At 72.5% G+C, this 57,442-nt stretch carries 53 protein-coding genes and 1 pseudogene (1 of these 54 cut by a window edge); 12 read left to right on the top strand and 42 right to left on the bottom strand.

Annotation, left to right across the window (positions count from 1 at the left end):
- A protein-coding gene (locus tag VGI02_RS18345; protein WP_331629451.1) for a glycosyltransferase family 4 protein crosses the window boundary here: on the top strand, positions 1–490 show its end. 587 nt of this gene lie to the left of the window's left edge; the window shows 490 of its 1,077 coding nt (coding positions 588–1,077); its start codon lies off the left edge, out of view; its stop codon occupies positions 488–490.
- 3 nt (positions 491–493) lie between these two features.
- Here the strand turns inward: VGI02_RS18345 and VGI02_RS18340 are convergent, their stop codons facing one another.
- Positions 494–1,063: a TIGR03086 family metal-binding protein gene (locus VGI02_RS18340; protein WP_331629449.1), complete on the bottom strand. Its 570-nt coding sequence runs from the start codon at positions 1,061–1,063 to the stop codon at positions 494–496.
- A gap of 203 nt (positions 1,064–1,266) precedes the next feature.
- Here VGI02_RS18340 and VGI02_RS18335 point away from each other — a divergent pair, with 203 nt between their 5' ends.
- The gene (locus VGI02_RS18335; protein WP_331629447.1) at positions 1,267–2,643 is read left to right on the top strand and encodes a dipeptidase; all 1,377 of its coding nucleotides are present in this window, start codon (positions 1,267–1,269) and stop codon (positions 2,641–2,643) included.
- 39 nt (positions 2,644–2,682) lie between these two features.
- On the opposite strand, the gene VGI02_RS18330 is transcribed toward VGI02_RS18335, so the two are convergent.
- From VGI02_RS18330 to VGI02_RS18315, 4 genes are all read right to left on the bottom strand, one after another.
- Positions 2,683–3,546 (bottom strand): type IV toxin-antitoxin system AbiEi family antitoxin, encoded by an 864-nt coding sequence (locus VGI02_RS18330; protein ID WP_331629445.1) that lies wholly within the window; start codon positions 3,544–3,546, stop codon positions 2,683–2,685.
- A gap of 205 nt (positions 3,547–3,751) precedes the next feature.
- Positions 3,752–3,922, bottom strand: a complete 171-nt coding sequence (locus tag VGI02_RS18325; protein WP_331629443.1) for an Lsr2 family DNA-binding protein — start codon at positions 3,920–3,922, stop codon at positions 3,752–3,754.
- Positions 3,923–3,980: 58 nt separating this feature from the next.
- The gene (locus VGI02_RS18320; protein WP_331629441.1) at positions 3,981–5,264 is read right to left on the bottom strand and encodes a glycoside hydrolase family 183 protein; all 1,284 of its coding nucleotides are present in this window, start codon (positions 5,262–5,264) and stop codon (positions 3,981–3,983) included.
- A 393-nt stretch (positions 5,265–5,657) separates the two neighbouring features.
- Positions 5,658–6,314 (bottom strand): HEAT repeat domain-containing protein, encoded by a 657-nt coding sequence (locus VGI02_RS18315; RefSeq protein ID WP_331629439.1) that lies wholly within the window; start codon positions 6,312–6,314, stop codon positions 5,658–5,660.
- 411 nt (positions 6,315–6,725) lie between these two features.
- On the opposite strand from VGI02_RS18315, the pseudogene mscL reads away from it, so the two are divergent.
- Both mscL and VGI02_RS18305 read left to right on the top strand, forming a co-directional pair.
- Positions 6,726–7,115: pseudogene (gene mscL, locus VGI02_RS18310) on the top strand (large conductance mechanosensitive channel protein MscL); the annotation flags it as partial.
- A gap of 357 nt (positions 7,116–7,472) precedes the next feature.
- Positions 7,473–8,363, top strand: a complete 891-nt coding sequence (locus VGI02_RS18305; RefSeq protein ID WP_331629437.1) for a DMT family transporter — start codon at positions 7,473–7,475, stop codon at positions 8,361–8,363.
- A gap of 52 nt (positions 8,364–8,415) precedes the next feature.
- On the opposite strand, the gene VGI02_RS18300 is transcribed toward VGI02_RS18305, so the two are convergent.
- The 4 genes from VGI02_RS18300 to VGI02_RS18285 form a co-directional block, all read right to left on the bottom strand.
- Positions 8,416–9,066: a class I SAM-dependent methyltransferase gene (locus VGI02_RS18300; protein ID WP_331629435.1), complete on the bottom strand. Its 651-nt coding sequence runs from the start codon at positions 9,064–9,066 to the stop codon at positions 8,416–8,418.
- A gap of 87 nt (positions 9,067–9,153) precedes the next feature.
- Positions 9,154–9,951: a methyltransferase domain-containing protein gene (locus VGI02_RS18295; protein WP_331629433.1), complete on the bottom strand. Its 798-nt coding sequence runs from the start codon at positions 9,949–9,951 to the stop codon at positions 9,154–9,156.
- 109 nt (positions 9,952–10,060) lie between these two features.
- The gene (locus VGI02_RS18290) at positions 10,061–11,068 is read right to left on the bottom strand and encodes an endonuclease/exonuclease/phosphatase family protein (protein WP_331629431.1); all 1,008 of its coding nucleotides are present in this window, start codon (positions 11,066–11,068) and stop codon (positions 10,061–10,063) included.
- 53 nt (positions 11,069–11,121) lie between these two features.
- A complete protein-coding gene (locus VGI02_RS18285) occupies positions 11,122–11,808 on the bottom strand; it encodes a GNAT family N-acetyltransferase (RefSeq protein ID WP_331629429.1) in 687 nt (228 codons plus the stop codon).
- 364 nt (positions 11,809–12,172) lie between these two features.
- Between VGI02_RS18285 and VGI02_RS18280 the strand changes: the two genes are divergently transcribed.
- Entirely contained in the window at positions 12,173–13,252 is a 1,080-nt protein-coding gene (locus tag VGI02_RS18280; protein ID WP_331629427.1) for a GNAT family N-acetyltransferase, read from the top strand.
- A gap of 49 nt (positions 13,253–13,301) precedes the next feature.
- Here the strand turns inward: VGI02_RS18280 and VGI02_RS18275 are convergent, their stop codons facing one another.
- From VGI02_RS18275 to VGI02_RS18180, 20 genes are all read right to left on the bottom strand, one after another.
- Positions 13,302–14,600: a lipopolysaccharide biosynthesis protein gene (locus VGI02_RS18275; RefSeq protein WP_331629425.1), complete on the bottom strand. Its 1,299-nt coding sequence runs from the start codon at positions 14,598–14,600 to the stop codon at positions 13,302–13,304.
- Between the two features lie 43 nt (positions 14,601–14,643).
- Positions 14,644–15,837, bottom strand: a complete 1,194-nt coding sequence (locus VGI02_RS18270) for a hypothetical protein (protein WP_331629423.1) — start codon at positions 15,835–15,837, stop codon at positions 14,644–14,646.
- Positions 15,838–15,868: 31 nt separating this feature from the next.
- Positions 15,869–16,672, bottom strand: a complete 804-nt coding sequence (locus VGI02_RS18265) for a LicD family protein (protein WP_331629421.1) — start codon at positions 16,670–16,672, stop codon at positions 15,869–15,871.
- Positions 16,669–18,543: an aminotransferase class I/II-fold pyridoxal phosphate-dependent enzyme gene (locus VGI02_RS18260; protein WP_331629419.1), complete on the bottom strand. Its 1,875-nt coding sequence runs from the start codon at positions 18,541–18,543 to the stop codon at positions 16,669–16,671. The genes VGI02_RS18265 and VGI02_RS18260 overlap by 4 nt, the downstream gene beginning before the upstream one ends.
- 52 nt (positions 18,544–18,595) lie before the next feature.
- Positions 18,596–18,793: a hypothetical protein gene (locus VGI02_RS18255; RefSeq protein ID WP_331629417.1), complete on the bottom strand. Its 198-nt coding sequence runs from the start codon at positions 18,791–18,793 to the stop codon at positions 18,596–18,598.
- Positions 18,790–19,203, bottom strand: a complete 414-nt coding sequence (locus tag VGI02_RS18250) for a hypothetical protein (RefSeq protein ID WP_331629415.1) — start codon at positions 19,201–19,203, stop codon at positions 18,790–18,792. The genes VGI02_RS18255 and VGI02_RS18250 overlap by 4 nt, the downstream gene beginning before the upstream one ends.
- On the bottom strand, positions 19,200–21,062 hold the full coding sequence (locus VGI02_RS18245; protein ID WP_331629413.1) for a hypothetical protein: 1,863 nt from the start codon (positions 21,060–21,062) through the stop codon (positions 19,200–19,202). Before VGI02_RS18245 ends, VGI02_RS18250 begins: the two co-directional genes overlap by 4 nt.
- A gap of 67 nt (positions 21,063–21,129) precedes the next feature.
- The gene (locus VGI02_RS18240; RefSeq protein WP_331629411.1) at positions 21,130–21,930 is read right to left on the bottom strand and encodes a polysaccharide deacetylase family protein; all 801 of its coding nucleotides are present in this window, start codon (positions 21,928–21,930) and stop codon (positions 21,130–21,132) included.
- Positions 21,927–22,856 carry a glycosyltransferase family 2 protein gene (locus tag VGI02_RS18235; protein WP_331629409.1) on the bottom strand — a complete coding sequence of 310 codons (930 nt, stop codon included), beginning with the start codon at positions 22,854–22,856 and terminating at the stop codon, positions 21,927–21,929. Before VGI02_RS18235 ends, VGI02_RS18240 begins: the two co-directional genes overlap by 4 nt.
- A 65-nt stretch (positions 22,857–22,921) precedes the next feature.
- A complete protein-coding gene (locus VGI02_RS18230; protein ID WP_331629407.1) occupies positions 22,922–24,100 on the bottom strand; it encodes a glycosyltransferase family 2 protein in 1,179 nt (392 codons plus the stop codon).
- A complete protein-coding gene (locus VGI02_RS18225; protein ID WP_331629405.1) occupies positions 24,037–25,317 on the bottom strand; it encodes a hypothetical protein in 1,281 nt (426 codons plus the stop codon). The genes VGI02_RS18230 and VGI02_RS18225 overlap by 64 nt, the downstream gene beginning before the upstream one ends.
- 10 nt (positions 25,318–25,327) lie before the next feature.
- Entirely contained in the window at positions 25,328–26,545 is a 1,218-nt protein-coding gene (locus tag VGI02_RS18220; protein WP_331629403.1) for a hypothetical protein, read from the bottom strand.
- A 136-nt stretch (positions 26,546–26,681) separates the two neighbouring features.
- Positions 26,682–27,686, bottom strand: a complete 1,005-nt coding sequence (locus VGI02_RS18215; protein ID WP_331629401.1) for an electron transfer flavoprotein subunit alpha/FixB family protein — start codon at positions 27,684–27,686, stop codon at positions 26,682–26,684.
- The gene (locus VGI02_RS18210) at positions 27,683–28,438 is read right to left on the bottom strand and encodes an electron transfer flavoprotein subunit beta/FixA family protein (RefSeq protein WP_331629399.1); all 756 of its coding nucleotides are present in this window, start codon (positions 28,436–28,438) and stop codon (positions 27,683–27,685) included. The genes VGI02_RS18215 and VGI02_RS18210 overlap by 4 nt, the downstream gene beginning before the upstream one ends.
- A gap of 6 nt (positions 28,439–28,444) precedes the next feature.
- Complete coding sequence (locus VGI02_RS18205; RefSeq protein WP_414638312.1) at positions 28,445–31,000, bottom strand: GcvT family protein; 2,556 nt, start codon at positions 30,998–31,000, stop codon at positions 28,445–28,447.
- A complete protein-coding gene (locus VGI02_RS18200) occupies positions 30,997–31,854 on the bottom strand; it encodes a methylenetetrahydrofolate reductase (RefSeq protein WP_331629397.1) in 858 nt (285 codons plus the stop codon). The genes VGI02_RS18205 and VGI02_RS18200 overlap by 4 nt, the downstream gene beginning before the upstream one ends.
- 32 nt (positions 31,855–31,886) lie before the next feature.
- The gene (locus tag VGI02_RS18195; protein ID WP_331629395.1) at positions 31,887–33,095 is read right to left on the bottom strand and encodes a glycine cleavage T C-terminal barrel domain-containing protein; all 1,209 of its coding nucleotides are present in this window, start codon (positions 33,093–33,095) and stop codon (positions 31,887–31,889) included.
- Positions 33,096–33,353: 258 nt separating this feature from the next.
- Positions 33,354–33,701: a hypothetical protein gene (locus VGI02_RS18190; RefSeq protein ID WP_331629393.1), complete on the bottom strand. Its 348-nt coding sequence runs from the start codon at positions 33,699–33,701 to the stop codon at positions 33,354–33,356.
- Between the two features lie 42 nt (positions 33,702–33,743).
- A complete protein-coding gene (locus tag VGI02_RS18185; RefSeq protein WP_331629391.1) occupies positions 33,744–34,082 on the bottom strand; it encodes an SAV_915 family protein in 339 nt (112 codons plus the stop codon).
- Between the two features lie 175 nt (positions 34,083–34,257).
- The gene (locus VGI02_RS18180) at positions 34,258–35,700 is read right to left on the bottom strand and encodes an HNH endonuclease signature motif containing protein (RefSeq protein ID WP_331629389.1); all 1,443 of its coding nucleotides are present in this window, start codon (positions 35,698–35,700) and stop codon (positions 34,258–34,260) included.
- Between the two features lie 443 nt (positions 35,701–36,143).
- On the opposite strand from VGI02_RS18180, the gene VGI02_RS29150 reads away from it, so the two are divergent.
- Positions 36,144–36,311, top strand: a complete 168-nt coding sequence (locus tag VGI02_RS29150; RefSeq protein ID WP_414638313.1) for a hexameric tyrosine-coordinated heme protein — start codon at positions 36,144–36,146, stop codon at positions 36,309–36,311.
- Positions 36,312–36,349: 38 nt separating this feature from the next.
- On the top strand, positions 36,350–37,576 hold the full coding sequence (locus tag VGI02_RS18175; protein WP_331629387.1) for a cation:proton antiporter: 1,227 nt from the start codon (positions 36,350–36,352) through the stop codon (positions 37,574–37,576).
- Here the strand turns inward: VGI02_RS18175 and VGI02_RS18170 are convergent.
- The 4 genes from VGI02_RS18170 to VGI02_RS18155 all read right to left on the bottom strand — a co-directional run bounded on the left by VGI02_RS18170 (position 37,573) and on the right by VGI02_RS18155 (position 41,360).
- Positions 37,573–37,767 (bottom strand): hypothetical protein, encoded by a 195-nt coding sequence (locus VGI02_RS18170; protein ID WP_331629385.1) that lies wholly within the window; start codon positions 37,765–37,767, stop codon positions 37,573–37,575. The two genes, VGI02_RS18175 and VGI02_RS18170, sit on opposite strands and share 4 nt — an antisense overlap.
- A gap of 47 nt (positions 37,768–37,814) precedes the next feature.
- The gene (locus VGI02_RS18165; protein ID WP_331629383.1) at positions 37,815–39,032 is read right to left on the bottom strand and encodes a beta-propeller fold lactonase family protein; all 1,218 of its coding nucleotides are present in this window, start codon (positions 39,030–39,032) and stop codon (positions 37,815–37,817) included.
- Between the two features lie 95 nt (positions 39,033–39,127).
- On the bottom strand, positions 39,128–40,195 hold the full coding sequence (locus VGI02_RS18160) for a DUF6777 domain-containing protein (RefSeq protein WP_331629381.1): 1,068 nt from the start codon (positions 40,193–40,195) through the stop codon (positions 39,128–39,130).
- Between the two features lie 229 nt (positions 40,196–40,424).
- Positions 40,425–41,360, bottom strand: coding sequence for an AraC-like ligand-binding domain-containing protein (locus tag VGI02_RS18155; RefSeq protein WP_331629379.1), 936 nt, complete (start codon positions 41,358–41,360; stop codon positions 40,425–40,427).
- 99 nt (positions 41,361–41,459) lie between these two features.
- Between VGI02_RS18155 and VGI02_RS18150 the strand changes: the two genes are divergently transcribed.
- From VGI02_RS18150 to VGI02_RS18140, 3 genes are all read left to right on the top strand, one after another.
- Positions 41,460–42,458 carry an alpha/beta fold hydrolase gene (locus VGI02_RS18150; protein WP_331629377.1) on the top strand — a complete coding sequence of 333 codons (999 nt, stop codon included), beginning with the start codon at positions 41,460–41,462 and terminating at the stop codon, positions 42,456–42,458.
- Complete coding sequence (locus VGI02_RS18145; protein ID WP_331629374.1) at positions 42,455–43,654, top strand: acyl-CoA dehydrogenase family protein; 1,200 nt, start codon at positions 42,455–42,457, stop codon at positions 43,652–43,654. The genes VGI02_RS18150 and VGI02_RS18145 overlap by 4 nt, the downstream gene beginning before the upstream one ends.
- Before the next feature lie 561 nt (positions 43,655–44,215).
- Entirely contained in the window at positions 44,216–46,717 is a 2,502-nt protein-coding gene (locus VGI02_RS18140; RefSeq protein ID WP_331629372.1) for a hypothetical protein, read from the top strand.
- Positions 46,718–46,776: 59 nt separating this feature from the next.
- On the opposite strand, the gene VGI02_RS18135 is transcribed toward VGI02_RS18140, so the two are convergent.
- The 5 genes from VGI02_RS18135 to VGI02_RS18115 form a co-directional block, all read right to left on the bottom strand.
- The gene (locus tag VGI02_RS18135; RefSeq protein ID WP_331629370.1) at positions 46,777–46,962 is read right to left on the bottom strand and encodes a hypothetical protein; all 186 of its coding nucleotides are present in this window, start codon (positions 46,960–46,962) and stop codon (positions 46,777–46,779) included.
- Positions 46,963–46,975: 13 nt separating this feature from the next.
- Entirely contained in the window at positions 46,976–48,100 is a 1,125-nt protein-coding gene (locus tag VGI02_RS18130; protein WP_331629367.1) for a uroporphyrinogen decarboxylase/cobalamine-independent methonine synthase family protein, read from the bottom strand.
- A gap of 50 nt (positions 48,101–48,150) precedes the next feature.
- On the bottom strand, positions 48,151–48,840 hold the full coding sequence (locus VGI02_RS18125) for a cyclase family protein (protein WP_331629365.1): 690 nt from the start codon (positions 48,838–48,840) through the stop codon (positions 48,151–48,153).
- A 19-nt stretch (positions 48,841–48,859) separates the two neighbouring features.
- On the bottom strand, positions 48,860–49,651 hold the full coding sequence (locus VGI02_RS18120; RefSeq protein WP_331629363.1) for an SDR family NAD(P)-dependent oxidoreductase: 792 nt from the start codon (positions 49,649–49,651) through the stop codon (positions 48,860–48,862).
- A 114-nt stretch (positions 49,652–49,765) separates the two neighbouring features.
- Positions 49,766–51,646 (bottom strand): helix-turn-helix domain-containing protein, encoded by a 1,881-nt coding sequence (locus tag VGI02_RS18115; RefSeq protein ID WP_331629361.1) that lies wholly within the window; start codon positions 51,644–51,646, stop codon positions 49,766–49,768.
- 181 nt (positions 51,647–51,827) lie between these two features.
- On the opposite strand from VGI02_RS18115, the gene mntA reads away from it, so the two are divergent.
- Entirely contained in the window at positions 51,828–52,208 is a 381-nt protein-coding gene (gene mntA, locus VGI02_RS18110; RefSeq protein WP_331629359.1) for a type VII toxin-antitoxin system MntA family adenylyltransferase antitoxin, read from the top strand.
- Positions 52,205–52,627, top strand: a complete 423-nt coding sequence (gene hepT / locus VGI02_RS18105) for a type VII toxin-antitoxin system HepT family RNase toxin (protein ID WP_331629357.1) — start codon at positions 52,205–52,207, stop codon at positions 52,625–52,627. The genes mntA and hepT overlap by 4 nt, the downstream gene beginning before the upstream one ends.
- Positions 52,628–52,712: 85 nt before the next feature.
- Here the strand turns inward: hepT and VGI02_RS18100 are convergent, their stop codons facing one another.
- The 4 genes from VGI02_RS18100 to VGI02_RS18085 are packed head-to-tail and all read right to left on the bottom strand — an operon-like array spanning position 52,713 to position 57,319.
- On the bottom strand, positions 52,713–53,672 hold the full coding sequence (locus VGI02_RS18100; protein WP_331629356.1) for a protein phosphatase 2C domain-containing protein: 960 nt from the start codon (positions 53,670–53,672) through the stop codon (positions 52,713–52,715).
- The gene (locus tag VGI02_RS18095; protein WP_331629354.1) at positions 53,672–54,415 is read right to left on the bottom strand and encodes a vWA domain-containing protein; all 744 of its coding nucleotides are present in this window, start codon (positions 54,413–54,415) and stop codon (positions 53,672–53,674) included. Before VGI02_RS18095 ends, VGI02_RS18100 begins: the two co-directional genes overlap by 1 nt.
- 28 nt (positions 54,416–54,443) lie before the next feature.
- Positions 54,444–55,931 carry a DUF4407 domain-containing protein gene (locus VGI02_RS18090; protein WP_331629352.1) on the bottom strand — a complete coding sequence of 496 codons (1,488 nt, stop codon included), beginning with the start codon at positions 55,929–55,931 and terminating at the stop codon, positions 54,444–54,446.
- Entirely contained in the window at positions 55,928–57,319 is a 1,392-nt protein-coding gene (locus VGI02_RS18085; protein ID WP_331629350.1) for a hypothetical protein, read from the bottom strand. Before VGI02_RS18085 ends, VGI02_RS18090 begins: the two co-directional genes overlap by 4 nt.
- Between the last annotated feature and the right edge of the window lie 123 nt (positions 57,320–57,442).

Here is a 57,442-nt window from a genome sequence, read left to right as displayed (position 1 = left end):
CCATCCCGTGCTCGTCGACGCCGTCGCCCGACTGCAGGCGAGCGGGGTCCCGGTCCGTCTCGAGCTCGGCACGACGCAGCGGGACGTCCGCGTCCCGGCCGCACTCGGCACGCTGCACCCGCGGCGCATGGAGGGCGATGTGCGCGCGATGTACGGGCGCGCCACGGTCGTCGCCGTCGCGCTGGTCCCCACCATGCGGGGCAGCGGCTCCACGGTGGTGCTCGAGGCCGCCGCGAGCGCCCGGCCGGTCGTGGTGACGAGAACGCCACCGATGGAGGCACTGATCGAGCACGGGGTCCGTGGGCTGCTCGTCGACCCGGAGGATCCCGACGCGATGGCCGATGCGGTCGGCGAGCTCCTCGCCGACCCGCAGCGGGCCCGCGCGATGGGCGAGGCCGCCCGCCGGTGGGTCGTGGAGCACCACACGAGCGCGGTGATGGCCGCCGACCTGCGCGGGGTGCTGCGGGCGGCGGTCGAGCTCGCCGCATGACCCTCAACGGGGGTCGCGGCCGATGAACGCCATCAGCCGGGTCGTGGCGTCGGCGTCGTCGGGGACCTCGACGGCCGCTCCGAACTGACCGCTGGAGCGCAGCAGCTCGTCGAGCGGGAGCATCCCGTCCAGCATCACCGCGCACCGCTGCGGGTCGAGGGTCTCGTTCGCGCCGGTCGCGCGGGCGAGGTCCCAGGTGTGCATGAACACGTCGGCGGTGAAGAACCGCGAGATCGCATCAGGCAGCGGGACCTCGCCGATGTGCGGATTGACCAGGAGCCGCTGGGCGTACGCCGGGTCGTCGAGAACGGCCTGCACGCCGTCGCTCATGGTGCGCCAGGCGGCGGCCGGGTCGTCGTCGACGCCCGGACCCTGCGGCAGCGTCACGCCCGCGCCGCCGGCGAGGAACCCCGGGAACCACTCCACGAGGTGGCGCACGACGTCGCGCGCGGTCCACTCCGGCACCGGGGACGGGCGCTCCCACACCGCGTCGTCGGGCACCGCCTCGACGAGGCCGGTGAACCGGCCGGCGATCTCCCGGTACTCGTCCGCGGCGGACTCGTTCGCGATCATGACAGTGCTCTCCTCGCGTCGGCTGCAGCGGACTGTCGATCCTGGCACCGCGTCCTCGACAGCGGAGCGACGTCGCGGTGCTGACCTCGTCCGGCCGGAATGACCGCGGCCCGACCGAGTCACCGTGACTCGGTCGCAAGCAGGGTCCGATCGGGCCGACGACGGCGCCGGCTCGCTTCGCCCGAGTGCCTAGGCTCGCGCCCATGGCCGCATCGACGACGCCCGAGCCACCCGAGGATCTCCGCCGCGCCGTGGAGGCGGTCCTGCCCGGAGCACGGACCGATCTCGAGGCGCTCGTCCGTATCCCGAGCGTCTGGGCCGACCCGGCGCACGCCGAGGACACCCGCCGGTGCGCCGACGCGGTCGCGACCCTGGCCCGCGAGGCCGGGGCGGCGGACGTCGAGGTGCTCGCCGCCGAGGGCGGCGCACCCGCCGTCGTCGCGCACTGGCCGGCGCAGAGCCACGATCCCGCCCGCCCGACACCCACCGTGCTGCTCTACGCCCACCACGACGTCCAACCGACCGGCGGCGACGAGCTCTGGACCTCCGCGCCGTTCGAACCGCGCGAGCACGAGGGTCGGTTGTACGGCCGCGGCGCCGCGGACGACAAGGCGGGGGTGATGACGCACCTCGCCACGCTGCGGGCGTTCGACGGCCGGCCGCCGGTGGGCGTCACGCTCTTCGTCGAGGGCGAGGAGGAATCGGGGTCGCCGACCCTGTCCGCACTGCTCGCCGAGCACCGCGATGCCTTGGCCGCCGACGTCATCGTCATCGCCGACGCCGCCAACCCCGCCGTCGACGTCCCCGCGGTCACCACCAGCCTGCGGGGTCTGGCGAACATCGTCGTCAAGGTCTCGATGCTCGAGCGCGCGGTGCACTCCGGGATGTGGGGCGGCCCCGCGGGAGACGCCCTGACCGCGCTGTGCCGACTGCTCGCGAGCCTGCACGACGACAAGGGCGACGTCGCCGTCGCCGGGCTGGTCACCGGCTCGTCGGAGGCCCCCGACATCGACGAGGCCACGTTCCGCGGCGACGCGGGCCTGCTCGACGGCGTCGACCTGCTCGGCACCGGGACGATCACCGAGCGGCTCACCCACAAGCCGGCGATCGCGGTGCTCGGGATCGACGCGCCTCCCGTCGACGGCGCGGCGAACATCCTGCTCCCCCGGGCCCGGGCGATGGTCAGTACGCGTCTCGCCCCGGGACAGGACTCGGCCGCGGCGGTCGCCGCGATCACCGAGCACCTGCGGCGGGTCGCGCCGTGGGGCGTCCGGCTCGACGTGTCCCTGCACGCCTCCGGGGAGCCGTTCGCCCTCGACGCGGTCGGCACCGTGTACGACCTCGCCCGCGAGGCGCTCACGGCCGCGTTCGGCAACGCGGCCGTCGAGGTCGGGATGGGCGGAACGGTCCCGTTCATCGCCGAGTTCGCGAGGAGCTTCCCCGGGGCGTCGGTGCTGGTCACGGGCGTCGGCGACCCCGCGAGCCGCTGGCACGGCGTCGACGAGAGCCTGCACCTGGGGATGTTCTCCCGGTGCGTGCTCGCCGAGGCGATGCTGCTGCGCTCGCTGGCCCGCGGGTAGTCCGTCCCGACGGCGGCCCAGGGCCGGGCGGTGGCGTGATCACCGGAGCTTGCGGAGGACCCGGGCGGCCAGCTCGTCGAAGGCGACCGGGTCGAGCACCATCGCCGAGGTGACGGGCAGGATCTCCCAGCCGAGGTCGTCGAGACGGCCCGTGCGGAACGCATCGCGGTTCTGACCGGTGATGGTGCGGTGCTCGGGGCCGTTGAACTCGAGGGCGAGTCGCCGATGCGGCCAGGCGAGATCCAGCCGGACACCCTTGCCGGTGAGCAGCGAGACCCGGAACTGCGGCACACCCGGGGGCACGTCCCGCTCGAGGAGCCCGACCCGCAGGCGGGACTCCGGCAACGACTCGGCTCGCCCGTCCATCAGCCCGATCACCCTCCGCGCCGCCACGATCCCGCGCGCCCGCGGATGCTCGAGGGCGAGCGGTCGGAGCCGCTCCGCGGTGAACCCGCTGACGTGGGCGAGCGAGTCGACCGCCGCGACGGCCTCGACCAGCGGTTCCCGGCGCGCGAGGTCGAACGCCGTGCGCAGCGGGCTCGTGATCCGGCAGCCGAACCTCGTCGCGATCTCCCCGTCACCCAGGGCGCCGGTCCGGACGGTCACCTCGGCGGGCGGCACCCGACAGTGCCGCGGAATGACGATCTCGGCGTCCTCCCAGGGGCACTCGGCGCCGAAGGCGAGGGCCGCCAGCGGTCCGGCCACCACCCCGCGTCCCCGGCTCCACACACTCAGCGCCTCGACGCGGACCCTGGTGTCGACCTCGGTGGCCGCACCGACGTAGACGTCCGGCCGCAGACGGCGGAAGTCCGGGCCGAGGAGCCGGTCCCAGGTGATCAGGCCGGCTCGGACCGCCGTCGAACCCCGGAACGGTGAACGGGTCGACCGTGTCGGTGTCTCCACATCAGTGTGGAGCCCGCCGACGCCCGATCGGTTCCCCCGGATCGGCCGGCCGGTGATCGGCTCAGGTCCGCGCCGGTGATCGCGAGCGCCGGACGGTCCGGTGGCGCTTGATCACCGGGTACGCATCAGGCTCGGGAAGCCGGACGAGCCCGATGAGTACCCGGTGATCATGCCGACCCGCAGGCGCCCCGGCGTCCGCAAGAACTCAGTTCGGGGCGGTGCGCTGCCGGTACTGACGGATGATCGTCCGCGGGACCTCGCCGCGCGCCGGGACCGGGAGCCCCTGCTCACGGGCCCACAGGCGGGCGCCCTCGGCCAGGCCACGGTCGTGCTCGGTGGGGCGGGCCTTCTGGCCGGACTTGCTGTTCTCGCTCATCGCGGGGACTCCAGACGTCATTGACTGTGATCCACACCACAGTCTACGCCGGTCGCCCTCAGGACGGACGTCGAGGCGGGGTCGCGGCTTGGACGTCCTTCGGCAGCGGCTGGTCGGCCGGCTGGGAGTGCAGCTGCGTGTGCATCAGGAACACCCGGTAGTTCCGGTACGTCGAGAGCGTGAACCAGATGTCGGGCCCGTCGTTCCAGCGCGGGGTCAGGTACGGCGCATAGCCCAGCGGGTGGTCCTTGGTGGTGGTGACGACCTGCGGCTCGCTCCAGGGGCCGGTCGCCGACGGGGCGGTGCGCAGGACGACCTGCCCCGTGCTGTCGACGAGGTACATCATCATCCAGGTGCGGTAGTACGAGTTCCACCGCACCGAGAGCTCGCCCGCGGGACCCTTGCTCACGGGTTCGGCGTCGTTCTCGTCGCTCGACCACGCCTGACCCGTCCAGTACCGGTACGCCGAGCGGTCGAGCAGCTTGTCGGGCGGGACGGCGGCCAGAGAGATGTCGCCGTAGCGCCCACCCGGGATCCCGTAGACGTAGACGACGCCGTCGCGGGGGTTCGGGTACGTCTTCGAGTAGGGGTTGTCGGGGAAGACCGACGAGAGGGTCGCCGAGAAGCGGGGCACGCCGGGAGCGTGGGGCGGGTCCGGGGCCTGCGGGTCGTCGGCCCCACCCGGGCGAACGTAGGCGACCTGACCGAATCGGGTGTCGCCCGGCCAGATCGCGTCCTTCGGCCTCGTCCAGGTCCGCCCGCCGTCGTCCGAGGTCGCCACCCCCGAGAAGTTCAGCGGCCACACGCCCGGCTTCGTGAAGTCGTTGCGCACCGACATGTAGTGCAGGTACATCCGGTTGCCGTCCGCGATGCCGTACGTCGGGATGACGGTCCACTCGACGCCGTTCTGCTTGCGGGAGTGCAGCAGCTCGGCGGCGTGGCCGGGCCGGTCGGTGACCATGTCGTTCAGCGCGAACCCGTCGCGCGGCGAGGCGGGCGGGTCGATCCAGCCCAGCACGTTGCTGCGCCAGTCGGGGTGGGCGACCTGGAAGAAGCGCCCGGGGGACGGCGGTCCGCCGTAGGTGTCGCCGAACGCGATCGCGATCCGGTTCCCCACCATGAACATGTGTCCGAGGTCGGTCCCCGCGACCCCGAACCGCGGCAGCGTGTCGCCCCCGGCCGCGGCAGGCCCGACGACGTCGGAGACCTGCTCCGTCCCCGACGGGTCGACCACCCAGCGGAGATCGACCTTCGGGGCCGCCGCCGCGGGTGGCGGTGGCGGCCCCGGACCGGGGGTGTCCTCGAGCTGGGAGACCCCGACGACGACGACCGCGAGGGTCACCGCGATGCCCGTCGCGGCCAGCGTCCGGCGACTGGGAGTGGGCAGCGCCCCGCGCCGAGGGTCGGGACGAGGACGATCAACGCGATGCACCACGGCGCGGCATGGTCGCAAAGACAGCGCCGCTTCTGAACCGATGCCGCGCCGCTCATCGGTGTACAGACCTGTGGGTCCGGACACGCCGCTGAGACGTCACACGACCCGGGATCCGTCACCGCCCCGACGACCCCGGGCGGTGAGCAGGGGATCTACGTGAACGGGTGCAGGACGCGGCGGAGCATCGAAGCGTTCGTCGGGCCACCCGACCGTCGACAGATCTGTGGCGATGTTCCGCACCTGCACCTGCACCTGAGCTGGGCGGAGCTGGGCGGGTCTGGCTGGGCTGAGCGGGGCGGCTCAGCGCAGGGCCGGTGCCTCGCGCCCGGGCGGAGCGCGCATGACCAGCTCGGCGTGGGCCCGTTCGGCGGCGTCCGCGGCGGGCTCCTCGCGCAGCGCGTCGACGACGCCGTCGACCCCGCCGGCCCACGCCATCGTCGCCGCCTTGCGCCGCACCGGCTCGGAGTCGTCGCGCAGCAGCACCGCCAGGTGGTTCGCCGCGCGGGCGTCCTCGCTGCCCAACGTGCCGATCAGGTCCAGCGCCTCGGCCCGCACCCGGGGTATCGGGTGCGCCAGATAGCCGCGGATCATGAGCGTGCGCCGCCGGGGAACGGTGGCGGCCTCCCAGTCCTGCAGCGCGTCCGCGGCACCGGGCGCGGTCAGGTCGAACGGCGGGGCCGGGGCGACCACCGAGGCCGAGAGGTCCCCGGGCTGCGGCTCGGCGGTCAGCTGCAGGACACCCTCGGTCCCGAGCGCGCCGAACCGGTCGGGCACCGAGATCGTGCTCGTGGCGAGGTCGGCGCGCTCCGCGGCGTTCGCGACCCGTCGTCGGGCCGCCGAGGTCCGCCGCGCCCGCTGCGAGGCGCCCTGGCGCATCCGCTGCACCATCCAGATCGCGGCCGAACCCAGGACGAGGATCCCGATCGCGGCCCCGAGCAGGACCAGGAACCTCAGCACGCCGACCTCCGTCCGTCCGTCACGACTCCCGTGTCCGTACCCGCACCGACACACGATCATCCTCGACCGCGGTCCGATTCGGGATGCCGGTGGTACGGGGGCACCGGTAGGGGCATCGGCGAGCGGCGCGTGTCCTGAGACGTCCGTCGTCCGGCGATGCTCGCAGGCAGACGGACGAGCGCGTTCGTCGCACCGCCGACCTCGCCGCGGTGCTCGCTCGCCGTGCCCGCTGCGGAGGCAGGAACTGGTCGTTCCCGCCCACCGCAGCCACACCTCGGCCCGTCGTCACGCACCGTTCGCCGTCGGTCACCCGTCGCGGTTCTCCCTAGCGTGGTCCGAGTACGTCCGCTCCCCAGCACCAGTCCCGTCGTGATCACGTCTCGTCGCGGGCGCTCCCCGAGGACTCGTCATATGTTCAAAGGCTTCAAGGATTTCCTGCTCCGCGGCAACGTGATCGACCTGGCGGTCGCCGTCGTCATCGGAGCGGCGTTCACCGGCGTGGTCACCGCGTTCACGACGGCGTTCCTCAAGCCGCTGATCCAGCTGCTCTCCCCCGGGGGCGGCCAGTTCGCCGGCACCATCCGCGTCGACGGCGTGGTGTTCGACTACGCCAGCTTCATCAACGAGACGATCACGTTCCTCATCACGGCCGCGGTCGTCTACTTCCTGGTGGTCGCCCCGATGAAGGCGATCCAGGCCCGGCGGCTGCGCGGTGAGGAGTCCGGTCCCGCCCAGGCCACGGACGTCGAGCTCCTCGCTCAGATCCGGGACCTGCTCCAGGCCCAGGTGGAGGGGACCACCGACGGCGCGTCGAGCGCGGCCGACGACGCGCAGCTCCCGCTCGACCGTTCGCCCGCAGCGGGGGTGCCGGTAGCGGCGGCGTCCGTCCCCGACTCGGTCTCCACGACCGCTCCGGTCCTGCCCCGGACGCACGCCCCCGCGGGGTCGGGTCCCCGGCGCCCCCGGGCCCACGCCGCCGCGGCGGACGGTCTCCCGGTGCGCCCCGCCGCCCAGGCCCGGCCGACGCCGTCAGGACCTCCGCGGCAGTTCGCGGGGGCGCAGGGGGGTCACGCGCCCGAGGGCGCGCCCCGGCACGGCCGCCCGAGCTGAGCGGGGTCCCGGCGAGCCGACCGCGGTCCGGGAAAGGACAATGGCGTTGTGCTGCTGGTGATCCCCCTCGTGCTGGCCGCTGCGGTCGTCGGCGCGTTGGGGCTGGTGCTGCTGCGCAAGGCCACCGAGGCGGAGCCGCCGCGGTCGGGGTTCTCGTTGCCGCTGCTCTGGCTGCTGATCCGTCACCGGCCGGTGTGGGCCGCGGGCATCGGGGCCGTCGTCGCGTCGTTCGCCCTGCAGATCGCCGCGATCGCGAACGGTCCGGTGTCGCTCGTGCAGCTGGTGGTGATCATGGAGCTGCCCTGCACCCTGATCCTCTCCGCGGCCCTGCTCGGTGGACACCTCCGCACGCGCGAGTGGTCGGCGCTCGCGGCGATGACCGTCGGGGTCACCACGCTGCTGCTGACGCTGGCACCGGCAGGCGGGAACTCCGGCTCGGCCGGCCTGGCCACCTGGCTGGTGGGACTGGCGCTCAGCGTCGGGGTGATCGTCGGCTCGTTGATCGGGGTGCGGTCGACGAGCCGCCCCGCGGTGGCCACGGCGCTGGCCGGGGTCGCGGCCGGGCTGTCGGCCGGTCTCGACGCGGTCCTGGTGAAGCCGGTCACCGCGGCCGCATCCGCCGGGCTGGGCGACGTGGTGTCGACCTGGCAGACCTGGGTGTTCCTGGCGGTGGGCGTGTGCGGGTTCTTCCTGCTGCAGAACGCCCTGCAGGCCGGACGCCTGATCGCGTCCCAGCCCGGGATCACCCTGGCCAATCCCCTGATCGCCACCATCTGGGGTATCGGGCTCTTCCAGGAACAGGTCCGGCACGGCTGGTGGTTGGCCGGGGCCGCCCTCGGCGCAGCCCTGCTCGTCGCCGGGGTGATTCTGCTGTCGCAATCGCCGCTACTGGAAGGACACCGGGAGGCCCCCGACGACCTGGCGGCCGCCTCCCGATAGACCGGGAGGCCGTGCCGGGAGGACAGGACGCGGGTCCGGCTCTCCGGTCGGGTCAGCCGCGGTGCGCCAGGAGCAGGTGCGCCGGGAAGACGCGACGGCCGGCGTCGTCCTCGGGCAGCTCGCCCCAGTCCGGTGGGGTGAACGCGCGGATCGTCGACGGTTCGACCGAGTCCACCGTCCAGTGCGGGGCGACGGCCGCGGCGAGCTCTGCCGCGGTCACACAGTTCGGCCGGACCTCCTCCGGGAACGGCGCGCTGACGTCGAAGGCCAGCACGATCAGCGTCGCGCCGGGCCGGGACGCCCGCGCCGTCGACGCGGCGTACCCGGGGCGGGCCTCGACCGGCATCGAGTGGAAGAGCGTCGAGTCGATCACCGTCGCGAACCGGCCGTCGTACCCGGTGAACGTCGAGACGTCGGCGACGGCGAACTCGGGGCCGAGCCCGGCGGCCGCGGCGTCGTCGCGGGCCCGGGCGACGGCGGAGTCGGACAGGTCGATGCCGACCGCCTCGTACCCCCGCTGCGTCAGCGCGATCGTCGTCGCCCCGATCCCGCAGCCCGCGTCGAGCACGGGCGAGGCGACCCGCCCGGCGTCGACGAGCGCGGCGATCGCGGGCTGCGGCTCCCCGATGTTCCAGGGCACCGTCGTCACGCCCTCGGCGATCGAGCTGCCCCGGTAGGCCGCGTCGAAGTCCGGCAGGGTCATCGTCGTCCTCCCCCAGTCGTCCGCTGCCCATGATCGTGCGGGGAGTGGGCGCGGAGCGCCACCGCGCGCACGGTTCGCGTCCCGGTGTCACACCGGAAGGCGCCCGACCGCCACGAACACGCAGCCCACCATCCAGGGCTGGGTGTCCTGTGCGTCGAGGGCCGCGAACTCCCGCTCCCAGCGCTCGAGATCGTCCTCGGTGGCCACGCCCGCGTCCACCATCGCGCGACGGGCCGCCCACGTCGGTCCCCGGGTCCCCGCCGTCCGGCGCCCGATCCGCGTCGTCCCCCGGAAGTCGTCGACCGACAGCCCGGCGCCCTCGAGCAGCTCCGGCAACCGGAGGCCGACGCCCGGGTCGTTGCCCACCGCCTCCTGGTAGGCCAGGAACCGCTCCCCCAGCTCCGAGACCGGCGCGGCAGGCGGCTGCACGCGGATCATCGTGATGTCGAGGTCGTAGAGCACGACCCGGCCGCCCGGGCGCAGCAGCGACGCCGCATGATCGACGATCGCCCGCTCCCGCCCGCCGTTGTGGATCAGCACCAGCCGCACCAGCGCCACGTCGAACGAGCCCGTCGGCAGGCCGGAGTCCTCGGCCCGCCCCTCCCGGACGACGACGGTGTCCGCCCCGGCCGCCTCCGCCGCGGCCCGGCCCCGCGCGACCATCGCCGGATCGGCATCGACACCGGTCAGGGAGCCCTGCGGCCCGACCATCGGCGCCAGCTCCAGCATCACCGCCGCCGGGCCACACCCCAGGTCGACGACGTCCGCTCCCGGCACCACCCCGGCCGAGGGCCACAGCTCGGCGTCGACCAGATGCACCCCGGCCGCCTGCCTGCGCAGCCGCGCCGCCTCGGCGTCGTCGGATTCCAGCCCGTATCCGCTCACCGCCTCAGCGTCCCAGCTCCGGCCGACGGACCCCACCCGCCGGGCCGGGCACGGTGGCAGGGGCTCCGCGGACGACACCGGAGACGCGGACGTACCCCCGGCCCCGTGATCAGGGGGACAGGCGGACCCGGGCGAGCAGGGCGCGGTGGTCGCTCCCGGGGAGGTCGAGGATCCGCAGCGCGGTGGGCTGCGGGCCGCCGCCGGCGAGCACGTGGTCGATCTGGACGCCGGACCAGGAGGGCCACGCCGCGTTCCAGGTGCCCGTGAGCCCCTCACCGGTGGCCGCGCCGGCGTCCTGGCAACCCCGCGTGCCCTCACGGAAGTCGCGGTGGTCGAGGGTGGCGTTGAAGTCCCCCACCACCACCGCCGGACCGGCGCCGGCTCCGCACCACGTCCGGAGCTGCGCCAGCTCGCGCGGCCAGCTCTGGATCTTCCGTGGCACGGGCGCGGAGACGTGCACCGCCACCAGGCGTACCGCCCCGAGTCCGCCACCGGTCAGCTCGAGCCACGGGTCGGATCGACCCTGCGAGATCACCCGTGAACCGAGCGGGCCCAGACCGGGGGCGGTGAGGACGGTGGTCCCGTCGACGTCGTCGACTCCGGGTGACGCCGCGACGGAGGAGCGGTATCCGAGGTCGGGGATCGCCTCGCCGAGCAGGGCGCTGAACCGGTCCGCCGACTCGGGCAGGACCACCACGTCCGGTCGCTCACGGCGGATCGTCGCCGCGAGCGTCGAGACGTCCGCCCGACCCTCGTCCACGTTGAACGAGAGCACCGTCAGTTCCAGACCGTGGGGCGCGGGCACCGTGGACGCCACCGCCCGCGGCACGACGAGAGCCCCGGCCACCAGGCACATCAGGAGCGCGGCGACGCCGGCGACGCGGACCCGCCGCCACGCGATCATGGCCAGCGCCGCCAGCGCGGTCACCACGACGAGTTGCGGCCGGAAGGCGGCGAGCACCGCGAAGGGCACCGAGCGGTCGAGCCCGAGCCTGTCGGGCAGCAGCACGAGCGCGGTGACCACGACGACGACGACGACGGTCACCCCGGCGACCACCCGCTGGGCGGACGGGCGCCGGGGAGCACGGCCGGACGCTGCGGGGGCCGTCGGCGCCATGTCCTCAGCCAACCACGGACACGGCCCGCGTCGTGGGCCCGCCGCCCCCGCTCCTACACGGGCATCCCGGGCGCGTTCTCCTCGACCGCTGCGAACGTCACCTGCTGACGGCCTAGCCGGAACCGCTGCGTGCGCAGGAGGTAGGGCGCGAATCCGGCCTTCTTGCAGCCCTTGAGCGAGGCCGGGTTGTCGAGACCGACGAAGGTGATGACGTAGCGCGGCCCGAGCGTCCCGGCCCGTTCCGCGACGCGCGACATCGCCGCGCTCATGACGCCCTTCCCGCGCCACGCGACCGGCGTGAACGCACCCTCGAGGAGGGCCATGTCGTCATCGAGGTGAGGGAAGATGCCCTCGAAGTGCCGCTGGATGTCGTCGTTGTCCTTCGACGTGAAGATCCACTGCGTGTAGCAGGCCTCGTCCTCCGCCGTCACCGCCACGTGCGGCAGCCCGATGTTCGCCTCGAGCAGCCGGCGCCGCATGGAACGGTCCCACTTCTCGTCCGGCGTGAGCTCGGCCGTGGCGCCCAGGACGGCCGGGACGTCCTTGGACTCCAGGGGACGGACCGTGATCGCGATCTTCGCGTCCGGGTGGGTGTGCGGGGCCTCGAGATCGCGCCGGAGCCCGTACGCCTCGACGTCGGCGCTCAGGCGACGACGGGCCGCAGCGAGGATCGGCTTGGCCGTGTTCGGCTCGCGAAGGAGTTCACCGATCGCGGCCAGCGCGGGAGAGTTGCCGGACATGGGAGTCCTCCTCATTGAGGGAGATCGACGACGGCGGCCGTTCGCGCCCGAAATGCGCGACGCCGCACCACTCGTCTGTTAGTCGCTGCTACCTTGGCGAGTTCCCACGCCTTCCGTCAATGATTACTTTGTGCACGAGATCGAGCGAGCGGCGTGATCGGCGGCCCGTGATCCGTGACGCTCCACGAACCCACGAATCATTCACGGAGCGGGTGCGGGATCATTGATTTTAACGATGCCCGTCCGCAGTGCCCGACCTACCCTGACCATCTGTGTTTGCCATTCCTGACGACGTGAAGAATCGGGAATCAGCGATGTCCCTCGACGATGTGCTCGGTCCGGCGGTCCCGTGAACGTCGACGTGGTGGCCCCTGGAGAACTCGGTGCAGGCGAGCAGGAGACCTGGCGGGCGTTCCAGGACGCCGAGCCCTCCCTGGCCAGCCCGTTCCTCTCCTACGAGTTCACGCTCGCCGCCTCGAGATACCGCCCCCGGACCCGGGTCGCCGTGGTCCGCGAGGGGGGCGAGACCGTCGCCTTCCTGCCCATGGAGCTCGGTCGGTTCGGCGAGGCGACCCCGGTGGCCGCGCTGATCAACGACGCGCAGGGCATGGTCCACCGGGGTGGCTACGACTGGGACCCGCGGGAGGTTCTCGCGCTCAGCGGGATCGGTGTCTGGGAATTCGACCACGTGGTCGCCCAGAAGCCTTTCGAGCAGTACACGACGCTGCGGGCGCGGTCCCCGATCATGGATCTCGGCTCCGGTTTCGACAGCTATCTCGCCGGCGCGCGCCGACGGTCGTCGCGGATCAAGGATCTCCCCCGGCGGCAGCGCCGGCTCGAACGCGAGATCGGACCGGTGCGCTTCGACTTCCATTCGGACGACGTCGAGGCGATGAGCACCCTGTTCCGGTGGAAGTCCGAGCAGTATCGGCGGACCGCGCGCACCGACCGGTTCGCGCTGGGATGGATCCGGTCGCTGGTGACCGATCTCGCGGCGATGAAGCCACCGCGCTGCAGCGGTCAGGTCTCCCTGCTCTGGGCGGGGGACGACCTGGTGGCCGGCCATGTGGGCCTGCGGGCGCCGAGCGTGCTCCCCACCTGGTTCCCGACGTACGACACGCGGTTCTCCAAGTACTCCCCCGGGCTGCTGCTGCACGTCGCCATGGCCGAGGCGGCCGCGGCGGCGGGGGTCGGCTACATCGATCTGGGCCGGGGCGAGAAGGACTACAAGGACTGGCTGGCCGACGACGCGCTCGAGGTCTGGGAGGGGCGCGTCACCACCCGCCGGAGCGCGGCCGCCCTGCACTGGGGCCGTCGGGTCCCGGTGCGGACACTGCGCAACGTGGTGGTCGGCAACCGCACGCTCTACGAGGCCGCTGACCGCGCTCTGAAGGGCTACGGCGCGGTGCGCACCCGTCTGGGCGCCGCCACCCGCGCGCGATGACCTGACCGGTCCGCCCGCCGGACCGCCCGCCCGCCCGCCCGATGGCGCGTCAGGCCGGCCGGGCCGCCTCGCCGGCCGACGAACGCGACCTGAACGTCGGGACCAGCACGATCGCGACCACTGCCTGCACGCCGAGGTGGATCACGCCGATCGCGACGATCCCGTAGGTCGGGAGGAACACCCAGGACAGACCGAGGACCGCGCAGGTGAGCACGGACTGCACCGCCAGGATGCGGCCCAGTCGCTGCCGGACCCGGTTCAGGCTCATCCACACCACGATGACGATGCGTGGCAGCACGGCCAGCACGACCACGCGCAACATCGTGGTCGAGTGGACGACGTAGGCCTCCCCGTAGAGCGAGAGGATCAGCGGGGCGGCGGCGCAGACGAGGAGCACGAGCGGGACGGCGATCAGGCTGATCCGTCGGACGAGACTCACGGCCAGCTCGGCGAGTCGGTCCTTCTGCCGCGCGCCCTCGACGGTGAGGGAGCTGGCCACGTTGACGAGCGCGACGTCGAGCACCGCGGCGACACCCCACGCGACGAAGAAGTAGCCGTTGGCCTCGTTGCCGACGAGGACGACGACCATGATCGGGAGCAGGTAGTTCGCGGCCGTGGCGCCGATCAGAGCCACGTTGTCGAGGGTCATGAACCCGGCGACGTCCGAGCGGGAGACCGGTTCGCTCGCGCCGGCGGACTCCCGCGCGTGCCGGGGCAGCAGGCGGCCGAACAGGAGCAGGTTCATCAGCACGAGCACCGGGACCATCGCCAGCAGCCACGACCAGAACACGCCGGAGCCGGGAAGAGCCACGGCGAACACGACCAGCAGCGCGAGCTTGGCGACTCCGAAGACGCCGTTCTCGACCGGGACCCACGCCGAGGCGCGAGCGCCGATCGCGACGCTGTCCTGCAGGGCGAACACCGTCCACACGAGCAGTGCGCCGACCATCAGGGCGACGCCGGCCGGTCCGTACCCGAGCACCTCACGGACGAGCTCGATGTTGCTCAGGAAGGGAAGCGAGATGAGCGCGACGACGACGCTCGCCCCGGCGACGGCCAGGTAGGCGCGCAGGGCGTAGAGCCGGCTCCGTGCCCCGGCGGTGGGGAGGAACCGGATGAGCGTGTTGTACAGGTTCAGCTCCGCCAGGTTCGCCATCAGCACCATGGCCGAGATCAGGGCGGCGGACGCGCCGACGACCGCCGGGCTGTAGAAGCGGGCGGCGACGATCCAGTAGAGGAACCCGAGCACCGACGTGACGCCGGTGTTGACCGCCAGCGCGACGGCGCTGCGCTGCATCGGGTCCTGCGGCACGAGCCGCATCCGCACGGTGGCGAGCGTCCCCGTCACGTCGGTCCTCCCCCCGGTCGTGCGGCCGGGCCCGCCTGCTCGGTCACGGCGACGTCGGGGTGAGGACCAGGCGGCGGTCGCGCCACACGTAGGTCACCTGGTCACCGGCGGCCCACGAGTTCTCGACCTCCTCCAGCCGGGCCACGAGCGGCTCCGGCCGGCCGCCGTTCGGCGAGGAGGTGGAGTCCCACAGCGCGACCGAGTGGAACCTCGGGTCGGCCTCGGGCTGCCAGAGGAAGACCGCGTCGGCCCCCGCGTCCCCGACCTGCAGGAGGGCGTCGAGTGCCACGTCCGCGGCGTACGGCGAGGCGGCGTTGTCACTCGGCGCCACGTCCGCGTGCAACTCCATCCACCAGACCGGCAAGGGCGGTCGGCCGGGGCGGTTCGCCTGCGCCACGAGCCACCGCGTGATCGCCGCGAACTTCGCGTTCGAGGCCTCGGGGCTGGTGATCAGGCCCTTGTCCTTGGTGCCGTTGGACCCGTCGACCGCGAGGAAGTCGGCCCCGACGGCGTGGGCGAGCCAGTACTGGACGGCGTCGAGGGCGCGCTGGTCCACGGTGCCCCACGGGCCCGAGATCGACGACGGGTCGGGCGCGTCCTCCCAGCTGTCCATCGGGACGTAGGGGCCGCCCACCGAGATCGAGGGGTCGTAGGCCTTGAGCGCGCGGTAGACCTGGTTGTACAGATCGGTGTAGGCCTCGATGTTCCACCGGCCGCGTCCGGGGTCGTAGAAACCCTTCAGCTCGTTCCACACGACGAACTGCTTCACCTGCGGGTACCGCTTCGCGACGTCGACCGCGAGCTGGACGAAATCGGCGAAGTGCGCCCGATCGGGAGCGACCTCGAGCCGGTTCCAGTCCGTCTGCCCGGGACGGCCCCCCTTCATCCAGTCCGGGGCACAGCACAACGTGACGACCGGGGTCACGCCGGCGTCGCCCATGAGCCGGACCCGGGCGTCCAGGGACGCCCAGTCCCGCTGGCCCGGCGCGGGCGACGGGTTCAGGACCCCCCAGCCCATGATGTGCTGGTTGGTCATCCCGGTCACGCGCCGCAGGATCTCCTTGGCGCGGTCGGTCGCCGGTGGGGGATTCCACGCGTCGGCGCTGTACTGGGTCAGCGTGGCGCCGACCGTGAGGGCCTGGCTCGGCCGGGGCCGCGACTCGTGGAGTGTCACACCACCCACGAGAAGCCCCATGACCGCGGCGAGCACCGCCGCCGTCCGCCATTGCCAACCCATGCCGTCCCCCTTCTCCTGCCGTGGCGTGGTCTCAGACGGCACCGCCGGCCTCGGGCAACCAGGCCCGGGCAGACACCAGGCTGAGGTCGTCGAACCAGTCCCACGACGGGTCTGGCGTGCGCCAGTCCCCGTAGCAGGTGCGCAGCAGCAGTTCGTGGTCGCGCGGCTTCATCCACGTCCGCCCGAGGAAGTCGAACGGCTCGAGCTCCTGCTTCGGCAGGTGTCCGACGACCTCGACCGGCCCGATGCGCCCCAGCCCGTAGACGTGGAACGCGTGCGTCCGGGGGGCGACCTCCTCCATCCGGAAGAACTCGAACTTGAACCCGTGCCGGACCACGACGCGCTCGGTGCAGACCCCGGCCCGGCTGTGGAAGCGGAAGCCGCGTCCGAAACCCGCCGCGAGCAGTTGTGCCTCGGCCTGGTCGAACAGCGCGACGTCGGCCGCGTCGAACCCGAAGTCGGCGTCGCCGGTGTCGTGCGGGAGCAGCCGGCCCTCGCGGGCCCAGCCGAGGAGCATCCCGCCCCAGATCCAGTAGCGCCCGGCGAGCGGGCTGTCCGCGAGGACGTCGTTCAGCAGCCGGAGGTCGCGCTCGAACAGCGCGCTGCGACGGCGCCGGTACTGGTCGCTGACCACCGGGATCACGTCCGGCGCGCGGTCCGTGAAGCGGGTCAGGGCGATCATCGGGGAGACCCTGCGGTTCTCGGGGACGGCCCACAGCTTCCGGTAGATCGCGGCCTTCCCGCGCAGTGTCGTCCGGAGTCTCTTGGGCGGTGCCAGCTCGGTGCGGGCGAGCGCCGGGACGCCCGTGGTGGGACCTGGGGTGTCGAGGCTCATCGCGCGACTCCTTCGAGGGCGGTGACGGCAGGGGCGGTGACGGCAGGGGCGGGGACGGCGGGCGCGGGCCGGACCTGGTCGCGACGCCGGGGTGCGAGGTGCAGCACGGCGTCGCGGAGGCGGTCGTGATCCGCCGGGGTCCGCACGGCCACACGCCAGTAGCCCTCGTCGGTCCCGAACTTGGCGGACACGTCCTTGACGTGGATGAGCTTCTTCTCGACCAACCGGGCCGTCAGCTCGCTCGTGGCGGTCGCGGACAGCGACAGCCGCACGAGCAGGAAGTTCGCTCCGCTCGGGTACACCTGATCGACGATCGGCAGCCGCGCGAGCGTCGCCGCGAGGTCCTCCCGGTCGCTCACCGTCCGCCGGAACGACTGGTGCAGCGCGGGGCGGTGCTTGAGCATGACGGTCAGGAAGTTCTCCGCCACCGAGTTGACGCCCCAGATCGGGGTCTCCTCGGCGATCAGGGCGGCCAGTCGCGGGTTCCGGGTCATCAGCGCGCCCAGCCGCAGGCCCGGCACACCCAGGCTCTTGCTCAGGCTCTTGATCACGAGCACGTTGTCGAGGGGTTCGACGGCGAGGATCTCCGTCAGCGGCTGCTGCCCGCTGAACTCGATGAACGACTCGTCCACGATCACCGTCGTGTCCGGTCGGGACCGCGCGAACTCGGCGATGAGGGCGCTGTCGAGGGTCGTGCCGCTGGGGTTGTTCGGGTTGACGAACACGACGACGTCGGCGTCGGCCGCCCTCCGCTCGACGTCGCTCCAGTCCACGCCCGGGCCGTCGACGTACCGGTCGGCCTCCGGGAAGATCCGGGAGTACTCGCCGAACGTGGGTTCCGGGATGAGCACGCGCTTGCCTGCGAACCAGGACCGCAGCCACGGGTAGCACTGCGACGCGCCCCCCAGCAGGTGCGTGTACCGCTCCGGCCACTGCAGCGCCCACGACAGCTTCGTGTTCAGGACGACCTGCGCCGACCCGTAGTTCTGCAGCAGCTCCGGGAGGTGGAACCGCAGTTCCGAGAGCATGGCCGGGGGCGGGAAGTGCATGTTCCGGATGAACGCGAAGTCGAGCACGCCCAGGTCCCAGGACCCTCCCCACGTCGACTCCAGGATGCCGTGCCGTGCGGACGGGCTGAACTTGAACTCCGCCAGGCGCAGGTCGCTCGGATCGTCGACCTCGCTCCAGAGCTCCGAGTCGATGACCTCCGCGTGGATCTCGGCCTGCTGCATGTAGACCAGCATCCCGAGGACCATCTCGTAGTAGCAGTTGTCGTCGATCAGGCGCGCGTAGGTGGTCAGGAGCCGGAGCAGCGTGGTGGCGCAGAAGTCCCGGGAGAACTTGTAGATGTTGAGAGTCTTGTACTTGTCGCTGAAGTCGAAGCGAGCCGACTGCTGGCTCGGCGGGATGACCTGCGAGACGACGTGGCCCTCGTTGAGGGCCACGACGGTGCCGTCCATGCCCGGGTGGTACCGGTCGACCAACGCCACGTTCTCGTGCGCACTCTTCATGATCCGGTCGAGCACCGCGGGCTCGTAGATCAGGTCGGACTCGATGAGGAGCAGGTCGGAGTCGAACGTGATCTGCTCGAACGCGAGAGCCATCGAGAAGATGTTGTTCGTCTTGTCGTAGCGCTCGTTGTGGATGAACGTGAACTCGAAGTCCGGATGGTTCGTGCTGACGTGATCGGAGAGCTCCTCGGACCGGTACCCCGTCACGATGAACACTTCGTTGATCCCGTGCAGGCGCAGGCCGTGCAGAATGCGGTCGATGATCGTGCGGCCGCCGATCGTGAGCAGCGTCTTGTGGCGGTGGTCCGTCAACGGGCGCATCCGCTGGCCGTAACCGGCCGCCAATATCAGAGCTTTCACCGGTGCACTCCCTCGGACTGGGCGGACGTGGCGTCCGCGCTGGAATAGTTGATCATGAGAACCCGTAGAAATGGAGGGCGAGAATGACGAGGGCGACGGCGCCGGCGCAGAACGTGAACACCGAGCCCCGCGAACGCGTGCGGGGCAGGGTGACGGGCCGGGCCTCGCGCACGAATGCGGCCGTGACCAGAATCCCGAGGACGACCAGGATGGTCACCCAGCCGACGGGGCCGGCGAGGACGGCGCTCACCGCGACGCCTCCCGGGTGCGACGGCGCAGGGTCCCGCGCGCGGCCTGGGCGCACACCGTGATGAGGACGAGCACCAGCACGGTGGCGGTCGGTGACCAGAGGCCCAGGTAGAGCTGTGCGGTGGCGGTCGCGGTCGCCAGTGAGGTGCTGGTCGCGACGACGAGAGCGACTCCCAGCCAGCCTCTGGCCAGGTCCCAGCAGTCGAGGAGCGCCCACCCCGGGACGACCATCACGAAGACGAACACCAGCACGCCCCGCACCGGCGACGACACGTCGGCGACGACGAGTGCCCCCGCGAGCAGCGCGACGACCGAGAGCAGGAACGGGGCCACGGCCGGGATCCACCGGGGCGGGCCCGACGCGGTCACGGTGCTCCACGGGACGGTCCACCGGTTCGACGACATGGTCATGAGGGGACCCGTCCCGTCGGCTCGAACACGGTGACGTCGTGGTTGGCGTACACCGTCCGGAACGCCGGTGAGGTGCGCAGCACGGCCAGGAGCCGGTTCTGGGCCCCCGAGGGGAACGGGCCCAACAGGTCCAGCTCGGCGCCCTGGCTACGGCTCACGATCAGGAGCGACCGCTGGCCGGGGCCGGCCACCATCCGCGTGGCGACCTGCGTGGCGAGCACCCGCCGGTCGGGATTGTCGAGGTCGACGGTCCCGACCAGCCCGGCGTCGGGCGAGGTCTCGATCGCGTTGCCGTCGCTCAGCACCCGGTACTGGTCGTCGGCGTAGTGGGTCGAGCGCCACGGGAGCCCTCCGGTCACCGAGGTGAGCACCGCGCCCTGCGGGGCCAGGCGGTACATCTGCTGCACGCCGAGGACCTCGTCCGGGGTGTAGAAGTCCATGCGTTCGTTGCCGTAGCGGGTGAACGGGAACACGCTGACCAGCAGGACCCCCACCACCAGGACGGGCACCACGGTCCGCAGGCGCGTCGACCGAGACATCCCGACCAGCCCGGCCGCGGCGAGCAGCGCGATGAAGGGCAGCGCGAACAGCGTCACCCGCATCAGGCCCTCGCCGCCGTACGACTGGGCCGCGACCACCGGGTAGGGGCACAGCGCGAGCACGATGAGACCCCGGGCGAGATGCCGTCGCTTCCGACGCACCAGGCGGTACGCACCCAGCAGGGCCAGCCCCCAGAGGAAGGCGGTCTCCATGAGCCGGAGGCGGGCGATCAGCGCGTGCCCCGGGGAGCCGGACAGCCGCTTCTCGACGGTCTGCTGGAAGATCGAGGTGAACGCGCCGAACTGGTTGAAGGTGTCCGGGTGGCCCGCCGAGTAGGCGGCGGCGGCGTACCCGGTCCACGCCAGCGTGGCCAGCACCAGGACCACCGGGAGCGTGCGGAGGCGCGACCACCCGAGCAGCGCCACCGCGGCCGTCCCGAGGACCAGGACGAACGGGGTCAGCTGGTGGCCGACGATGGTGACCGCGCACAGCAACAGGACCAGAGCGAGCAGGACGAGGCGCCTGCGCCTGCACGTGGCCAGGGCGGACAGCGCCGGGGCCGCGGACGACCACATCCACCGTCGCCAGGTCGACGACGGTTCCGTCTGCCCCGCGGCGCCGGCCGCGCGTGCCTCCTCGAACGCCGGGACCTCGAGGCTGAACCACTGCAGGATGACGGCCATGACGGTGAGGTAGATGAACAGGTACCAGCCCTGCGGGGAGAAGTAGTCCTGCCCGATCCAGTTGCCCACCGTGAACAGCCAGGCGCCGACCCAGACGATCGTCCGGTCCCGGAACAGACGGTTGCCGATCGCGATGAGCGGGAGGAGGTAGAGCACGTTGTGAACGACGGGCGCCCACGCCAGCACGGGGGTCGGATCGACGATGCCCGTGGCCTGCCAGATGAACGCGGTGACCGCGAAGAAGCCCGGCCAGTTCTGGTAGGCGTCCAGGGTCGGGTCGATCGCGCCCCGGGTCCGGAGGTAGTCGGCGATGCCGACGTGGCGCCAGGCCACGCTGAACCGCATCTCGTGCTCGCCGACCACGCCCAGCCCGTGCAGCACCAGGACCGTGGCCGCGAGCGACAGGATGACGGCGCCGTTCCGCCCGGCCCGCACCGCCACCACGAACGACGACCCGACGAGCAGGAAGCCGATCCACACCCCGACCGGGAAGACGGAGACCAGACCGAGGTCGGTCATCTCCGACAGGGGGAGGTTGGCGACCGACAGCCACCACACCGCGACACCGGCCGCCGCCAGGAGCACCACGGCGAGATCGACACGGCGGGGCGGAGCGCCGCGCAGCAGCGAATCCACCGAACGCCACCGGGGGACGCGTCGGGAGGGCTCCGTGTCGCCGGTCGGACGCGACCGCGCGAGGGTGTCAAGCACAGCGGGTTCCCCGGAGCCGCGAGCGCGACCACCGCACCACCGACCACCCGCGGGTCAGCGCACGGTCGGTCCGGAAGACGCGATCCACCTCGACGCCGTAGGCGATCCGGCAGAACACCTCCGGGGACGTGGTGCGGCGCACCGTGAGCCGGGGCACGGCGAACGCGTCCCCGCCACCCACATCGGCGACGGCGTTGGCCACGGACGCGGCCTGCCGGTACCCGGCGGTCGCGACGGCCTTGCGGACGCGCCTGCTGCTGTACCCGAACGGGTAGGCGAGGCTCGACACGCGGGTGGAGAGGCGGTCCTCGAGCAACGCCGCGCTGTGCCGCAGCTCGGTGTCGAGCGCCTTGTCGTCGAGCTGGTCGAGCTGCGGGTGGCTGTGGCTGTGCGCCGCCACCTCGATCCCGGAATCGACCAGCTCACGGAGCTGCGACCAGCCCATCATGCGGTCCAGCGGCCGACCGGCCGAGTCCGCCCCGGCGTCGCGCAACCACCCCGTCGTGACGAACACCGTGGCCGGGAAGCCGTGCTCGACGAGCAGCGGCAGCGCCGACCCGTGGGTGTCGGCGTAGCCGTCGTCGAAGGTGAGGACGACGGGCCGGGCGGGCAGCGCAGCGCCGGCACGGACCCGCTCACAGAGGTCAGTGAACGTCAGCCCGGTGAACCCGTGGTCGCGCAGGAACCGCAGGTGCGCGCCCATCTGCGACGGCCGGACCGACAGCGTCCGCGTGGCCTCGGGTGGATCGTCCGCGACGGAGTGGTACATCAGGATGGGGACGGCGAGGCTCACCGCGCAGCTCCTGTGCGCCGCCTCGTCTCCCGGATGCTGCCCACGGCGAATCCGGCGCTCGCCCACATGACCCCGGTGAGGACCGCCCCGGCACGCCGAGCCCCGTTCCCGTCGCCGGTGAGTCCCTGCCCCAGGCCCCGGACGACCGCGTCGCGCAGCGCGACCGAGGCGTACCGACGCTCGGCGGAGAGACCGTCCTGGAGACCGACGCTCCGCGCGACGAGCGCCTTGGACAGGCCCTCCGCGAAGCAGCGGGCCCGGAAGTAGGTGAATCGCTCACGCTCGCGCGGGACCCGGTGCCGGATCACCGCGCCCGGTTCGAAGACGAACGTCCCGCCGGGACGGCGTTGGCTCGCCCGGATGCAGAGCTCCGTCTCCTCGCAGCCCAGCGGCCGCCGGTCGCCCGAGGACCGCCCGATGTGGGTCGGGAATCCGCCGACGAGGTCGAACAGCTCGCGGCGGAACGCCGCGTTGCCGCCGAGGAGGTTGCGGACCACGCCGGGCTCGCGACCGACGAAGGTGCAACCCACCACCCAGTCGAACTCCTCGGGCCACCACGCGGGACGCTCGGTCGCCCAGGCGGGCAGGGTCAGTCCACCGACGCCCATGACACGGGGGTCGTCGAACGGGCGGGCGAGCGCCGAGAGCCACCCGGGCGCCGCGATCGCGTCGTCGTCGAGGAACGCGACCACGTCGCCCTGCGCCACGTCGATCCCGGTGTTCTTGCCGCCCGAGAGGCCCTGCGGGCCCGCGTTCTCGATCACGGTGACGTCGAGCGCCTCGGCCAGGCGGGCGCAGAGCCCGGGGTTGTGGTCGACGACGACGATGACCTCGAGCGGCGCGGGCCGCTGCGCGGTCAACGATGCGACCGCGGCCAGCGTGTCGTCCCACCGTGCGTCGGAGAACGCACACACGACGGCCGACATGGTCGGAAGGCACGGCCGGCGGGTGGCCTCGGGCGTCCGGAGGGGAGGTGCGCTCGTCTCCGCCCTCACGGGGCTGCCTTGAGGGGCCGGTCGAGACCGACCGCGGCTGCGGAGCCGTGTGCCTTGCGGTGCACGAACCGCCGCACCTGCTGGACGGCGTGCCCGCTCAGACCGCTCTCGTGGGTGCGCAGGACCGTGCGCAGCACCCGGGTTCCGTCCCGGAAGGTGCGCAGGTTCGACGTCCCCGACCGTCGCGGCATCTCGAGGCTGGGGACCTCGGCGATGCGCAGCCCGGCCTGGATCGCGGAGATCACCATGCGGGTCTCGACCTCGAAGCCCGGAGTGGTGAGGTCGACGTAGTCCAGATAGCGCCGGTGGAATCCGATGAATCCGTAGCAGAGGTCGGTCAAGGACGCTGCGTAGAGGGACGAGACGAGCCGCATGAGGGCGCGATTGCCGTTTCGGCGGAGCATCGTGATATCCAGCGATCCACCACCCGCGATGAATCGGGAACCCTTGACGAAGTCGTATCCGTGCGTCAGGAAATACAGGAAGTGCGGGATCTCCTGCGGCGACATACTGCCGTCCGCATCGATCATCAGGACGATGTCGCCCGTCGAGGCGGCCATGCCGGCCGCGAGGGCGTCCCCCTTGCCGACCCCGGACTGCATCACCACGCGGATGTCCGGACGCGCCGAGCGCGCCGTCACCAGGGTCGCGTCCGACGAGTTGCCGTCGACCACGAGGATCTCGGTCACGCAGCTGGGCACCTGCTCGAGCACCCAGGCGATATTGGCGGCCTCGTTGCGGGTCGGAATGATGAGCGAGACCGTGGTCGGCGTCGGCGTCGTACTCGCCGACCAGGCCGGTGCCGTCGAGGCAGGCGTCGCGTCGTGCGCGACCGCCGCCGAGGCATCCGTCTCGAGAGCAGAGATGTCGAGAATTCCCGGTCGGGGGGATGGGACAGTCACACCGTTCGTCTTGGCGACGCCTGGCGGCTGAATTGTCATTGCGCGCTCCCGGTCGACCGCGCGCGGGAAAGGCACGGTTGGGTGGTTGTTGGGCCCGGACTCCCCGACGTCGCCCCGGCCTGGTCCCGATGGATCGTCCTGCGGGGGGAGGTACCGAGCATCACCACATTTGATGATTCGGCGGGCCCGGCCGACGTGGGCCGTGACGATCAGCCCCCGAGCAGGGCGAGCGCCCGCTCGTCGACCTCGACGACGTTGGTCGCCCGCGACCACCGGACCCCGAGGTGCACATATCGCCCGGACAGCGCGTCGGCGCACAGGGACCGCAACGGCACCAGCACGCGGCGTCCCTCCCCGTCGGTCAGCGACAGGGCGGGGACACCCCAGCGGGTGCGCGCGACGCGGACGGCGACGAGGTCGTAGAGGTCGACCCACGAGAACTCGTCCGCGGCCCAGTCGGCGCCCACGGCGACGTAGCTCGCCGTCGCGATCCAGCCGAGCGCACCCACCACCCCGACGGCGCCGATCCCGTAGACGGTGGTGGCCACCGGGTGAGCGGCGATCAGGTCGACCCCGACGAGCGTGACGATCACCAGGATCACGACGGCGAGCCCGATCCCGAACGCCGCGAGGCCCCGGACGTCGACCCCGGACCGGCCCCCGATCAGCGGCCCCCGGCCCGGCGGCAGCGACTGCGGCCAGGTCGGGACCCGGACGACGGCGTCGACGTCGGTCCACGGCGCGGCCGGCGGCGCCGGGAGGCACGTCCAGGGGTCCGGCCGGGGTGGGAGCTCGGCGGTGTGCGGGTCGTCCCGCCGGACCCGCACGACCACCACCCGTTTCCGCCGGCCGAGCGCCCGCGACGGCAGGGGGTCGTCGCCGACGACCGCCTCGGCCGCGGCGTTGACGGCCACCTCACGGGTCGCCCGTGACCAGCGGACCCCGAGGTGGATGAGGTCCCACATCAGCGGGTCGGCGCGCAGTTCGTGCACGTAAGCGCTGAGCCGCCGGCCGGACCCGTCGCGGAACCGGAGCATCGGTGTCTCGTAGGCGCCCCTCGCGCCCTTCACCTCCGCCAGGTCGTACAGGTCCACCCAGCTCCGACCCCACTGCAACCAGTCGGCCCCGACCGCCAGGTAGACCATCGTGATCGAGCGCGCCCAGAACACGAGGACCAGCACGAGGAACGCGAGGCCGCCCCAGAGCGCCGGGGACATCGATCCCAGCCGGTCCAGGCCCACGACGAGCTGGACGAGCACGAGGATCGCGACGGACCCGCCGACGATCAGGACGACCCCTTCCCGCCCCTCCCCGGACTTCCCGGCCAGGACCGGGCCGCGCCCCGGCGGCGGAGGCTTCGGACGGGTCGGCATGCGTCGCGGCGGCGGAGCCTTGCGCGGCCCCGGCGCGGGCGGCGGATCGGGCAGCCCCGTCCACGGGTCCGGGCGGGGCGGCAGATCCGGGGTCGGATCGACCGGCTCGGGGGTCACCGGCGGAGCCTCACGAGAACAGGTCCTCCGCGGTGCTCTCGATCGAGTCCCAGTCCGCGCCGACCGCGTAGGCCGCCACACCCCCGACGAGGACGCCGACGAGCACCGCGGGCAGGGCAGCGGCCGCGCCGACGCCGATCGCGGTCGCCCCGGCCGTCACGGCCGCCGTCGTCAACCAGCTGGCTCCGGCACCGACGGCCAGCGTCGCGCCCTGCTTGGCCGCGGCGGAGCCCGCGCTGCGACCGGCCGCGACGTCGGTGACGAAACCCGCGCCCGCGAAGCCGAGGCTGACGACGGGGACCCGGCTGAGCACCGGCCTCGCCGACGCGAGCAGCCCGGAGTCGGCGAACTGGCCGGGATAGCGGATCAGCCCGTTCAGCAGCCGCTGCCCGGGCGAGGTCTCACTCGCTCCGAGCGTGGCCCGCCGGAGCGCGTCGGCGTTGGCCCCGCCGGCCCGCTGCGCGACGGCGAGGTCGTCCCGGGCCTGCAGCGCCCCGCGGACCGCCTGCTCGAGCGGCACGCCGGGGGCCAGCATCAGGCCCATCATCGCGGCCCGTTGCGCGGCCGCCCGCTCGGCGGCCTCCGCCCACACCTTCGCCGCCCCCTGCAGGGAGCCGAGGGTCGACGTGACGCTGGAGACCCCCAGCATCACGTCTTTCGTGACCGCGACCGCCTCGTTCGTGGGCGCCCGGATCCGGTCGGTGAGCTCGGTCTGCGCCTCGACGTAGCGGGCCCGCGCCTCCTCGGTGACCTGCCGGGCGTGCTCGAACGCCGCCCGTTGGGCCGACGCGGCGTCGGTGGCCTGCTGGTGGGCCGCGACCTGCTCGGGCGGCAGGAGCGTGCCGTCCGGCGGGGTCGGCAACGGCGGTGGCAGGACGGCGACCGGGTCGCCGATCAGCTCGCCGGTCACCGGCAGTCCGGCCGCGGCGGCGTCCGCCCGCGCCCGCGTCATGGCGTCGAGCACGCCCTGCGCGGAGACGGCGAAGTCGTCGAGCGCCTGGCCACCGATGCGCGCCTGCGCCGACGTGGTGTCCCCCGCCGTCCCGATCCGCCCGGCCTGGTCGCGGAAGGCGTCACCGGCCGGGCCGCTCCAGCAGTCGAACGACGCGTTGCGGGCCCCGACGACCTCGTCCGCCGCGCCCTCCCCGGCCCGCGAGACCCCGTCGAGCCACCGCGCGGTGTTCCGGCACGAGGCGGGGTCGGCATCGACGTGGGTGTCGATCGGCATCCCCGCCCCCTCCCCGGGCCCCTCGCCGACGGGGCCCCGCGGACGGGAACGCTAACCGGATCACCGCGACCGGTGGGGCCGTTCCGGAGATCATGTCTCCGATTCCCTGCGTCGTGGACGCCGCCGTCCACCACGCTCACGCTCCGGGGCGGGCCGCCGCGTCGCTCCGACGGTGCAGTTCGTCGATCACCGCGGGCAGCACCTCGTGCAGGTCCCCGATCACCGCCCAGGTGCTCCGCGCGACCATCGGGGCCTCGGGATCGGTGTTGATCGCCAGGATCGCCTTCGACCCCATGCAGCCCACCCAGTGCTGGGTGGCCCCGCTGATGCCGCACGCGACGTAGAGCGCGGGGGTGATCCTCGTACCGGTCAGCCCGACCTGGTCGCGGTGCGGTCGCCACCCGTTGTTGGTCGCGACCCGGGAGCAGCCGACCGCGCCACCGAGCAGCTCGGCGAGCTCCTCGAGCATCCGGTAGCCCTCCGCGCTGCCGACGCCACGCCCACCGGACACCACGACGGGCGCGCTCGCCAGTCCCACTCCCGCGGCGCGGGGCCGTCGCTCCACCAGGGTCGCGCGCGGGGCGGTCTCGTCGAGCGTGGGCACGAACGTCCGCACGGTGACGTCCGCCCCGCCGCTGCCCGCCGCACCATTGCCCACCCCGCCGCCGGCGACGGCGCCCCGGGCGAGGGTGCACAGCCGGACCGGCGCGTACAGCTCGGCGTCCTCCAGCAGGATGCCGCCTGCCCGCTCCCGGGTCACCGTCCAGGGCTCGCCGGGCGTCACGGCGGTGCACGCCGTGGCCAGCGGGAGCCCCGCCCGGGCCGCGACCTCGGCCAGGACCTCGCTGCTGCGGGGATCGGACGGCGCGAGCACCGCCTCCGGACTCAGGTCGGCCACCAGCTGGGCCAGCGCCTCGGCCCGGTACTGGGGCGAGTCCTCGTCGAGCAGCTCGTGCCGGAGCAGGTGCAGCTGGTCGAGCCCCCGCGCGCCCAGCTCACGGGCGAGCATCCCCGCTCCCCCGACAGACACTGCCCCGCCGGGGACGCCGCACCGGTGCGCCAAGTCCCGCACGACGTCGAGCACCTCCAGCGCGTCGGCCGGGAACGCACCGTCCCGCTGCTCGACCAGGGCCAGGATCATCGCGTCACTCCCAGCTGCTCGAAGACGTCGACGACGGCGCCGGCCGCTGCGGCCCCGCGCCCGAGCACCACCGCCTCGGTGGCCACGCCGGCCGGGTGCCGCAACCGCACGGTCCGCAGCCCGCCCGGTCCCGGATGCGCCGCGACCAGCTGTATCGGCGCCTTCCTCGCCCGCAGTCGGCCCTTGATCGTCGGGTACCGGGGCAGGTTGAGTCCCTCCGCCACCGCGAGCACCGCCGGCAGCGGGGCCCGGTAGGTCTCCACCTGATCGTCGACCTCGCGGCGCGCCCACACCTCGTCGTCGGCGACGTCGAGGCCCTTGACCCACCCCACGAAGGGCCGGCGAAGCGCGCGGGCCACCCGGGCCCCCACCTGGTGGTGACCGGAGTCCGCGGAGGTCGCTCCGAACAGCACCAGGGGGTGGCCGCCGAGCTCCCGCAGCCCCGTCGTGATCGCCGCCGCGGTCTGCTCGGGGTCCGGGTCAGCGGTGCCCGCGTCCACCCGGACGGCGTGGTCGGCGCCCATCGACATCGCGTAGCGCAGCTGCTCCTCGGCCTCCGGTGGGCCGACCGTCAGGACCCCCGCCGAGCCGCCGGTGCGCTCCGCGATCCGGACCGCCTCCTCGACGGCGCACTCCTCGTGCGGACCGATGGTGAAGCCCATGGTGCGGGTGTCGATCCCGAGGCCGTCCGCGGTCAGCGGCACCGCGGACCCCACGGCGGGCGTCCGCTTGAGGCAGACCAGCACGTCCATCCCGGCTCACCCGCGCATCCGTGTGTCGTCGGGGTCGAACAGCGGGGTCCGGCCCACCCGGGCGACCGTCACCGGGTACCGCTCGCCCATGTACTGCACCGCCAGGGCGGCGCCTTCGACGGCGACGGGCGTCGGCAGGAAGGCCATCAGGAGGTAGCGGCCCAGCGACGGCCCGGGCCCGGCGCTGGTGACCCGGGAGACCCGGCCCCGCCGGTCCACGACCCGCTCCCCGCTCCGGGTCAGCACCGGCTCGCCGCCCTGGGGGTACCGCAGTGTCCCGTCGGCCGCGGCGTGGTCGTCGACGATCAGCGTGCACAGCCGCGCGGCCGGTTCGCAGGCGCGGGCCTCCATGTAGGCGATGCGTCCGACGAAGTCGGCCTCCTTGCACCGGGGCAGCGCCAGACCCGCTTCCACCGGGTCGTGCTCCTGGTCGAGCTCGTGACCGACCAGTCGGTAGCCCTTCTCGATCCGACCGGTGGTCCCGTAGACCCCGATGCCCACCGGCCGCAGGCCGTGCGGACCGCCGGCGTCGGCGAGGGCGTCCCAGAGCCGCTGCCCCATCTCGAACGGTGCGTGCAGCTCCCAACCCAGCTCGCCCACGTAGGACAGCCGCATCGCGAGGACCGGGACCGATCCGATGCTGATCCGGCGCGCGGTGCCGAAGCCGAACGCCGCGTCGGACACGTCGTCGCCGGTCACCGCGGCGAGCACGTCGCGGGCCCGGGGGCCCCACAGCCCGAGCGTGCACACCTGGGAGGTCACGTCCTGCAGCACGACCGAGCCGTCCGACGGCAGGTGCGTGGCGAACCACTGGTGATCGCGCGGGCCGTCGGCGCCCCCGGTCACCACCCGGAAGTGGTGTTCCCCGAGGCGCACCACGGTCAGGTCGGCGCGGAACCCGCCGTTCGGAGCGAGCAACGGGGTGTACATGACCCGGCCGATGGGGCGGTCCATCTGCGCCACACACAGGTGCTGCAGGAACCCGAGCGCACCCGGACCGGTCACGTCGAACTCGGCGAACGCGGTCAGGTCGATCATCGCGACGTGGTCACGCATCACCCGGTGCTCGGCCTCGACGATCTCCGACGACCAGCGGGCGTCCCACTCGTGGGGCCGGGCGCTCACCCCGTAGGTCGCGACCAGGTCCCGGTTGGACTCGTACCACTGCGGGCGCTCCCACCCTCCGACCTCGAAGAACCGCGCCCCGAGCGCCTCCTCGCGCGTGTGGAACGGGGAGAGCCGGGCCGGCCGGTCGGAGTTCCACTGCTCACGCGGGTGCACGATCCCGTAGGTCTTGTTGAACCCCTCCGAAGCGCGGGCCCGGACGTGGGCGCGGGTGCGCTCGTGGGGGTGGAAGCGGGCGATGTCGACGTGATGTGTGTCGATCTCGGGCGCGCCGTCGGTCATCCACTCGGCGACCGCGCGCCCGGCGCCCGGCCCCTCCTTGATCCAGACGGCGGCGGCCGACCACAGCCCGCGCACCTCGACGGTCTCGCCGAGCAGCGGGGCACCGTCCGGGGTGAGCGAGAGCAGCCCGTTGATCGCGTGCCGGACCCCGGCGTCCGGGCGGTCCAGGACGGGGCCGAACAGTTCGAGGGCCCGCTCCATCTGCGGATCGAAGTCGTCGGGGGTGAACGGCAGCTGGGTCGGCGACAGGGCGGCCTCGGCCACCGACGGGATGTCCGCCGGGTCGTGCAGGATCGGCCGGTGGGCGTAGGACCCGATCTCGAGGTCCGCGCCGCTCTGCCGCTCGTACATCAACGGGTCCATGTCCCGCACGATCGGGAACGCGATCTCCTGACGGGTGCGCTCGAGCTCCGCGATCGGACCGACGTCGATCATCTGGTGCACCGCGGGGGTCAGCGGGATGGTCGCGCCGGCCATCCCCGCGAGGGCGGGGCTCCACACCCCGCAGGCGAGGACGACCGCCTCGACCTCGACGTCGCCGCGGTCGGTGCGGACCCGGCGTACCCGCCCGTGCTCGACGTCGATGCCGAGCACCTCGGTGTTCGCCGAGACCCGCAGCGCGCCCTGCCCGACGGCGAGCTCACGCATCAGCGTCCCGGTGCGCAGCGGGTCGACCACCGCGACCGACGGGGTCCAGAACCCGCCGAGGATCACCGTCGGGTCCAGGAAGGGGACGCGGTCCTGCACCTGCGCCGGGCTGATCAGCTCGGCCTCGATGTCCCACGCGGCCGCGGACGACATCCGCCGGTCCAGCTCCTGCAGCCGCTCCGGGACCCGGGCCACCTCGATCCCGCCGCAGGTGGTCAGCGTGTTGAGCTTCTCGTACTGACGCATCGAGTCGACCGTCAGCGCGGTGATCTCCTTGCTGTGGTCGACCGGGAAGATGAAGTTCGACGCGTGGCCCGTCGATCCCCCCGGGTCCGGGAGCGGACCCTTGTCGAGCAGCAGGAGATCCCGCCATCCCAGCTGCGCGAGATGGTGGACGACGCTGTTGCCGACGATGCCTGCCCCGATCACCATCACCTGGGCTCGTTCGGGCAGCGCGCTGGTGCTGCCCGTGGTCGTGCTGCTCGTCGTCGTGCTGCCAGTGGTCATGCCGCGGCCCTCCGCTGCTCCGCGCGCAGCCAGCGCACGGTCGGTGCGATCTCGTTGAACGTGTAGAGGTGCAGCCCGGCGATCGCGCAGCGACCGTCGGCCACCTGGCGGGCGAGCCCGCGCACCAGCCCGGTGGGGCGGTACGCACCGGGCCGCAGCAGCGACGCGGCGGTGGCGGGGTTCGTCCGGGCGAAGCGCATGGCGTCCCCCACACCGACCCGGACGGCCGCCCGCAGCAGCCGCGGGGTGTCGACCACCCCGGGCACGCCGGCCACGACCGGCAGATCGATCCCGTGTGCCCGGGCCTCGGCGACGAACCGGCCGACCGTCTCCGCGTCGAAGCAGAGCTGCGTCACGGTGTAGTCGGCGTGCTCCTGCTTGGCCCGCAGCGACGCCCACAGCGTCGCGTCGTCGATCCGGTGGTGACCGTCCGGGTAGGACGCCACCCCGATCCGGGCCGGCCGCGGCCCGATTCGCTCGACGGCCTCGATCAGGCCCAGCGCGTCGGTGAACCGGCCGACGGGCTCGCGGGCGTCGCCGCCCACCACGAACACGTCCCGCACCCCGGCGTCCGCCAGCCTCGCGAGGATCCCGGCGAGCTCGGCGTCGTCCCGCACGCTGCGGGCGGCCAGGTGCGGGACCGGATCGAATCCGGCCGTGGCCAGTTGCTCGACGACCGCGACGGTCGCCGACGGGGCCCGGGTCGGCGACGCGGTCACCGTCACCGTGGCCCCGCGCGGGAGCTCCGCCACCGCCCGTCGGGAGACGTCCGGCAGCGGCATCACCTCGTACCGGGCCCGGGCCAGCAGCGCCGCCTCGGCGCTGCTGATCCCTCCCGTGCTCGACTCGGCCATGGCCGACTCCTCGGTCGCCCGTCCCCGGGCGCTCAGCCCTTCGGGGTGTGTTTGCGCGGGTCCAGGAAGGGCTTCTCCACGACCCAGGCGTCGCGCGGGCCGTCCGGGACGTCCACGACCAGCTCGGTGCCGAGCGGGGTGTCCTCGATCGGCACCATGGCCATCCCGATGTTGCGCTCCAGCCGCGGTGACCAGCACGCGCTGGTCACCGATCCGCCGTCACCCCGGACCGGGAACGGCTCGATCATCGAGCCGTCGTTGAACGAGCCCAGCGGCGCGCCGTCGATCTCCAGACCGACCAGCGACCGGCTCAGGCCGCGCTCCCGCGCCCGGATCAGCGCCTGCTTGCCGATGAAGTCGCCGCCCTGCTCGAGGTCGACCATCCAGCGGTAGTCGTAGCCGACCTCGAACGGGTTCGTGTCGGCGGTGATGTCGCAGCCGTAGGCGAGCATGCCGCCCTCGATGCGACGGATGTGGCAGGGCCCGATCGGCTGCATGCCGTACGGCCGACCCGCTTCCCACACCCGGTCCCACAACGCCGCGGCGTCCCGGCTCGCGTGCCGCAGGTAGATCTCGTAGCCGATCTCGCCGCTGTAGCCGGTCCGGCTGACCACCGTCGACAGGCCGTCCAGTTCGGCGTGACGCAGGTGGTAGTACGGCATGTCGGCGACCTCGCGACCGAACAGGTCGGCGATGACCTCCTTGGCCCGCGGCCCCTGCACCTGCACCGGGGCGACATCGATCTCGCGGACCCGCACGTCCCACCCGCCGGCGTGGGCCAGGCCCGACGCCCAGAGCCCGATGTCGCTGTCGGCCAGCGAGAGCCAGAACCGGTCCTCGTCGACCCGCAGCAGCACCGGGTCGTTGAGGATCCCGCCGTCCGGGGCGGTCACGAACACGTACTTGCACTGCCCGACCGCGCACCGCGAGAGATCGCGCGGGATGAGCATGTCGGTGAACGCGAACGCGTCGGGACCGGTGATCTCGAGCTGCCGCTCGACGCCGACGTCCCAGAGGGTCACGCCCTCGCAGAGCGCCCAGTACTCCGAGACCGGATCGCCGTAATGGCGCGGGTGATAGGTGTGGTTGTAGACGCTGTACATGGCCACCCCGTGGGCCCGTGAGCTCCAGAAGTACGGAGATCGGCGCAGCCGCGGGTAGAGCAGCACCGCCGGGCTCGTGATCACCTCGGAGTGTTCCGGCCGACTGCGAGTGCTCGGGGTAGCGAGCAGATCCGTCATCGGCGCACCTTCTATCCAGCCGACGAGAGGGCGACCGGGTTCGGTCGTCTGTTGCGTAGAACGCATCACGTTGTGTTCTACGCAACACGAATATGAGCTTCGTCCAGGGTCGCGTCAAGAGCCGCGGACACTCCGGACCGACACCATCCGCGCGTCCGGGCCCGACGGCCCTGAGCGCGTCGGCGCAGGCTCAGGGTGTGGGGGTGTTCGATCTCGGTACGCGGCCGGGGTCGACGTCGACGGGTGTCGATCGGCTGCTCAGCCGCCTCCGCCGGACCCCGCACCGCCAGGGCCCTCACCGCCGGGCCCGTCTCCACCAAGCCCCGGCACCGACCCGATCTGCGAGGCGGCATCCTGGTCGCCCCGCGCATAACCCGCCGCGACCTGCCCGACGGCTTCCCCGCTGCGCTGCGCCGCCTCGGTGAACCGTGCCGCTGCCCCGGTCACCGCTTCCAGGTAGGCCATGACCGCACCGGTCGCCGTACCCGCGACCGGCGCTCCGGCCCCGCCGCCGGCGGCCGCCCCCAGCGCCGCTGTGGAGCCCGCCATCCGCGCACCGACCGCGTCCATCCCCGCCGGGTCGACGTCGAACCCGGGCCCGGTCACGACCCCACCCCGGTCACGGCCCCCATCACGACCGCAGCCCCATCACGACAGGGTCCGCCGCTCCTCGAGCGGCAGCGGCAGGTCGGCACCCACCACGTCCGCGCCGCTCGCCACGAAGAGTTCCTCGACCGCGGCCGCCGGGAACACTCCGTAGGGCTGGGCGTCCCCGCAGCAGCGCACCAGCGAGGTGGCCGACGCGTACACCGGCAGCGCGAGCCGACCGTCGATCAGCGTCCGCAACTCGAGCAGCGCCTCCGCGCCGGCAGGCACCTCGCGCACCGGGACGAACACGTACTCCCCCGAGGTCATCCACTCCGGCTCGGGAACCTCCGGCGGCGGGCCCAGCGACGGGGCATCCCACTCGGCCACGACGATCTCCACTGCACGCCTCCCCGGACCGGACACTCCTGCCGTCGGAGCACGCTAACCCGATCATGACGACCGGTGGGGCCGTTCCAGGATCTTCGGGAGCTCCGCCTCGACGGCCGCCGGCCCCGCTCCCGCCTCCGGGCATGACCTGACACCGGCCGCCTCGGTGGTGCTGGAGCGGTCGGTGTCAGATCTGGGGCCCGCCTCGGAGCAGTCGTTGCTCGGGGTCGATCCAGGCAGGCGGGGTGAACCACGGCCGCCCGTTGATCATGGTGACCTGCCAGTCACCGCGATGGATCAACCGATGATGGTGGGCGCAGAGCAGGCACAAGTTGTCCAGGCGTGTCTCACCACCGTCGATCCAGTGATGAACATGATGAGCGTGACATCGTTCAGCACGGCGCCGGCAGTCGGGCGCCGCGCACCCGCGGTCGCGCTCGACCAGGGCCCGGCGTATTGCTTCCGTGACCGCGTAGGACATCCGCCCCAGGTCCAAGGGTTCCGATCGAGAGCCCAGGACCATCGGGACGATCCCGGCGTCACATGCCAGCCGCCGGGCCTCGGTGGGGCTGATGGCCTCCTCGGCACCGACCAGGCCGTGCCCGATCTCGTTGCGCAGCCACGTGTAGGGCATCGTCAGCGTCAGCAACGCCCGGCCGGGAGCCCGTAGCCGCGACGACGCCTCGCTCGCGGCACCGGCCTCGCCGGAGGACGCCGAGTGGTCGCCCGCCGGATCGTCGCCCGCCGGACCGTCGCTGCCGGCCTCGTCGTCGCCGGCCGGGGTATCGCTGTCAGGGTCGGGCTCGCCGGGGTTGGAGTCGGGGTGTAGCAGGTTTCGGGGATCCCCCGCACCGCGCTCGGCCGGGGCGGTGGTCTCCCCAGCGGCCCGGTCCGAGGGATCGACCGAGGCGCCGATCCCACCCGGCGCCATCGCCAAGCCCGCCAACTCCAACAACGCCGCCGCGTACCGGGCCTCGAGCTCCCGCTCATCGTGCGGGCCGGCCCGCCCCGAGAGTGCATCGAACGCCGCCACCAGCAGTTCGATGTCCGCCCGTCCCCGGAACCGACCCTTGAGCACCAGCGACCCGTCGCGGCGGCGTCCGATCCGCAACTCGTCGGTCGGCTCCGCCTCGTCCTCGGGAGCCACCCCATCCTGATCCAACGCCGCGATCAACCGTGCCGCTGCCTGCGCCAACCCGTGCGGCGTCAGCGACGCCGCATGCTCGACCAGGAACTCCTCCGCCTCGACCACCGCAGCCGGGTCCATGCCCTCCACCCGCTCCAGGTAGCGGACCGCCTCGTCGATCACCCGCACATGACCGCGATCCAGACCACCCGCCGCCGCAACCGGCGCGGTCACCCCCAACGATGGCACCACCGCCCCACCACCCAAGGTGGTCTGCGGGCACAACAGCCGCGAGTGGCGGACCAGCCGCCGCGCCTCACCGCGATCCACCCGCCACAGGTCCTGCAGCAGCCCCTCGCTCGAGCCGTAGCCCGCTGCCTCCGCGGCCCCGACCGACTCCAACATCGCGACCTGGCACAGCACCGCGTGCTCGGCGCGCCGGGCAGCCGCCATGACCTCCCGGGCCTGGCGCATCACCGCCTCGTCGACCACCGAACCGCTCATGACGCCAACTGTAGACGCAACCCCTGACACTCACCCCTGAGCTGCGAAAACACCCCCGGGAGTCGCCTCGTGCACCGGGACGGACACGTACTCCCCCGAGGCCAGCCACACCGGCTCGTGCACCGGCACCTTCCGAACCGGACAAACCGACCCCAGGGGCACACGCTGACCGGACCACGCTGACCGCGCCACGACGACCGGTGGGGCCGCTCCTGCTTCTCCGAGGGCAGTGGCCCTCCCCATGACATTCCGGCGCGCGACCTGTTCCGAGACAGTTTCGGACCCTCACGGTGTGGGCCGCGGAGATGCGGAGGAATGGTTCGGGCGCGGTGAGCGATCGCATGAACACTCTTGGTTCCGGCGATGGCCATATCGGCACATCGTGCAGAACGCGCAGGTTTGATGGTGATTGCAGGAGCCGAGGAGCATGATGCCGTAGATGAATCGCGTACCCGACGAAGAACTCGTCCACAACCTGCAACCGGACCTGGACGTGCAAAGGTGGGCGTCCGAACTATTCCACCGACCCTGACAGTCTGATCAGCGCCGGCCACACCGTGGCCGTCGAGTTCGCCGCGATCGCCGCGGCGAACGACTACTGGCGCACCTGAACTGATTCTCGCCGGATCGCCGGCCACGGGGGCTCACGATGTTGTCGCTGACCTCGGCGGCGGTGGTCGCCGCGGTCGCGCTGCTCGCCCCGCTGGCGGTGCGCCTGACCGGGCTGCGCGTGCCGGAGATCGTCGTGCAGATCCTGCTCGGCATCCTCATCGGGCCGCAGGTGCTCGGGTGGGCCCACGCCGACGCCCCGGTCGAGGTCCTGGCCGTCATCGGGCTCGCGTTCCTGCTGCTGCTGGCCGGGCTCGAGATCGACTTCGACCGCCTCCGTGGACGCGTCCTGGGCCTGACGTCGGCGGCGTTCGCGGTCTCGTTCGCCCTCGCCGTCGTCATCGGGTTCGTCCTCGGCGCCGCGGGGCTGGTCCGGTCTCCGCTGCTCATCGCGGTGATCCTGTCCGCGACGGGACTGGGCATCATCCTGCCGATCCTCAAGGACTCCGGGCAGACCGAGACCGCGTTCGGTCAGGTCGTGGTGGCCGGCGCCTCGATCGCCGAGGTCGTCCCGATCGTGCTGCTCTCGGTCCTGTTCTCCGGCGACGCCTCGGGCGTGGTCTCGCAGGTCGCGCTGCTGGTGGCGTTCCTGGGCCTCGTCGCCGCAGTGGGGCTGCTGATCCTCGGGTTCGAACGGTCCTCGCGGATCTCCTCGGCGCTGGTGGCGTTGCAGGACACCACCGCCGAGATCCGGATTCGCGGCGCGCTGGCGCTGCTGATGGTGTTCGCGGCCCTGTCCACCGCATTCGGGCTCGAGGCCATCCTCGGAGCCTTCCTCGCCGGGGCGACGCTCAAGCTGCTCGACCGCGACCGCGCCATGACCCACTCGACGTTCCACGGCAAGCTCCAGGCCGTCGGCTTCGGCGCGTTCGTGCCGTTCTTCTTCGTCTCCACCGGGATGTCCCTCGACGTCCGCAGCCTCGTCGACGACCCCGCCACGCTGGTACGCGTGCCGATCTTCCTCGGGGCGCTGTTGCTCGTGCGCGCCCTCCCCGCCGCGCTGTACACGCCGTTGGCCCAGCGTCGCCGACAGGTGCTCGGCGCCGGGCTGCTCCAGGCGACCTCGCTGAGCATCCCCGTCGTCGCCGGCGCGATCGGGGTCCAGCTCGGGGTCATCGCGCCCGGCAACTACGTGGCCCTCGTCGCCGCTGGCCTGCTCTCGGTGGTGCTGTTCCCGTTGCTGGCCGTCCCCCTCCTGGGCGGCACCGACGAGGGGCCACAGCCGACCGACGCCGAGGATCCACCCCGACCCGTCGAGGACCGCTAGTCGGTTCCGCCGACGGAGCCGTGAGGGAACCCCGCCTCGTCGGGACGCTGATCGTTGCTGAACGGGTCGGACGCGTCGTTGCTCGGACGGTTGGGCCCGTCGGACTCGCTCGGCTCGAGCGCGTCCTTGATCTTCTCGGCCGCATCCTGGGCCTTGTCGGTCAGGCCATCGTTCTCATGATCCTTTGCCATGCCCCCGCTTACCCGGAGGTGCCGAGCCGTACCCACCCTTCCCGGACTCAGGCGGCGCCGGCGACGTTCAGCACGGTCACGGTCCCGTCGAGGAGGTTGGTGACGTACGCCTGGCGTCCGTCGGGCCCGACGGCGACGCTCGTCGGGCCCCTGCCCACGGGCACGGTGGCCGTGACCCGCAGCGTCGTGGTGTCCAGCACCTGCACCGCGTTCGCGTCGACCGCCGCGACGTAGGCGTACCTGCCGTCGGCCGACAGCGAGACGTCCTGCGGGTGGCTCGCGGTCGGCACCGTCGCGACGACCTGCCCGGCGACGACGTCGGTCACGGACACGGTGTTGCCGTCGTAGTCGGCGTCGAAGAGCAGCGGTTTGGTGCGGTGCCGGACGAGCGCGTGCGGGCTCTGACCCACCGGCACCGTCCCGACGACGCCGTCGGTGGCGGTGTCGATGGTGGTCACGAGGTTCGACTCGTGGTTGGCGGCGTAGAGCCGCGTGCCGTCCGGGGACAGGTCCAGCCAGTGCGGGTTGGGGGCGACGGGGATGGTGCCGATCACGGCGTCGGTCGCCGTGTCGACGACGGTGATGGTGCTCGAGTCGTGGTTCGGCACGTAGAGCCGCGTGCCGTCCGGCGCGACGACGAGCGCGAACGGACGCTTCCCGGTGGGGACCCGGGCGACGAACGCGCCGGTCCCCGTGTCGACGACACCGACCTCGTTCACGGTGAAGTCCGGGTCGGAGATGCTGACGTAGGCACGCGCGCCGTCGGGCGAGAACGCGACGAACTGCGGGCCGGCGTCCGGCACCGGGATCGTCCCGGTCACCGTGTTGCTGGTGGTGTCGACGACGGTGAGGACGTTCGCGGACCGGTTCGCGATGTAGGCGAACCGGCCTCCGGGCGCGACCTCCATGGACCCGGGGGTGGGCCCCACCGGGATCGTCGTCGCGACGGTCGGGGTGGCGACGCTCCTCGCGACGGCGGCCCGCACCGGGGCCGGGAGCTGGTCGGCAGGCACCTGCGGCCCGGGCGCGAACGAGGCGTCGGCCGCGGGTGGCGCGTCGTCGTCGCCCCGGGTGAACAACGCGGTGAGGGACACGGCCGCGACGACGGCCAGGACGACGATGATCGCGACCAGCACCAGGGTGCGGTACCGGCCGGGCCCCGCCGCGGAGCCGTCGACCCAGGCCGGCATCCGCGGCGGCGGCGGATCGAGCTGTCGCGGCGGGTCGAGCTGTCGCGGCGGGTCGTTCTGCTCGAAGTGCTGCATGCCGTCCCCTCAGGCCCCCGGGACCGACGCATCGGTCGTCTCCGTGGCGGAGGTCCTCCGGTGCGGCGCCTGCCACGTGATCTCGGGGGCGGCTCCTAGTTCACGGAGCCCGACGTGGTCGTGGTGGTCGTCGTCGGCTCGGTCGTGGTCGTCGTGGTGGTGGTCGTCGTGGTCGGCGTCGTGGTCGTCGTCGTCGGGGTCGTGGTGGACGTGGTAGGACACGTGCCCGTCGTCGTCGTGACGGCCCCCGGGACGTTGGTCGCCGGGTCGCATCCGGTGCCGGGGCTACCGGCGCGCTGCCCGTACGGGTCCGAGTACGGAGACACCGACGACGTGTCCGTGGCCGACGTGCTCGTCGACGAACTGCTCGACGACGGGGACCCGGTCCACCCCGGCGGCGGACCCCAGCGCCAGGGCGCCACATGGACGTTGACGACGGTGTTGTTCTGGACGTTGATGACGGTCAGGTTCTGGACGACGACCGGCGCAGGTCGGACGACGACGACCGTCACCGGGGCGAAATGACGCCATGCCGTGCCCGAGAAATGACGGGGCTGCTGCTGCGGTGGCGCACTCAGCGGATTCCCGCAATAGCACTTCACGCGCGGTGTGCCGTAGCCGTCGACGAGCACCGCGGTTCCGGCCTCGAGGACCGCCGGGTACGCGGTGAGCCGGCCGTCGCGGTAGCCGTGGTTGGTGATGGAGGTGTCGGCCCGCAGCAGGACCGGGGTCAGCTGGCGGACGTACTCGGGGATGTCGCTCCGGCCGACGCCCTCGGCCTCGGCCCACGCCTCCGCCTTGTCCGGATGTGCGGCCAGGAACTCCGACATCTGGGCCTGGTCGCACGTGCTGTTGTCCGAGGTGCCGCCGAACAGCCCCGGTGTGCTTCCCGCGACCGTGCCTCCACCGTTCCCGGGAGGCGTGGCGACGGAGGCGTCCGGGCCGTGCGCGGGCATGAAGGAGTCCGCGGTCGCCGAGTTGGTCGGCTCGAGGGTCACGCTGGCGGCGGCGTCCTGCGCGTGCCACACGAGATAGCCCGCCATCGCCGCCAGGAACACGACGAGCACCGCCAGCACCGTGATCACGGTGATCACCGTGCGGCGGGTGTGCCGTGCTCGCTGTGCCCCGATCGGCGGGGTCCAGACATACGGCGGCTGCGTCATCGATGGGCCCCCGGTCTCCGTGCAGATCGACCATGGATGTCACCCGGAACCACCTGCTGCGGCCTCGAGCCCCCCGACTCAGGCACCGATGGTGACACGAGCCACCCTCACGCCACTCAGACGCCAGCCATTCGGCCTAGCAGAACGGCCGTTGATCACTCAGAACGAGCACGCTCCGTAGGACGACGGGTGCCGTCGACCCGGCCGGCACGGCAGCGCGGAACGGCACTCACCCGCGCAGCATCGACCGCCGGTACGCCACCGGGGTCCGCCCGGTCGCGCCCTTGACCAGCTCCCCGAAGCGGGTCGCGTTCGGGAAGCCCCGGCGGAGCGCGATCGCCGAGACCGGCGTGGTCGCCTGCGCCGGGTCGGCGAGGTCGTCCAGGCAGCGTCGCAGGCGCCGCTCCCGGATCGTTCTCCCGACGGAGCGTCCGTCCTCGGCGAACACGGCGTGCAGGTGCCGGGTGGAGACGAACAGCGCCGCGGCCACCGATCGGGGCGAGAGGTCGGGCTCGCCGAGGTGCTCGTCGATGTGCCGGTCGATGCGTTCCCGGAGCACGGCGTGCGGTTCGGGCGCATCGAGCAGGCCGCGGCGCGCGAGCTCGTCGTCGAACAGGGTGCGGGCGAGCTCGGTGGCGTGCCGGGCGGTGGCCAGCACCGCGTCGGGCCGTGACCCCGTGCCCGGCGCCTCGAGCGCCTCGTGCAGCCCGGTGAGCAGACCCGCGAGCGCGGGGGTGAGCCCGTGCGCGGCAGGCAGTGTCGTCGCGGTGAGGTCACCGGCCCGGCGACCCGCACCCGCCGTCGGGAAGCGGAAGCACAGGCTGCGGTAGTCCTCGCCGCTGGTGATCTCGACGGGGCGGGTGGAGTCGTAGAAGACCATGTCACCGGCTGCGACCCGGGCCAGCCGTCCGTCCTGCCGGAACGCCGCGGTCCCCTCGAGCTGAACGGAGAGCAGGTACTCGGGCGGGTGGTCCTCGATGTGCCCGGCCGTCCGGAGGGCCCGGTGGGGCCGGGAGCTCATCGCGATCAGCGAGGTCTCCCCCAGCCGACGACGGCTCACGCTGCCCCGGAACCGCTCGGGGCGGGCGCACTCGACGTCGAAGCGCAGCAGCGCCCCGGTGACGGCGCCCTGCCAGACGCCGATGTCCCGGACCTCGTCGTCCACGGCCACCTCCTCCCCGGCCCGCGCAGGCGTGCAGCAGCCGGAGATGTCCGTGCACTCTAACGAGAGCGACGAGACCCGGACCACACCTAGCGTCACGGCATGAGCACCGTCGCGACACCCCGCCTGTGGGAGTCGGTGGCCCCGACGACGAGCCGCCGCGGGCACTTCTGGGTGCCCGGGGAGCGGGTCACGGGCGACGACGGGGCGGTGCGGGCGAAGGGCCCGATGTTCGTCACGTGGGAGGCGCCGGGCCAGGAGACCGACCGGCCACCGGTCGTGCTCGTGCACGGTGGCGGCGGGCAGGGCACCGACTGGCTCGGCACTCCCGACGGCAGGCCCGGCTGGGCCGCGGGGTTCGTCGCGGCCGGGTACCCGACCTTCGTCGTCGACCGGCCGGGGCACGGGCGCTCGCCGGCGCACCCCGACGTCGTCGGGACCCCCGGGCCGCAGTTCAACTACGCCGCCGGCCGCGCGCTGTTCTTCCCCGACCGGCCCGACCACACCCGGTGGCCCCTGGACCCCGACGACGAGGCCGCGACCGACCGGTGGATCGCGCCGCTCGGATCGCTGCCGGTCGACCTGGCCGGGTCGCAGCGCATGGACGCCGACCGGTTGGCGGCCCTGCTCGACCTGCTCGGACCCGCCGTCGTCGTGACCCACTCCGCCGGCGGGCCGTGCGGATGGCTGCTCGCCGATCGTCGGCCCGAGCTGGTCCGGGCGCTCGTGGCGGTTGAGCCGATCGGGCCTGCATTCGCGACGTTCCCCGGGATCGGCACCCTCGACTGGGGCCTGACCGCGGCGCCGCTGACCTACGACCCGCCCCGCGAGAGTGCTGCCGAGGCCCGGGCGGCGGACCCGACGACGTTGCGCGTGCCTGCTCTGGTCGACGTGCCCGTCGCGCTCGTCACCGGGGGCGCCTCGATGTTCGCCGACTTCGCCGACGACGTCGTGAGCTGGCTCGCGACCGCGGGCGCCGCCGTCGAGCGCGTCCACCTGCCCGACCACGGCGTGACCGGCAACGGGCACGCCCTGACCTACGAGACCAACTCGGACGACACGCTCGCGGTGGTCCGGCGATGGATCGAGGAGACGACATGACCGAGCAGCTCATCCGCACCGCCACTCCTGAAGCGACCGGCACCCTCCGCCCCGGTGACGGGGTCGACGACATGATGGCCCGCCTCGAGGCGCTCGACCCGTTGCTACGTGCCGAGGCCGGGAGCGCCGAGGCCGGCGGGCGGCTCACACCGCGGGTCGAGGAGGCCCTGCACGCGAGCGGTGTGTGGGCCGTGGGGATGCCGCGCGAGCTCGGCGGTGGCGAGTTCACGCCACGCCAGCAGATCACCGCGATCGAGACCCTCGCCCGCGCGGACGCGTCGACGGCGTGGGTGGTGATGGCCGTCGAGATGATCACCGGGGCGACGGCGGCCTACCTCGGTGAGCCGGCCTGGCGGCAGCTCGGCGCCGGCGACGACGTCCTGGCCGCCGGGCAGGGCACGAGGCCGGGACGGGCGGTCGCCGTCGAGGGCGGCTACCTCGTGTCCGGCTCCTGGCAGTTCGCGTCCGGCCTGCACCACGCCACCCACGTGCACACCGCCGCGCTGGACGAGCAGGCCGGCGAGATGCTGGTGTTCACGCTGCCCAAGGAGCAGGCGACGCTGGTCGACAACTGGGACGTCATGGGCCTGCGCGCCACCGGCAGCATCGACTACCACCTCGACGAGGTGTTCGTCCCCGCCGAGTTCGTCTACTCGGGCCCCACGACGGAACCGCTGGTCGGCGGCGGCCTCTACCGCCTCGGCGTGGCCAACCTGGCCGGGATCGGGCACACCGGCTGGGCCCTCGGCGTCGCGCGGCGGCTGCTCGACGAGATGCGGACCATCGCCACGGCGAAGACCGGGACGCGCAACGCCGGCGTGGACACCGCCGAGTTCCACGCCGACTACGCCCGCGCCGAGGCCTCCCTGCTCTCCGCGCGGGCCTGGAACATGGAGGTCTGGGCCGACAACGAGGCGATGCTCGACCGCGGGGAGACCTTGTCGACCGACCAGGAGACCCTCACCCGCCTCGCCCTGAACACCGCCACCTGGACCGCGCACGAGATCGGGCAGACCGTCTACCGGTGGGCCGGCACCGCCGCGCTGCGCGAGGGCCCGCTCAACCGGGTCTTCCGCGACCTGCACGGCGGCACCCAGCACGTCACCTCCGGCGCCGGGGTCCTGCACGGGTGCGGACGACGACTCGCCGGGCTGGCCCCCGAGGCGAGGTGGGTGTTCCTCGACCTTGTCGGGTGAGGGACGCGCGGACGGCGGTCGCCGAGTTCTCGCGCCGGTGAGTAGCTGCCGCCGCGGACTGCTTCTGCGCGTGCCGATCGGCCACGTCGGCCGTGATCATCGCGGCGGGATCTCCGTTTCCGTCCACGGATGCGCGACGTCGGCGGCCCGATATCGCCTGATAGGCGGCTGTGCGAATCACGGGCGCGTCCGAACGTGTCAGCCGTGGCGCCGCGCGTCGAACGACGCAGCGTTGCCACTACATCATTCAGTCTTCGTCGATGGACCGTGCACACCATCCAGAGTCCACCGAACAGACCATGTGACCGAGGATATGTCCAGTGGGCCGAGAATCCGGGGAAAGTCATCGCGAATGGACTACCGAGACTTACTTATTGTGAGCGGCTGAGCCGCGTTCCACCCTCAGGCAATCAATCGGAACGTCATCGGGGTGTCTTCTCGATCGTTCTCAACTCTCGGGGGGTAGAGCGTGTCCGTTCCCACCAGTTCGCTGAATTCGTCCGCCGCCGACCTGTCGAACGTGCCCGGGAGCAGGGTCACCACGCCGGGTGGGTGCCGGCCATGCGATCGGTAGAGGAGGACGTCGGGTCCGAGGCCGCTGGGCGCGTCGGCCTTCCACACCCGTCGGCGTGGCTCGCCGCGACGCTCGGCATTCTGGCCGTCGGGGGGTTTCTCTACGTCGGACGGCTCCCCCTCACCGGAATCGCGGACAGACGCTTCCAGGACACGTGGGTCCGCGGCATCGTGACCGAACAGACCGTCCTCGTCGTCGTCGCCGTCCTGATCGTCGGCTTCCTCTGCTGCGCGCGGCGCTTCTTCTTCGCACGAGCGGTTCGGAAGCCAGGGGCGATCGAGGTCCTACCGTTCGTGGACGGCACCGAGGAGAAACGCACGTTCGAGGCGGCCGCGGCCACGTTCCGCAAAACCCTGGCAGGCCTCAGCCTCGCCGCACCGACGCCACTTCCCGGGAGCGCGCCGCCCCAGAGCTTCCTCAAGAGCGTCTCCGACTCCACGAAGGAGGCCAGGAGCCCGGTCGCGATCATCGCGGGCGTGCTCGGCGCGCTCTGGGTCGACTGCGGTTACCGCGTGTCGGTGACGGCGCGCACCGCCGCGGCCGGGTCGTCGTGCGGGCTCGACGTCTCGGTGCTCTCGTTGCCCGGCGGGCCCGGGGAGACGCGCACGGTCTGGGCCGACACCTGGTGCAACGCCGCACGCCAGGCGGCCGACATCGTCGGAGCCTTCGTGCTCGCCAGGACGGCGCTCTGCACCCAGGGACCTTGGCCACACTGGCGGGGGCACCGGATCAACCCGCGGCTGTTCGGCTTCTACCAGCGTGCTCAAGGGTGCCTCCGCGAGCAACGGTACGAGGAGGCGCTCAGCTTCTGCTTCCAGGCGCTCGATCTGGACCCGCTCAACGCTCCCATCCGCATCCTCGCCTGTCAGGTGCAGGAGAAGCTGGGGCTCTACCTCTCGGCGGCGACCGGCTACGCAGACGTGATCGCGACGGAATCCTCCGAGGTGGACCACCGGTTGCGCCGCCGCCTCGATCGCGAGTTCACCTCCTTCAGCGCCGCACCCCTACCTCGGAAACACCGTCGGACACAGAGGTCGGGGGCTCGACGGAATCGCGAATCGCTCCTCATCGCCCGTTACCGATTCGTCTGCGCGCTGGCCAACACGGACAATGCGCTCGACCGGAGGCCGGAGTTCTTCGCTACGGACGACAACGCCATCCGACGCGAGGAACTGGTCCGTCTGAAGCAGCGCGTGAAGCGCTGGAGCGACACGTACCTTCAGCGCCTGGAGGTGGGGCCCATCGAGGAAAAGGCCCTGTTCCCGTTGATCGCCTGGTGTGAGGCAGCCGACCTCGTCCGGGACTACGCCTGGTGGCGGGGCCGCCGGGGGCTCGGCATGCCGGTGTCTCAGGCGGCACTGCGACTCCTGCGGGTCTGGACGCTCGCGCACCTGGATCACGTGAACCTCCCCCCCGTCGCGAACCTGGACGAGTGCCGTCGTCGCCTCCGCTGGCCGTCGGACGCCTCGCCCAGGACGATCGTGGACGTCGTCCGGCACCAGCTCGGGCGAGCCCCCGAGCGGTGGCGCACCTTCCAGGACTACTACAACGCCGCAGCCGTCCTGGGCGTCCGACTCCAGGATCGGCAGCGACACCCCGACCCCGCGGAGAGGGCGGAGCGGACGGCGGTGGAGCGGACGGCGGTGGGCTATCTGGAACGCGCCGTGGAGTCGGCGCCGCGGGCCATGGTCTGGCAGTACAGCCGCTGGTTTGCCGCAGAGGACCAGAGCCTCTCCGTCCTCAGGGGATCGCCGTACTACGTCGACTTCCTCGAGCGACATTTCCCCGGTACGGATCGCCGGGAGGAGAGGCCGGAGAACGTGCTGCACTATCTGTTCTCCACCCATGTCCTCGTCATGGCCGCGAACTACGCGCGACTCCGCGCCCGGACGGTCCGGCGACTCCAGGCCGTCGACGGGCCCACGATCCAGCGCGCCGAGTTACGGGCCGCGCAGGCCATGCGCGACTACAGCGCGGACTACGGCGACTGGAGAACGCGGCTGGCTCTGATCGAGGTCTCCCGGGACTCCAGCGACGACGCCGTGGCTGAGACCTTCGAACGTTCGTTCCCCCGGTTCCAGGACGAGCCCGCGTCCAAGGTGGCACCGTCGCGCGCCACCACCGACTGCTATTACAACCACCTCATCGACCGCAGGCTCTGTCCCGGCATCTGGCCGGACGTGCACGGCGAGTTGGCTCGGATCGTGACTCAGCTCGAGCACCCGACCGAGAACGTCGTGGTCGATACGAGCCCGATGTGGGAGACGTTGGCGGGATTCATCGACGCCGCCCTCGGCGACCGAGAGCCCCACCCGGAGGACGAACCGAGCTCGACGATGGTGGAGCGGTCGGATCGATTCCACCGAGCGGCGAGGGCGGCGGTTCGCCCTTCGCCGCCTCCGGGACGGGCTCCGGTGCAGGTCCACCGGCGCGCCCGGGCGGGTGAAGCGGTGGCGACCCGCACCATCGGCGTGTCGTCCCGCCATTGAGCAGAGCTCAGCCCCGAGCCGCGCGACCACCGGCGCCTCGAGGTCCACCGACCTCGGCCTCAGAGGATCCACCGGGTCCACAGGACCAGTGCGGCGACAGCGAACAGCGCCAGCGGCCAGACGTTCACGTCCGCCAGGGCCACGACGGCGACCGCCAGGACCACCAGGCCGACGAGGAGGACCGTGACGGCCCCGCCGAAGACCCCCAGGTCCAGGCGGGGCTCCTCCGACCTCTCGACGCGCATTCGCAGCGCCATGTCAGCCGCTCACGCCGAGTTCGGCGCGCACCGTCTTCGCCGCCCGCGAGAGCGCGCGGAGCTTCTCGTAGGCGCAGAACCGGGGCAGCGCCTTGAGCCCGCAGTCGGTCGAGAGGTAGACGCGCTCGGGCTCGATGTGCTCGAGGACCTTGTGGATGCGGTCGACGATCTCCTGATCGGACTCGATGTAGAGGCTGCGGACGTCGATGACCCCGACCTGCACCTCGCGGTCCGGCGCCACCATCTCCAGCGCCTTGACGTCCGCCATGTCGCGCAGCGCGAAGTCGAGGGCGAACTGCTCGACGTTGACGTCCATCCACCGCTCGAGCACCCGCGGCAACGCGTCCTCGACGGCCCGGAAGGTGTTGCCGTAGCCCGTGCCCAGGCAGCAGTGCCACGCGATCTTCGCGTCGACGCCGTCGATCCAGGCGTTCATGACGTCGATGACCCAGTCGCTGTCGTCGTCGAGAGCCAGTTTCCAGGCGCCCAGGTCCTCGATCTGGATGAACGTCGCGCCGTGGGCGACGAGGTCCTTCAGATCCTCGTTGAAGATCGGCACGAGATCCTCGGCGAGCCGTCGGGGATCGGAGTACGCGGAATGCGGGTGGCCGTAGTCCACGTGGTAGGTCAGGTTCGGCGGACCGGCGCCGACGGAGACCTTCATCGGCCGGTCGGCCAGCAGGCGTGCCGCGCTGTGCATCTCCCCGAGGCGTCCCGGGATCCCGCGGCTGACCGGCGCCGTGACGGCCGTGCCGCCCCAGTTGTGCATCCACGCGGCCTGGCTCAGGTCCCCGCCCTCGCTGGCCTCGATCGCCCGGGCCAACGGGTTCGGCAGCTTCGCCTTGGTGAATCCGCCGAGGCGCTCGTACCAGTACCAGACGAACGAGCCGATGCCGCCGCCGTAGTCGTCGAAGTGCATCTGGCCGTCGGTGACGATGTCGAGATCGGCCAGTTCCTGGTCCTTGACGCACGCCGTCGTGGCGTCCCACCACGCGTGCCAGTTCTCCTCGAGCTTCCACCACTCCAGAAGGTCGGCGCCCGCCAGGTTGTAGCGGGAGTACCAGCGCGGCTTCGGGTACGAGCCGATCATCGTGGTGGGCAGGATCGTGTCGACGACCTTCTTCACGGGTCCACTCCTCGACGGTGGGGGATTTGGGACGTGGGGGTTTCTGGGGATCAGTTCTCGACGAGCGCCACGGCACGGGTCGGCCCGCCGTGCGACCCCTGCAGCTTGAGCGGGAAGCCGACGAACGTGAACCGCGTGTCGACGACCTGGTCGAGGTTGGCGAGGTTCTCGTAGTGCGTGATGTGCGTGCGGCGGCACATCATGTGGCACGGATAGGTCTTGCTGATCGGGTTGTCCGGCGTCGGGCTGTCGACCCCGAAGGTCTTGATGCCCTTGGCCTGGATCCATTCGCTGCCCGACTCCCCGAAGCCGGGGAACTCGGTGAGGTAGCTCTTCTGCCCGTTGTAGCGATTCCACGTCGCGGTGTGGAACAGCACGATGTCGCCGGGCCGGACGTCGACCGACGACGCCTTCTCGATCTCGTCGAGGTGCTCGTCGGTGATGTCGGTGTGCGCGGGCACGGCCGAGACGTCGAGGCAGACGGCGTCTCCGTAGAACAGGTCCAACGACATCTGGTCGATCGTCTGGGCCGACGGATCCGGGTCGAGGTGGGAGAACGAGTCGACGTGGGTGGGCCCGTTGTCGTTGAGCAGGAAGCCGGTGGTCTGGAACGAGAAGCCGCCCTCGAACCGCTGGGAGGTCTCCTCGTGGGTGGCGTGCTCGAACACGACGGTCTTGAGGTGGCCCGGGTAGACCTTCATCCCCTGGTAGATGTCCTGCGTCAGATCGATCATCCGCATGGCGCGGTGCTCCTCTCGTTCAGTACATGACGACGCCGGCGCTGGCGTTCAGGTCCTCACCGGTGATCGACGACGAGCCGGGGCCGGCGAGGAACACGCAGGTGTCGGCGATCTCCTCGGCCGTCACGAGCCGTCCCAGCGGCGACGGGTCGGTGAAGGCGGCGCGGGCCTCGTCCTCGCCGATGCCCCGCTGACGCGCCTGTTCGCGGATCACCGAGTCGATGCGGGGCCCGTCGACCGCGCCCGGGCACACCGCGTTGACCCGCACCCCGGCCGGACCGAGCTCGACGGCGAGGCTGCGCACCAGCCCGATCACACCGGTCTTCGCCGCCGCGTACGGGGTGCGCCCCGGCAGGGGGCGCTTACCCGTCATCGACGAGATCGCGATGAGGCTCCCGGAGCGTTGCTCGACGAGTGCCGGGACGAAGCGCCGGAAGGTCAGGAAGACGCCGTCGAGATCGGTCGCGAGGCAGTCCCGCCACTCGACGAGGCTGATCTCCTGCAACGACCGGGTGGGCCCGGCGACGCCCGCGTTCGCGACGACGGTGTCGACGCGGCCGAAGCGGCCCAGCACCGCCGCGCCCATCCGCGCCACCGAGGACTCGTCGGCGACGTCGCACGCGGCGGTGAGGACCTCGGCGTCGGGAACGAGCCGAGCGATCTCGCCGAGGGTGGAGGCGAGAGTCTGCTCGTCACGGGCGGTGAGAGCGAGACGGGCGCCCTCCGTGGACATCCCGATCGCGATCGCCCGCCCGATGCCGCGGCTCGCGCCGGTGACGACGACGACCTGCCCCTCGAGGAGTCCCGGCACGCCGCCACCTCCCCTGCACGTCGATGTGACCCACACCATCGTGCGCCGGCCCTACCGCGGCGCCTATGTGTGCGCGCACAACGTCGACCCCGAGACCTGTGCACCCGACCAAGGTCAGGCGCGGCCGGTCTCCTCGACGTCCCGGACGACGGCGGCGAGCTGGAGCTGCAGCAGGACCGACGGGCTGCGCAGGGGGTGCCCGAGGAGGTCCTCGATCCGCCGCAACCGGTAGGCCACCGTGTTGCGGTGCACCACGAGGGCGCGCGCGGTCGCCGTCGTCGAGCAGTCCTCCCGGAGCCAGGCGCGCAGCGTCGCGACCAGCTCGGCCCCGTGGCGCGCGTCGTGCGCCTCGAGGGGGTCGAGCAGGCGCCGGGCGAACCCGGCCAGGCCGGGCGCGACGCCGGCCTCGAGCAGCAGGGCGTGGACGCCGAGGTCGGAGAGGTCGAGCACCCGCCCACCCCCGGAACCCCGCACGAGCTCCAGGGCGGTGCGGGCGGCCCGACTCGACGCCGCGTGCTCGGCGGGCGACGTGCCCGTCCCGCCGATGACGGCCGAGATGGGGTGGGGCCGGGTGGCCTGCTCGAGGCGCCGCACCACTCGCCGGATCTGCTCCGGGCCGTTGCGTTCGGCCGGCAGCAGCAGGACGAGGGCGCCGTCGTGCAGGCCCACGAGGATGCGCCCGGCGCGCTCGCGATGGCCCGCCACCTGGGCCTCGGCCAGCCGCGCGACCCACGACCGCAGGTCGTCCCCGTCCCCGTCCCCGTGTTCCGGTTCCGGGACGTCGACGTCGAGGACGACGACGGTGTGCGGCGCGGTCAGGTCGCTGCCGAGGGCGGCGGCCCGCTCGACGAGCGCGCGGGGGATCTCGGTGCCGACGTCGCGGAGGAGGTCGGTGAGGACGTCCTGCGACAGCCGCGCCTCGACCTCGACGCCGTGGCGCTGCTTGAGCAGTTCGAAGGCGACCACGAGGGCGAACCGCTCGACGGTGCGGCGGTCCACCGGGGCAGGCGCGGACCACGAGCCCGAGAGCCAGAGCCGTCCCGCCACCTCGCCGGCCAGGACGATGGGCGTCTCCCACGCCGCGGCGCCCGGATCGTCGGCGGGCCAGGGACGGAGCTCGACGAGCTCGTAGCGCTCCCGGGTCGACCACGGCCCCGTCCGTGCCCGGGGCGCCTCGTGACCGGGCGGCGCCACGTACCCGGTGTCGGGGGCGTGGGCGAGCACCGTCCCGTCCATGCTCTCGACGGTCACCGAGGCCTCGAGGGTGGAGGCGAGCCAGGAGACCAGCCGCGGCAGACCGACGTCGTCGAGCGCGAGCTCCATGAGTCGCCGGTGCTGCTCCCCGGCCCGGTCCAGGATGTCCTGGTGCGCGCGCAGCGCCTCGTTGGCCCGCGTGAGCTCGGCGATGGCGTGCTGCTCGCTCTCCCGCAGGGCGGCGGTCTCGACGGCCACCGCGGCGTGCTCGGCGAGGAGCTCGGCCAGCTCGACCTCGGAGGCGGTGAAGACGCGGGCCCGCGCCGAGTAGGCGACCAGCACACCGATGGGTTCGCCCCCGGACCGCAGCGGTGCCGCGAGCAACGCCCGGTAGCCCTCGTGCTCGGCCAACCGACGGAGGCGGTCGAAGTCGGGCAGGCCCGCGATGTCGGCGGCCGTCACCGTGATCCCCTCGCGCACCGCGCGCGCCGCCGGCGCGTCGACGCCGGGGTCCGGGGTGTGCAGCCGCAGCGCGACATCGGTGTTCAGGCGCTCCACGTAGGCCTCCGAGAGGCCGTGGGACCCCCGCACCAGCAACCGCTCGCCCGTCGGATCGGTGAGCATCACCGCGCCGAAGTCGAACCCGATCAACGTGCACGCCTGCTCGGCCACCCGACCCAAGAGCACCTCGAGCGGCTCGGCGAGCTTCACCGCGCGCGCCAGCTCGGTCACCGCGCCCAGCCACGTCCGCAACGACGTCGGCACCAGCACGTCGGTGACGGGGGCCGCGGACTCGCTCACCCTGGTCACAGAACCACTCGCACCGGAGCGACGCATCCCCCCTCGGCGCCTACGACGAGGCTGGTCCGGCCGGCGAACCGTGATTCGCCCTCGGGAACGCGGCGGGTGTTCCTCGACCTCGTGGGGTGAGGGACACGCCGACGTCGTCGCCGCGGGGTCCGGGTTTGGGTACCGTCCGCTCGTGGACCACCGCGACCTCGCGGCCGCGCTCACCGAGCACCCGGCCGCCGCCGGGCTCGAGCTCGTCGTGCTCCACGGCTCCCGCGCCCGTGGCGACGCCGGACCCACTTCGGACTGGGACCTCGGCTACCTCGGGGAGGCCGACCCCGCAGCGCTCATCGCCGCGGCGGCGCGACTGCTCGAGACGGACGCCGTCGACGTCGTCGACCTCGCCCGGGCCAGTGCCCTGCTGCGATTCCGCGCCGCACGCGACGGCATCGCCCTCGTCGAACGGTCCTCCGAGGCGTTCCTGCAGTTCCGACTCGAGGCCGTCCGCTTCTGGTGCGACGTCGGCCCGGTCATCCGTGCCGCCCAGGACGACGTGCTGGCCTCCCTGGGATGAGCAACCTCGACCGCGAGCTGCTCGCCGAGCGCAGCGCGAGTGCGCTCGCCCACCTCGACAGGGTCGCCGGGCACCTCCCCGACGATCCCGCCGACCTCCGGCCGATGTCCTCGGCCACCGATACGGTCGTGCTGCATCTCTGGCAAGCGATCCAGATCGTCATCGACCTCGCCGCCTCGAGCTGCGTGCGTCTCGGTCTCGGCAGTCCGCCGACCTACGGCGACGCCTTCCGGCTCCTCGCGGGCGCCGAGATCATCGATTCCGGTCTCGCCGACCGGCTCGCGCGGGCCGCCGCGTTCCGGAACCTCCTCGTCCACGCCTACGCGAGTCTCGACCTCGCACGCGTCCACGCGATCGCACTCGACGTTCCCGACGACCTCCGCGCCTTCCTCGCCGCCGTACGCGACAGCGGGGCCTGAACAGGTTCGACGGCCGAGGTCGTCCCGGGCGTCGGGGATCCATCTCGGGAGCCGATGCTGAGGTGGCTGCCCATGGCCGGCGGCCTCAACCCAGCCAGATCGCGACCGCGGTCCGGTCGTCGTCGAAGCTCTTGCGGGCGAAGTCGACCTGGGCCCCGAACGCCAGCACCGACGGCGGGGCGGCCCACACCTCGGCGAGGAAGCGACCCAGGTCGTTGTCCCCGTCGCCGAGCGGGTCGCCGACGCCGTCGGTCATCAGGACGAGCAGGTCCCCCGCAGCCACCCGGTGCGGCGTGCTCTCGAACGAGGTGACCATCGGCAGCGCGGCGGTGTCGGAGGATGCGATCTCCGCGCCGTCGTTCTTGATGCCGTGGAGGCACTCCCACCGCCCGGACGCGTGGCACACCCACGCCGACGAGTCGCCGACCCGCACCATCCGGACGCGGTACGACCCGTCGTCGGGGCGGAGGTCGATGACGGCGAGCACCAGGGTGGTCGCGAGCTCCGCGGCCAGGTCGGTCGCCGTCCACGTCCCGACGTCGACCCCGCGCTTGCCGAGCACGGCGCGCCCCCGCTTCTCGACGAGGTCGCTGAGCGTCTTGAGTAGGTGCTCCCAGGGAATCTCGTCCGGGCCCCGCGAGGCGAGCCAGTCCCCGACGACCTCGCACCCGAAGCGTGCCGCGACCGTCGCGGCCTCGTGGGACAGGGAACCGGCGGACACCCCGTCGGCGACCGCGACGATCAGGTAGCGGTCGTCGACGGTCTGCCGGAAGCAGTACTCGTCCTGGCGCACGGTCCCGTCGTGACGGTGCCGCAGCCCCCGGATGCTCGCGCCGCGCACGTGCGTCCAGGCAGCACCGTCGTCGGGACGCACGGCCGCGCCGTCGAGCACGATGCCGTGGCTGTCCGGTGCTGCGCGAGCAGGGCGCTCGAGGACGGCCGTCGCGGCATGGCCAGGTTCCCCGACGACGTAGGGCGTGACCGCTCCCTCCCACCGCTCGGTCCCGTTCTCCATCACCGGAAGATCCATCACTGGCAGGTCCATCACATGAAGATCTCGTCGTCGGCGGAGTAGGCGTCCACCCCGACCGGGAGGAGCGCCTTCTCCGGGAGGACCAGCCCGGTTCCGCCCTGCGTGATGCTCTGGCCGGAGGCGACGACGCTCGACACCAGGATCTCGGCGACCGCGCCGATCGCCCGAGCTGCGTCGCCGCCCTCCTCCATGAGGTACATCTGCATCTGCTTGGTGCCGGCGGCCGGGTGGATCAGCTCCCGCAGGACTTTCGGGTCGGCCTGCCCGACGCCGCAGGGGATGACGTTCGGATAGGTCCGGAAACCCTGCTGCGTGCTCTTGTCCCAGTGGGTGAGGTCGGCGAACGCGTCGCGCCACACGGCGGGCTCGTCGGTCGGCAGCCCGTCGGTCAGGAAGAAGACGGCGGGCCGGTAGACGCTGAATCCGTCGGCCTTGAGCTGCTTGATGTCGTTCTCGATCTCGCTGCGCAGCAGCCAGAACGCGCTCGCGTAGGAGGTGCAGCCGCGGACGTTCATGGTCGGGAGGTCGATCTGCTCGTCGAGCGGGTCGCACATCGGCATGCGCACCCGGGCGTCGGAGCCGAAGTCGATCACCGAGAAGCGGACCTTGTCGGCCAGGATCGGGTTCTCGGCGAGGGCGTCGCGGACCCTCGGCATGATCTGGTTCGCCTGGTCGAGCTTGTCGCCGCGCATCGAGATCGACACGTCGAGGACGAGGTAGAAGGGCAGCAGCTGGGTGCCCTGCGGGTGGGTCATGATCGCTCCTTGGCTCGTGGCGGGGTGGTCAGGACGCGACGACGGGCACGCCGTACGCGGGCGTCGCGGTCGCGGACGGTTGCTGGATCGGGATCTCGATGGTGGTCAGGGCGGTCAGCGGGATCGGCATCGTGATCTCGGAGTCCTCGGGGACGACGTCCACCACGAGCGGGCCCTCCTCGGCGGGCGGGTCGAGCGGGAACCCGGCGCCGCCCTGCGCCGCGTACCAGCTCCGGAGCTGGTCGTCGGAGCGGGCCAGCGCGACGTGCGCCCACACGTCCACCGCGCGACGGCTCACGGTGCGGTGGGTCTCGAGGACGTGGGCCGTGGACTCCTTGCCCGCCTCGATGAGGCGGTCGGCGCGGTCGGCCTCGATCTCGTCCCGGACGCGCCGGCGGGTCTCGACCTCACGGCGGCGTTCGTCCTCGTCGCTGTCGAGCACCTCGCGGTTCTCGCGCTCCAGCAGCGTCTCGTAGGTGTTCTTCTTCGCGAACAGGGCGAGGGTCTTGACGATGACGGGGAGCAGTTCCAGGAGGAGGAACAGCGCGAACACGGCCCAGTGCGCGAGCTGCATCGTCGTGTTGCCCGCGGAGAGCCGGCCCAGCGCCTGGAGCCGGGCGAGCAGTCCCCCGCCGTGCTCGGCGGCGTTCGCCGAGGTCGCCTCGAACCGGCTCTGCTCGGCGGTCACCGCGTCGAGCTGGGACTGGGTAGTGGCGAGGTCGGCCTTCGCGCGCTCCTGGTTCTGCGGGCCTGCGGTGTCGATGCGCTGCTCGGCGTTGGTCTTCGCGGTGTCGAGTGCCGACTGCGCCCCGTCGCGCTCGGTCTTCTTCTGATCGGCGAAGGCCTGCTTCTGCTTCTGGAGGGCTCCGATGCCCGGGGTCCCCGAGCCGCCCGGGCACCCGGTCCCCTGCGTCTCGCAGATCGCGGCCTGCTCGGCCGTCTCGTACTGGGCGTTCGCCGTGTCGAAGGCCTGCTGCCGGCTCGCGACCTCGGGGTCGGCGGCCACCGTCGGACGGGTCTGGCCCGACGCGATCGCCTGCAGCTCGGCGACCTTCGCCTCCAGGGGAGCCCGCTGGGCGAAGGTCCGGTCGATCTCGGCCTGCTGCTGCTGACGCTGCTCGTTCTGCATCACGACGAGCTCGTTGTCGATCTCCGGCTTGAAGATCTGCAGCACCATCGGCGTCGAGATGACGGTGCCGATGACGGCGGCCAGCGCCACCCGGGCCACGATGCCGCCGACGATGCCCGTCCTGCCGCCGTCGCGGTGCATGCTCACGACGAGCATGCGGTCGAGGTTGAGGATGACCACGCCCCAGCCGAGCGCGACGATCGCGCCGACCCAGGCGGGGAAGCCGGCCGCCGCCGTCAGGGCGAAGAAGGCCGAGGCGGCCCCGACGAGCGCCGTCGAGAGGATGACGCCACCCATCGTGGCGTACTTCGGGATGTCCGAGCGTGCCTGCGCGAGGACGTCGGTGCGCGCGCCGGCGAGGCGGGCGAGAGCGAGGGAGAAGGTCATCGGCGGGCCTCGCGTCGGGTCGGCGTGCGGTGCGGCACTGCGGTGGGGTCGACGAGCCACCACGGCACGTCGGGCAATCGGGGGGTCGTTCCGTCGACGGTGTCGGCGGACGCGGGCCAGAAGGTGGGGACCGGCGGGAAGGCGGTCACCGTCGAGCCGTAGACCGCGGGCGGGAGGTTCACCGGCGGCGGGACCGGGGCGCTCGGCAGGTCCCAGCGCGGCAGGTTCGGCATGGGCACCGGGAGGTCCGCCGTGGGCTGCGGCGAGAGCACCATGACGGCGCCCACCGCGGTGTCCTGCTCCCCTGCCGCGTTGCGCGCGTGCAGCCGGAGGACGCCCGACGCCGTCGGGGTCACCTCGAGGCGCCCGGGCCCGGCCGGTGCGCTGACGGTGCCGAGCGTCCGCCCGTGCGAGGTCACCGTGACCTCACCCGGCTCGTCGAGTCGCCACAGCACGGTGGTGGTGTCGCCCGGCGCGACGAGGGTCTCCGAGAGCCCGCAGCCGAGGAATCGCGGCGGTACGACCGGATCGCCCAGGAGCCGCGAGAGATGGACGAACCACTCCGCGGCCCGGGGCCGGCGCTGCGGATCGGTGTGGAGCGAGCGCCGCAGCAGGTCGAATCCGTCGGCGTCGAGATCGTTGATCGCCCAGGACGGGTCGCGGTTGTAGGAGCCCTGGGCGACCGGCGTCAGTGCGCGGAGCACGAAGAGACCGAGCTTGTAGACGTCCGACGCGATCGTCGCCGGGCCGCCCTCCGGCGGGTCCCAGTCGGGGGTGTCCAGGGACGTCGTGCCCGACCCGGACGGTCGAGCCGCATCGCAGTCGATGAGCAGGACGCGGGGGGACTCGTCGAGACGGACCAGCACGTTCTTGGCACTGATGTCGCCGTAGGCGAACCCCATCCGGTCGTGGAGGAGCATGAGGACGGCCGCGAGGTCTCGGCCCACGACGAGCCGGGCGTCGAGGTCCGGCACCGTCGTCACGCCCAGGACCCGGGTGCCGTGCGGCTCGGGGACCATCAGCCCCTGCGCCTCGCGCGGGCCCGTCTTCACCTCGCCCGTCCCCGGCGCGATCATGCTCCGGTAGTACGCCGGCGGGATACGCGGCAGGACGACGCCGTGGAGGGTCCCGGCGTCGACGACGCGCCGCAGCGGCCACGTCGTCATCGAGTCGAGGCGAGCACGATCGGCGTCGGTGAGCGCGAGGCGCGCGGCGACGACGTCCGGCACCGCGTCGGTGGGCCCGGCCGCCCGGTAGCGCTTGTAGACGAGCTCGGCGTCCGTCTCGGGAAGGCGCAGGCCGGGAGCCTCGTGGACGATGGCCTGTCCCCCGAAGCCGAGCATGGTGCCCAGGGGTTCCAGGTCGGCCAGGGAGAGATCGGCGCTCATCGACGGTCACCCGCCAGGACGGCACTGGGCCGAGCAGCACTGTCGATCATGGATCCCCCGAGCCGGACGTTGACCACCGGTGTGGTCGCCGACGAGATCTCGTTCGGCCGGTCGGACGCGTTA

The organism is Actinomycetospora sp. (assembly GCF_036497245.1).
Lineage (GTDB): Bacteria > Actinomycetota > Actinomycetes > Mycobacteriales > Pseudonocardiaceae > Actinomycetospora.
This window is presented reverse-complemented; position numbering and strand designations above follow the sequence as displayed.

Bases quoted from the DNA above. Each gene is read 5' to 3' on its own strand.
- VGI02_RS18340 (WP_331629449.1), bottom strand. From the start codon at position 1,063: ATGATCGCGAACGAGTCCGCCGCGGACGAGTACCGGGAGATCGCCGGC.
- VGI02_RS18335 (WP_331629447.1), top strand. From the start codon at position 1,267: ATGGCCGCATCGACGACGCCCGAGCCACCCGAGGATCTCCGCCGCGCC.
- VGI02_RS18325 (WP_331629443.1), bottom strand. From the start codon at position 3,922: ATGAGCGAGAACAGCAAGTCCGGCCAGAAGGCCCGCCCCACCGAGCAC.
- VGI02_RS18300 (WP_331629435.1), bottom strand. From the start codon at position 9,066: ATGACCCTGCCGGACTTCGACGCGGCCTACCGGGGCAGCTCGATCGCC.
- VGI02_RS18290 (WP_331629431.1), bottom strand. From the start codon at position 11,068: ATGGCGCCGACGGCCCCCGCAGCGTCCGGCCGTGCTCCCCGGCGCCCG.
- VGI02_RS18285 (WP_331629429.1), bottom strand. From the start codon at position 11,808: ATGTCCGGCAACTCTCCCGCGCTGGCCGCGATCGGTGAACTCCTTCGC.
- VGI02_RS18270 (WP_331629423.1), bottom strand. From the start codon at position 15,837: ATGGGTTGGCAATGGCGGACGGCGGCGGTGCTCGCCGCGGTCATGGGG.
- VGI02_RS18265 (WP_331629421.1), bottom strand. From the start codon at position 16,672: ATGAGCCTCGACACCCCAGGTCCCACCACGGGCGTCCCGGCGCTCGCC.
- VGI02_RS18250 (WP_331629415.1), bottom strand. From the start codon at position 19,203: ATGACCATGTCGTCGAACCGGTGGACCGTCCCGTGGAGCACCGTGACC.
- VGI02_RS18235 (WP_331629409.1), bottom strand. From the start codon at position 22,856: ATGTCGGCCGTCGTGTGTGCGTTCTCCGACGCACGGTGGGACGACACG.
- VGI02_RS18220 (WP_331629403.1), bottom strand. From the start codon at position 26,545: ATGCCGATCGACACCCACGTCGATGCCGACCCCGCCTCGTGCCGGAAC.
- VGI02_RS18215 (WP_331629401.1), bottom strand. From the start codon at position 27,686: ATGATCCTGGCCCTGGTCGAGCAGCGGGACGGTGCGTTCCCGGCCGAC.
- VGI02_RS18210 (WP_331629399.1), bottom strand. From the start codon at position 28,438: ATGGACGTGCTGGTCTGCCTCAAGCGGACGCCCGCCGTGGGGTCCGCG.
- VGI02_RS18205 (WP_414638312.1), bottom strand. From the start codon at position 31,000: ATGACCACTGGCAGCACGACGACGAGCAGCACGACCACGGGCAGCACC.
- VGI02_RS18200 (WP_331629397.1), bottom strand. From the start codon at position 31,854: ATGGCCGAGTCGAGCACGGGAGGGATCAGCAGCGCCGAGGCGGCGCTG.
- VGI02_RS18195 (WP_331629395.1), bottom strand. From the start codon at position 33,095: ATGACGGATCTGCTCGCTACCCCGAGCACTCGCAGTCGGCCGGAACAC.
- VGI02_RS18180 (WP_331629389.1), bottom strand. From the start codon at position 35,700: ATGAGCGGTTCGGTGGTCGACGAGGCGGTGATGCGCCAGGCCCGGGAG.
- VGI02_RS18175 (WP_331629387.1), top strand. From the start codon at position 36,350: ATGTTGTCGCTGACCTCGGCGGCGGTGGTCGCCGCGGTCGCGCTGCTC.
- VGI02_RS18170 (WP_331629385.1), bottom strand. From the start codon at position 37,767: ATGGCAAAGGATCATGAGAACGATGGCCTGACCGACAAGGCCCAGGAT.
- VGI02_RS18165 (WP_331629383.1), bottom strand. From the start codon at position 39,032: ATGCAGCACTTCGAGCAGAACGACCCGCCGCGACAGCTCGACCCGCCG.
- VGI02_RS18160 (WP_331629381.1), bottom strand. From the start codon at position 40,195: ATGACGCAGCCGCCGTATGTCTGGACCCCGCCGATCGGGGCACAGCGA.
- VGI02_RS18150 (WP_331629377.1), top strand. From the start codon at position 41,460: ATGAGCACCGTCGCGACACCCCGCCTGTGGGAGTCGGTGGCCCCGACG.
- VGI02_RS18145 (WP_331629374.1), top strand. From the start codon at position 42,455: ATGACCGAGCAGCTCATCCGCACCGCCACTCCTGAAGCGACCGGCACC.
- VGI02_RS18140 (WP_331629372.1), top strand. From the start codon at position 44,216: ATGCGATCGGTAGAGGAGGACGTCGGGTCCGAGGCCGCTGGGCGCGTC.
- VGI02_RS18135 (WP_331629370.1), bottom strand. From the start codon at position 46,962: ATGCGCGTCGAGAGGTCGGAGGAGCCCCGCCTGGACCTGGGGGTCTTC.
- VGI02_RS18125 (WP_331629365.1), bottom strand. From the start codon at position 48,840: ATGCGGATGATCGATCTGACGCAGGACATCTACCAGGGGATGAAGGTC.
- hepT (WP_331629357.1), top strand. From the start codon at position 52,205: ATGAGCAACCTCGACCGCGAGCTGCTCGCCGAGCGCAGCGCGAGTGCG.
- VGI02_RS18100 (WP_331629356.1), bottom strand. From the start codon at position 53,672: ATGGACCTGCCAGTGATGGATCTTCCGGTGATGGAGAACGGGACCGAG.
- VGI02_RS18095 (WP_331629354.1), bottom strand. From the start codon at position 54,415: ATGACCCACCCGCAGGGCACCCAGCTGCTGCCCTTCTACCTCGTCCTC.
- VGI02_RS18090 (WP_331629352.1), bottom strand. From the start codon at position 55,931: ATGACCTTCTCCCTCGCTCTCGCCCGCCTCGCCGGCGCGCGCACCGAC.
- VGI02_RS18085 (WP_331629350.1), bottom strand. From the start codon at position 57,319: ATGAGCGCCGATCTCTCCCTGGCCGACCTGGAACCCCTGGGCACCATG.